The organism is Pseudomonas sp. FW215-R2 (genome assembly GCF_058789255.1).
In genome coordinates, this window is record NZ_JBYTBO010000026.1 from 1 (window position 1) to 54,980 (window position 54,980).

Below are 54,980 nucleotides of genomic sequence, written 5' to 3' on the forward strand. Positions count from 1 at the left end.
CTGCCCGCCCTCCCCCAATCCCCGTATAATCGCCCTCTTTTTCCCGAAGGCACCCCGCTCGTGGCAGACAAACGGTACAGCTGCATTGGTTTGTATAACCCCAAATCACCGGAAAACGTCGGTTCGGTGATGCGCGCCGCAGGCTGTTACGGCGTGTCGACCGTGTTCTACACCGGCAAGCGCTATGAGCGCGCCGCCGATTTCGTCACCGACACCAAGCGCGTGCACTACGACATCCCGCTGATCGGCATCGACGACCTGAAAAAGATCTTGCCGCTCAATTGCGTCCCGGTCGCCGTGGAACTGGTCGACGGCGCCCGCCCGCTGCCGGAATACACGCACCCGGATCGCGCCCTGTACATCTTCGGCCCCGAAGACGGCTCGCTGGATCAAGAGATCCGCGACTGGTGCGAAGACGTCGTGTACATCCCGACCACCGGTTGCATGAACCTCGCCGCCACGGTCAACGTCGTGCTTTACGACCGCATGGCCAAAGGCTTGAACACCCGTTCCGGGCCGAAATTCCGCTGAACCGCCGCACATCCGATGGAACGAGCTGACCGCCCACGCAGTCAGCTTGTTTATCCATTACTCAATGCCTGGAGAAAGATCATGACCGAGCTCAAACGCGTCGAGCGTATCGAATCCACCCCGTTCCAGACCCGTTCCGAGCAGAACGTCGAAGGCTGGGAGCGCATCGGCTCGCTGGCCGGCGGCGTGATCATGGTCGGCAAGGGCCTGCGCCGTGGCGGCGTGTTCGGTTTGATTCAGGTGGCGATTGGCGGCGTGGCCATGGCCCGTGGCATCACCGGGCACAGTTCGGTGAAAAGCCTGCTGGAGAAAAGCCGTCAGGACATGAACAACGTGCGCACGAAGATCGAGCGGGCCGGTGAAGAACTGAGCAAGCTGAAAGCCAATGCCGAAGTGGCGACCAGAACCGCCACCGTGACCGGCAATGATTCGGTGAAGTCGCCGAAGGCCGGGGTCTGATCGCTACTGAAGCAAACCGCTATCAAGCACCTTGGACGACTCGCCGATCACACTCTCGGCGAGTTGCACAAACGCCTTGGTATCCACCGTCCCCAGATGCATCGCCCCGCGCAGCACATCGTCCAGCGACCGTTTGTTGCGGGTCTTCAGACGGATTTCGCGATCCAGTTCCTGTAACAGCAGAACCGCTTTGGACACCTGCGCCGGACTGATCTGCTCGCCACGCAGTGTGCTGACCTTTTGGCTGTCCTTGGCCAGTTTTACCTGCAATGCCTGATAACGCTCGTCGCTCATGCCCCCGGCGCGGCGCACCAGTTCGACGGCGTAATACTCGGCGAAACCTTCCTTTATCCAGTCACTGCGCTGCTCGTCGTTGATCCGTCCGAACACCTGCGCCAGCTCGCGGACCAAGGGGCTGCTGCCGCTTTCGCTGACCAGCGGCAACCGCGTGTTGAGGTAGATCGACTCCCGCGCCGCCAAGCTGCCGCGCCACATCGGGTCGTTGGCACCGACGATCAGCAGTTTGGTCGGATGGCGGGGAAACACCGCTTGCACCTGCGGCCAGACAAACGTCAGCAATGTCAGCACGTCCATCCGGCGCATGCCCTGCCCCTGCGGCGAAGCCACCGTCACTTCGGTTTCCCCCAGCCGCGTGCGGCGGCTGCCGAGGTGCCCGGCGAGCATCCAGCCAGTGGGTCGGTCGAACAGACGGGACGGATTGTCGATGCGGAATTTGTTCTTGCCGATGCGCGGCCAGGCGGTTTCGACGCTTTTCCAGCCGTCGGGCAGTTCGAAGTGCAGGCGCGAGACCAGTTCGATGCCGTCCTGCTGATCGAGCCTGGCTGGCGGCACCAGTTCATCGCCGCGCATCAACGCCCAGGTCGGGGTCATGCGCGTGTCGAAGCTGCCGTTCTTGCGGCCGTGGCTGATGCGTACGCGGTAGGTCAGGCTGGCCTTGTCCGCCGTCGGGCGCCATATGCCGCGCGCCTGCTGGCCCGGCGTCAATTGCCATTGGCCGTCGGCCTTGAAGTCGCTGTAGTGGCTGCCGTCGCCGAGGTCGAAATCCAGACTGCGCACGGCTTCGCCTTTGGCAAGGGTCAGGCGCACTTCCGCCTGATCGCTTTGCGGCAACAGACGCACGTGGTAATCCAGATCGACCTTCTTCGCCGCCCACACCGGCGCGCTCAGCATCAGCAGTCCGACGATCAGCGTCCGGCGCAATCCCACAGCCATACACACTCCTTGTTGAAACTTGAATCCTCGGCGGGGCTTACTCCTCAGAACTTAACTCCTCAGAACTTAGCCCCTCAGAACTTAGCCGGCCCGGAAAATCAGGTGATCTTCCCAATCGTCTTCCGGCACGCTGCCTTCGGCGAGCATGCGCCCGGACTGGGAAATCCGTTCGTGGTGCACGGCGTCGCGATCACCGCAGACCAGGTGGTGCCACAACGGAAGATCCTTGCCCTCGCTGACCAGCCGATAACCGCAGGTCGGCGGCAGCCATTTGAACTCTTCGGCCTGGCCCGGGGTGAGCTGGATGCAGTCCGGGACAAACTTGATGCGGTTCGGGTAATCGCTGCACTGGCAGGTTTTCAGGTCCAGCAGTTTGCAGGCGATGCGCGTGTAGTAGACGCTGTTGTCTTCTTCATCCTCGAGCTTCTGCAGGCAGCACAGGCCACATCCGTCGCACAGCGATTCCCATTCCTCGTGATCCAGTTGATCGAGGGTTTTGCGTATCCAGAACGGTTCGACTTTGGCGGCCATGGCTCAAGCATCTACATCAGGTGGTGAAAAGGCCGCCAGTCTAGTGCCCAAGGCCCCGTGGGCCAAGCGCTGGCGACTGCCGGTTGTGCGGGGCTTGTCAGTTTTTGCGCGGCCAAGTAGCTTTGCCAGTCTCAAGAAGCCTTGGCTGGGTGCCATTAACGCTCGACCGCGTTGCATTCCGGTGAACTGCACGGCTTCAGATACAGCCCCCATCGTTCAGCCCAACTGATCCCGCCGGGTTTTGCTTCAAACCTATCCTCAAACGTAGCAAGGAATCTCTCGATGAGTGCCAACCCTCGCGTTGCCGAATACGCCATTCACCCGCAGTTCACCGATCGCTGGTCGCCCCGCGCCTTCACCGGCGAAGCGATTTCCGAGGAAACCCTGCTGAGCTTCTTCGAAGCCGCGCGCTGGGCGCCATCGGCGTACAACTCGCAGCCGTGGCGTTTTCTCTACGCCCGTCGCGACACGCCGAACTGGGAGCGTTACCTGGGCCTGCTCAACGAATTCAACCGCAGCTGGGCGCAGCACGCGTCGGCGCTGGTGATCGTGATTTCGAAAACCACCTTCACCGCACCGGGCGCCACCGAAGAAACGCCGGCGCTGTGGCACACCTTCGACACCGGTTCCGCGTGGGGCCACCTGGCGCTGCAAGCGAGCCTGAGCGGCTGGCACACCCACGGCATGGCCGGCTTCGATCAGGAGCTGACCCGCAAGGAGCTGAACATTCCGGAAGGTTATGCGCTGCACGCTGCTGTTGCGGTAGGCAAGCTGGGTGACAAGGCAACCCTGGCGGATTACCTGCAAGCGCGGGAAACACCGAGCCCGCGTCGTCCGCTGAGCGAACTGGCGGCTGAAGGGGATTTCACCCTCTAAGCCCCATCGTTTGATCGTTCCCACGCTCTGCGTGGGAACGATCTTCGTAATCAGTAACCGCGTGCGAAATCCACTTCCCCACGCAACGCTTCGCCCGCCTGATATGCCCGCAAGTTATCCAGAAACAACTGCACCATCATCGGCGGCGATGTCGGTGCCGAGCTGTGCCCGGTCAACAGCAAGCCCCACGCGGTCCAGAACGGATGACGTTGTGGCAACGGTTCCTGACGGCAGACGTCGATCACCGCGCCGGCCAGATGGCCTTCCTTCAACGCTTCGACCAGATCCGCATCGACGACGGCCACACCGCGCCCGGCGTTGATGAACAACCCGGTCGGCTTGAATTGCTTGAACAGCGCCGCGTCGTAGATGTCGTGGGTGTGCTCGGTGTTGGGCAGCAGATTGACCACGTAATCCACCTCGCCCACCAGCCGTGGCAGATCCGCCATCGAACCGACTTCGACAAACGGCGCCTGTTCGCGAGCGCTGCTGGCGATGCCGTACAACTCGACGCCGAACGGCAGCAGAAACTGCGCCACGCTCTGGCCGATGTCACCGGTGCCGACGATCAGCACCTTGCGCCCGACCAGACTCTGGCCGGTGCGACTGTCCCACTTGCGCTCGACCTGGCTGACCAGCCGGGCCAGCACTTCGCGCTCGTGACCGAGCATGTAGGTCAGCACGTACTCGGCCATCACCTGACCGAAAATGCCGACCGCCCGGGTCAAGCGGTAATCCCGGCGCAGGCCGTCGGCCAAGAGCGGCGTGATGCCGGCCCAGGTCGATTGCAGCCATTGTGGCTGATGGCCCTGACGCAGCAGAGTCGCCAACAGATCCGGCTGACCCAGCCACACCGGGCAATCGACTGCCTGGCGAGCCAGCTCGGCAGAGTCGCCGCTGGTCAGCACTTCAAGCTCCGGGGCCGCCTGACGCAGCAGTCGGGCATATATCGCGTGGTCGTGTTCAGCAATCAGAACGCGCATGTTCAAACCTTTCGCAAACCGTGCAGACGGCCGCCCACTTCGTGGCGGTCGTCGCCGTAAAAACAGTTCCAGGGATTACAGGAGGCCCAGGACAGGGCCTCGCAGGTCAGACCGGGTCGTTGCGTCGCAGCAACTCTTCGGGCAAGTGTTCGATGTACTCGTCCTCGGCCGGCGGCATTTGCAGGTGGTAACCCTGCTTGTCGAGGTTTTCCAGCACGACGACGATGTCTTCACTGGCCAGCTTGCGCTCGGGAGTCAGCACCAGATCGAAGGAGTGCCTGGCCTTGCCGAACGCCAGCATCAAGGCTTCCGGCACACGCTCCAGCGCATCGCTCTTGAGCACGTAAAGGTACATGCCGCTGCGTTTCGAACTTTGGTAAATCGAGCAAATACGTTTCAAGGCTGTTCTCCGGCGGTGGCCAGGCTGTCGAGCAGCATCTGGCCCATCAATTCGCGGCGCCAGCCACGCAGCGAATCAGGCAATTGGTAAGGCCCCTCGGGGAAGCCGCTTTTGACCAGCGCTTCGAGGGTTTTCTTGCGCAGCATCAGTTCCGGCGCGATGCTCAGGCGTTCAGCTTCGGCCTGACCGAGCGCCCGCAGCTGTTTGATCAGCGCAGCGGCTTCGATCGGCAGCGGCTCTGGCACGGCTGGCGGCCATTGATCTGGCCCCACACTGCCAGAGCGCTTGATCAGATCAAGCAGAAACTCGCCGTCCTGACGCACGGTACGCGGGTGCATGTCTTCGATCTTGCCCAGCGCGCTGAGGTTGTCCGGTTGCGTGCGCGCCAACGGCCACAACGAATGCTCACGGACGATGCGGTTGCGCGGCAGATTGCGGGCACGGGCCTCGCGCTCACGCCAGGCGCACAGCTCGCGCAGAACGGCGAGTTGGGCGCGGGACAGTTTCCACGCCAGCTTCGCCTCGCGATACACCTCGTACGGATCGGTCTCACGGCGCAGGTTGGCGACCAGTTCGGCGCCGTCCTCCAGCACCCAGGCGTATTTGTCGTCAGACAGCTTCGGACGCAGTTGTACGAAAACCTCCGCCAGATGCACGGCATCTTCTGCGGCATAGCTGATTTGCGTGTCGGACAACGGGCGCTGCAACCAGTCGGAACGGGTTTCGCCCTTGGGTAGTTCGATGCCTAGCACTTCCTGCACCAGACGCGAGTAACCCATCGAGAACCCGAGGTTCAGGTAGGCGGCGGCCAGTTGCGTGTCGAACAGCGGCGCCGGCAGGCTGCCGGTCAGGCGCAGCAGGACTTCGAGGTCTTCGCTGCACGCGTGCAGGACTTTGAGCACCGCCGGGTTTTCCAGCAACGCCGCCAGCGGTTGCCAGGCGTCAATGGTCAGCGGGTCGATCAGATAGGCGCGTTTGCCGTCGCCGACCTGCAACAGGCCGGCAATCGGGTAGAAGGTGTCGACCCGCATGAATTCGGTGTCGAGGGCAACGAAAGGCAGCTGCTGCCACTCGGCGCAAAACTGCGCGAGGCTATCGTTGTCGCGAATCCAGTGAATATCGATGGCCACACGGCTCTCCCTTCAAGAATGGCGCGCAGTATATATCGCCACCGGCGCTTTCTGCGCCTCCGCAGGGCAAGTGCTTTGATGAAATCTCCTGCTGGATAGCAAGAATAGTCTTACAGAAAGATTCCGCAGGCTCAGTCCTTGGCCAGAACCCCGTCGATGACCGCACCGCGGCAACCGGCAAACATGTCCAGATCGTGCTGATAGACCTGGCTCTGCACTTCCAGCAAACCGAGCATCGAATGGAACAGGTTGTCCTGACTCAACGGTTTGTTGCGGCTCAATTGCAGGCAATGGGTGTCGACCGAGTAGGACTTCTGATAGCTGTCGGAGAACCAGGCCAGCATCGCCACATGTTTCTGTTGTTCCGGCGCCAGCATGTAAGGCGTGCCGTGCAGGAACAGGTTGTACTCGCCAAGCGACTCGCCGTGATCGGAAAGATACAGCATGGCGGTATCGACTTTTTCCTGATTACTGCGCAAGACATCGATCAGGCTCGACAGCACATGGTCGGTGTACACCAGCGTGTTGTCGTAACCGTTGACGATGCTGTCGCGGCTGCAATTGTTCAGTGCGTTGCTTTCACACACCGGGGTGAAGTGTTCGTATTCCTTCGGATAACGCTTGAAGTATTCCGGCCCGTGGCTGCCCATCTGATGCAGCACCAGCACGGTGTCCTTGTCCAGGTGATCGATGAAGCTCTGCAGGCCTTGCAGAAGGATTTCGTCGCGGCATTCGCTGTTGGCGCACAACGCCGGATCTTTCAGATTGCTCACGTCCTGCTGGGTGACGCGATCGCAGGTGCCTTTGCAGCCTGACTGGTTGTCGCGCCAGATCACATCGATGCCAGCGCGCTTGAGCACGTCCAGCAGCCCTTCTTGATTCTTCGCCTTGCTGGCGTCGTAATCCTTGCGGCCCATGTTGGAGAACATGCACGGCACCGACACGGCCGTTTCAGTGCCGCAGGAATGCACGTCGGTGAAGGCGATCAAACCGGCTTCCTTGTCCAGTTTCGGCGTCGTATCACGTCCGTAACCGAGGATGCCGAAGTTCTCTGCCCGGGCACTTTCGCCCACCACCAGCACGGTCAGCGACTTGCGCGGACGGTTTTGCAATGCAGGGTTGCGCTGGGCGTCTTCACCGATCTTGATGAACGGTTGCTGGGCGGAAACCACCTGTTCACGCAGATAGCCGGCCGACGCGCCGATGTAATTGCTCGGCACCAGCATCAGGCGCAATTCATGGTGGTTACGAAACAGCGAGGACAGGCCCTGATAGTTGGCCAGTGCCACACCGCCAATGACGGCGACCGATGCTGCACACACCACAACTTTGCTTAATAACTCTCGGTGCCAGCGACGATAGTTGACGGGCAACTTCCACAATAACCAGGACGGCAAGACACCCAGGAACACGATATAAGCGAACAACTTCAACGACAGTAGATCGCGAACTTCCGTGGCATTGGTTTCAGCAAAGTTGCGAAACATGCCGGCGTCTATCATCACGCCATATTGGCTCATGAAATAAGCCACGCCGGCACTGATCAGAAACAGTACCGTCAACACCGGTTTCAATACCGGGCGAAAGCTCAGAAACGTCAGCACGATGTTGTACGCCGCGAAGATCATCACCCCGAACGCAATGCGCATGGCGATGCCCTTGCCGTCGGCCGCGGTGATCTCGAAAAGGTGTTCCCAGAGTACGAAATTGAATCCGGCCAAAAGAAAGGCGCTGGCAAACAACGTCACCCATTCCGGGCGCACGGCTTTTAACTTGAACATGATGAAGAGGCGATTTCCTGAAAAGAAGCGCCGTCGTCAATTGTGAAAATTTCATTGACTAAGGCGACAAAAACTCTACGCAGAAAACCATCAATATTTTGTGAAAAAGAAGCCAACGATTAGTTAGCTCATGAAATAACCATGAAACTTGAAAATGCGTCAGGCCTGATTCAGTAAAAATCGCCGCAGGCTTGCGCAGAGGGATCGGGAGACGTATCGACTTTTTAAATACCCCTCGGGATTTTCTGATTTGCCGGCCCCCACACCACGCCCGCCTAATCGACAGCCTCTGATTCAAAGGTCTGAAGATGGAAAACGTTCGCGCCACTGCCCGCCCCGCCGTCTGGCTGATGCTCGGTATCGTCCTTGTCGCCCTTAACCTGCGCACGTCGATGGCCGCCGTCGGGCCTTTGCTGTCGGCGATTCGCGGCGACATACCGTTGAGCTTCAGCCTCGCCTCGCTGCTGACCATGCTGCCGGTGATGGCGATGGGGCTGGCGATGTTTTTCGGAATCGGCATCAGCCAGCGTCTGGGCGAACGGCGCACGGTGGTGCTGTCGTTGCTGATCATCGGCCTGGCAACCCTGTCGCGGCTGTTTCTCGACTCGGCGGCGCAACTGATCGTCAGCGCCGTGCTTGCCGGTGTCGGCATCGCGCTGATTCAAGCGTTGATGCCGGCCCTGATCAAATCGCGCTTCCCCGACAACGTGGCGCTGTGCATGGGTCTGTATGTCACCTCGATCATGGGCGGTGCCGCGCTGGCCGCCTCCTTTGCGCCACGGGTGTTGCTCGACACCGGCAGTTGGCGGGCAGGTCTGGCGATCTGGGCGGTACTGGCGTTGCTCGCGCTGCTGTTCTGGTTGTTGCAAAGCAACGACACAGCGCCTGTCACAGCCACCAAGGCAAAGAAAGAAACCTTCTTCACCCATTCCCGCGCCTGGCTGCTCGCAATCTTCTTCGGTCTGGGGACGGCGTCCTACACCTGCGTATTGGCGTGGCTCGCGCCGTACTACGTGGAAAACGGCTGGAGTGAACAGAACGCCGGTCTGCTGTTGGGTTTTCTGACGGCCATGGAGGTGATTTCCGGCCTGGTGGTTCCCGCTATCGCCAACCGCAGCCGTGACCGACGCCGGGTGCTGGGCGCCCTGCTGGTGCTGATCATTGGCGGTTTTTGCGGCTTGATCCTCAGCCCGCAACACTTGAGCCTGCTGTGGCCGTGCCTCTTGGGTCTGGGGATTGGCGGGTTGTTCCCGATGAGCCTGATCGTCTCCCTCGACCACCTCGACAATCCGCAGCGCGCCGGCGCTCTGACCGCCTTCGTGCAAGGCATCGGCTATCTGATTGCGGGCCTTTCACCGCTGCTGGCAGGGATGATCCGCGATCGACTGGGCAGCTTCGAATGGGCCTGGTGGTCACTGACAGCCATCATGGTGCTCATGCTGTTGATCGTGTGGCGCTTTGACCCTCGGCATTACGCCCGGCACTTTCGCTGATCGGGCGTTGTGCACGGGGCTCACCCCTCTAGCTAAAGGCTTCTGGCCATCTTTGCCAGGTTTGATTCGACACGTCGTATTCCTAAAACTTTCTGTCCCACAACTGTCCGTGAAAAATCCTACAGGGCTTTCTCCTGGGACCATCGTTCCGTTACGATCATGCGCACACGTTTGCGCGGATTCAGCGCAAGGAGCACAGCGAGACAGAACGGATGCTGAACAGTAACTTGCTTAGAAAGCTCGACATGCAGGATCTCATGGTGTTTGTCGCCGTGTATGAGCAAAGCAGCGTCACCGATGTGTCGGAGGCGCTGTTTGTCAGTCAGTCCACCGTCAGTTACTGCCTGAAAAAATTGCGCACCAGTTTCGAAGACGAATTGTTCGTCAACACCCGCACCGGCATGCGCCCGACCTACAAGGCCAGCAGCATGTATGGCCATGTGCAGAAGATCCTCGAAAGCATCAACCTGTGCCACGCCGGCGCCCCGACTTTCGACCCGATGGCGCAACCGGTGACGTTCAACATCTGCGCACCGGAATACTTCGAACAACTGATCCTGCCGCGGCTGTTGAAGCGTTTCGACTTCGACGATCTGCCGGTGATGGTCAACATGCACAAGTTCGAAACCGACGTGCCGGCTGAAGAACTGCGCGATGGCAGCCTCGACCTGGTGGTCTGTTTCGGCCCCAACTTCCATCGCAGCCATACCGATCTTAAATCCCGGATGTTGCTGGAAGATGACCTGGTCTGCGTCTTCGACAAACGCGCCACGCCGCTGGAGCCACGCCTCAGCCTGCAAGCCTTCACCGAACGCCGGCATGTGTTCCCGACGCCCTGGACGTCCACCACCAACATGGTCGATGGCTGGCTCGCGCGTCAGGCGCAGAAGCGCCAGATCGTCGCCCGTTCCAACAGCTACAGCGCCGCGTTGAAGATGATCACCGGCACCGATTTCATCCTTACCCTGCCCCGGCGGATCCAGCGTTTGCTGACCAACGACGCGGTGTTCAATCACTGCGAGGCGCCGAACGGCCTGCCGGGTTTCACCCTCGACATGCAGTGGAGCCACAGCGTCGATCAGGACAGCGCCAATCTGTGGCTGCGCGAGCAGGTCATCAAGACCTGCGCGGAGCTGGAGGCGGCCTGAGTCTTACACGCCGATGGCGACTTTGCTGTAGGACTCGCGATCGATGTCGAGCAGTTCCACACTCAACTGCACTTCGACACCGGCCGGCCATTCGCACAGGTCCTGCAGCACCGCCAACAGGTTTTGCGAGAGTTGTTTCTTGATCTCCGGGGAACGACCGCTGAGCAGCGCCAGCCTCACCGCTACAAAGGCACGCTCGCTCATGGCGGTACCGACCTTGAAGGATTCCACCTTGACCGCGCGGCTCTTGATATCGAACTCCGCCGCGAACTGACCGGAACCCACCAGGGTGTTGTTGAGCCGGATCAACGCCACGTCGGCGTTCAGTTGCGGCAGGTTGGCGGTGTATTCCATGTGCAGGTGTGGCATCGGGAGACTCCAGTCAGTCGGCAGAAAGGTCGTACATATAACACAGCCCCGCCCTACTCTCCTGCGGCTTTTTCCGACGCGGGAACCGGTAGCGCCCGACGCAGCGCCAGGGTTTCCCAGATCGCCACCAGCACCACGGCTGCCGTGGTCAACGCACCGAGCGCCAGCGCCGAAAACCAGTGATTCAGTGCCAGCGGCAACAGCAGCGTTAGCGCTATCAGCCCGACCACATGCGATAACGGTGGAAACGGTCGGTCAGCCATGACCCACTTGAACAATGCATTGCCGAGCAGGAACAACCACGGCCCGGCAACGATCACGACGATGCCGGCGTCGCTGGCGTGATCCGGATGAACCAGCACCAGTTCATCGGCCACCGCGCTGACGATGACCCCGGCGACGATCAGCACATGCAGGTAGGTGTAGGCGATTCGCGCCTGTCGCCCGGGGTCGGCGGAATGGGCGATACGGTGGTGCGCGCGCTCCGCACCGCTGTCGAAGTACACCCACCACATGGCGATGCTGCCCAGTACCGCCACCAGAAACGCCAGCAGTCCATCGCGGCCCGGCGTCAGCTCGGCGAAGGTCGCGCCAGTCACCAGCAACGATTCACCCAGGGCAATGATCACGAACAGCGCGCAACGCTCGGCCATGTGATTGCCTTCGACGTTCCAGTCACTCAAAGACGATCGGCCCAGTCCCGGCACCCAGAAATACAGCGACGGCGAAATCAGTTCGATCAGCAGCGCCAGCGCCCAGCAGAACAGCCGCTGTTCGCCTTCGACAAACGCTCCGCCGATCCAGAACACCCCGGACAACGTCAGCCACGCGAGGATGCGCTGAAAGTTGCGGGTCATGTTCAATGACTCCCCGCGAACCGCCCAGATCGCGAACAGCGTGCGCCCGACCTGCATGAACACGAACGCAGCCGCGAACATCAGACCGCGCTCGGTGAACGCCTTGGGGATCGAAGAAGAGAGCAGCAGACCGGCGATCATCAGGCCGAACAGCCCGAGGCGCACCGGCAGTTTTTCCGGGTCGAGCCAGTTGGTGATCCAGGACGTGAAGATCCACACCCACCACACGGCGACCATCAGCAGCGCCACGTGTACCGCGCCCTCGATCGACAGGTGCGCGAGCAGCGTGTGCGATAGCTGAGTCACGGCAAACACGAACACCAGGTCGAAAAACAGCTCGACCATGCCGACCTTGCCACTGTCGAGACTGCCGCGCCCACGCAGCAAACCACGGGAAATGCTCATGGGTGGAGGCTCCGCCGAATTCAGGTGTACTCAGCAAAGCAGCCGGACAACGGGTCGGCAAGTCAGAACGGCGCGTGCGGTCGCTCGCTCATGAATTGCTCCAGCCGCGAGCGCAGCCAGCGCTCGGCCGGGTCACTGTCGACATGGCTGAGCCAGACCATCGACAGGTCGAGGGTCGGGGTCTTGAACGGGAACGGTTCCTTGAACAGCAGGCCCGAGGCAGCCATGGCTTCGGCGGCGTAGTCCGGCAGGCTGGCGATCAGGTCGGTGCCGGCCAGCAACGCCGGCAACGAACTGTACTGCGGCACCGACAGCACCACCTGACGGGTGCGACCGATGTCCGCCAGCCACTCATCGGCATAACCACTGACATTGGCGGTGTGAGAAACCAACACATGGGGGCGTGCGCAATATTCATCGAGGGTCAGCGGCGTGTCGGACTTGTCGGCGCGCAGGATGCTCGGCTGGATATGCCGCAGCAGTTTGCGCTTGGCATTGGCGGGCAGGCCACGGGTCTGACTGATGCCGACGGTGATATCGCCAGCCGCCAGCAGATCGGGAATCCGCCAGTAATCGACGTGCTGCACCACGAACACCACGTTCGGTGCTTCCTGGCGCAAGGCGCGCAACAGCGGCGGCAGCAGACCGAATTCGACATCATCCGACAGACCGATGCGAAAGGTCATGGTACTGACGGCGGGATCGAAATCACGGGTCAGGCTCAACGCCACCGACAACGAGTCCAGCGCGGGTTTGAGATGGCGATAGATGTCTTCGGCGCGGGCCGTCGGTTCCATGCGGTGGCCGACGCGGATGAACAGCGGATCGTTGAGCATGGTGCGCAAGCGATTGAGCGCCGAACTGATGGTCGGCTGGCCGAGAAACAGCTTCTCGGCGGCCCGGGTCACGTTGCGTTCGAGCATCAAGGTTTCGAACACCACCATCAGGTTGATGTCGGCCTTGCGAAGTTCATTGCGATTCATCCCTTGCCCCCCGGTCCCCAGATTGTGGGCAGTGTAGAAAGGCTGCCGGGGCAGCGTCCATCAAAACGGTGCGTCATTGCACCGTCAACGTCTTCAGGCCCATGCCCATGACCCGCGAATCATCGTTGATCCCCAATTGCTGAGGGCTGATGGCATCCGGCAGCTGCAATTCGATATCGAGTCTGTCATCGCGCACGAGGCTCTGACTGAGCGAAGCACTGATTGGAATTTCCAGGCGATTACCCTGAAACTGCGTCAAGCTCGTGCTCAGCACCTGCTCGCCGTTGAGGCTCACGATCACTCGCTGGGAAGGATGCTGTGGCAGTATGAACGCCAATGTGTCGAGCACGATCGAACGCGCCTGCGGCAACACCCGCATTTCGATTTTCGCCTGCCGCCCCTCCGTCCACGTCCCCCAGCTTTCCGCCGCCGACCAGCCGTTGGCCAATTGTCGACTCCGGTAGTTGAACGTCAGCGTTTGCCCAGGCCCAGAGAGGGGAATCACGGACATCCGCCGCCCCTCATCCCGCATCGACAGACACTGCGCGCAGCGCTTCCACCCCGGCGCAAGGACCACCAATCCATCCACCCGGGTCAACAGATCGGTTTCACTGTTGATGCTTTTTGCGGCGTCCGCCAGGACATCGTCGCTCAGGATGTACAACGAATCCGCGTCGTATTGCCCCGAGTCGAGCATGCGTCGGGCTTTCTGCTGTGCCAGCGCCAGTGCTGAAGAACTCACTCGCGCAAGATAGACAGTGTCGGTCTTCATGCCGTGAGCCGCTGCAAATCCGGCAATCATTTGCCAGCGATCGTTCTGATTCTGCGGCATCAGGCCGCGTACATTCGCGTATCGTCCGCCAGCGCTTGTCCAGAACGGATCGCGCAGCGGGCTGTTCCAGGCCGCCGATGGCGCAACCATTTTCCCCTGTCTCAGGCCAAGCCAGCCGGCTCGAGTGTCGGCGACCTGAACCACCAGCGCTGTAGCGAGCAAAAAAATCACAACGCGCGGGCGATAACCGCGCACCACCAGAAAAATCATGGCCAGGATGAGGGCATACAGCACCGGCCAGAACATCCGCCCCGAGGCGCGGAAGACATTGGCCAGGCCGATGATCATCTTCGGCAGCGGATAGCCGACGGTCGTTGCACCGATTCCGATCTGATTCGACAGCGCAAAAAGCCATAGCCCGAACAAGGCCATCAACAGCCATGGTCGAGCGCGCAACTCGTCCTTCAAGGGTTGCCTGTTTCCAATCCAGGCAATCAGCGCCAGCGGCACCAGCAAGAGAACGCCCAGCCCCATGTAGTTGAAGCCTTCATAGTCGCCCTCACCCTTGGGCAGACTGGGCAAGATCCGGGACCAGCCTGCCGGATCGACTGGAGACAGCAAATTCATCCGGTACAAACCGAAACCGCCGGACGCCGCGCCGTCGGCAATGCTGAAATAACCCGCCTGCCAGCAGCACACACTCACCAGCGCAAACAGCAATCCACCTTCAATCAGCGCCTGACGCCGGGTCAATTGTCGGCTGAATGCCTTGCCCAGCAAATCCGCCAGCCAGATCAGGGCCACCATGGCCAGCAAGTACGCGTGCACCCATGACGTCACCGCCAGCAACGAGCCCCAGGCCCAATGGCGTCGACGCAGGTCTGGCACCAGCGCCAGATACAACGCTGCCAGAATCAGGAAATGCCCCGCCAGAGAAAGGTGCCCGCCCATGCGCAGAAACATCGGCGGCGAGAACACCAGCAGCCCGGCTCCCAACAGACGAATCACAGGATTGCCGGTGATCAGCCCGAGCAGTTTCCAGCCAAACCAGGCTTGCAGGACACAACACGCCAGTAGCCACAACCCGAAATACTGGAAGGTATCCGGCAACCACGCACTGAAGGGTTTGAACAACAGCGCCAACAGTGGATTGGAGTCGGAAAAGATGATCGAACTGCTCAACTCCAGGCCATAGAACGGGTTGAGCCCGACTGGAAATGTCCAGGGCGAATGTCGGAAGAATTCCCAACCCAGGTAATGCGTCGCCGGATCACCTTGTTCCAGCCAGGCAATGTTTTGCGGATTCAGCGCTTGCGGCCCGATCGCCAGAAAAAACACCAGCGCCCCCAACAGCAGCGGCAGTAAAAATAGTGCCGGGTGCTCTCGCGAATCCTTCATCGATATGTCCAGAAATTGTGTAGTACGAAAGTGAATGCCGGAATGGTCAACGAGACGGCCACAATTCCCAGCAGATAGTGCAGACCGGCCATCTGGGCAGCCCAGGCCACGAACATCGCCAACACGAATCCTCCCGCCGAGACCATCAGGAATCGCAACAGGGTTCGGCCGTGCAACCTTGCGGAAAAACTCCAGGTGGTATTGATCACGTAGGACACCACCGTCGCCACGACAAATGCCACACCATTGGCCAGCGGAGGTTGAGGGCTCACGAAGTTGATGAACAACACTGCCACCAGCGCATGCAGGGCCGTGACAAACAACCCCGTCACGGCAAAGCGCAAACCACGCTGGATCAGTTCGGACCGTTGCGTCGCCATCACGGTTTGCGCGCCAGCACGAAAACACTCAGGCCAGCCAGGCGGTTCATGCCCATCAAAGGCAGCTCAAGACGACACAGGGTTTTCAGCAGCGAATTGACCAGCAGGTGGTGTTTTTTCAGCTGCGAACGTGGCGCCGAACCGCGTGAACCGCCGGGTATCAGGCGCGACGCAACGGCAATCGGGAACACCGCTCCGAAGTAATAGGCGCCCCGCTCGACCGTCAATCCGGCCTTTTGGGCCAGGGTTTCGAACTGCCCGAGGGTGTAGCGACGTTTGTGTTCGAGGAAATCATCGTGCCCGCTCCACATGAACTGGAACGCCGGCACAGTCATCAGGAACCGACTGCCGGACGGCACTTTGTCGACGTAGGACTTGAGCAGGCCGAGGTCGTCGTCAACGTGCTCCAGTACATCCATCAGCAACACCAGATCGGCGTCCACGGTATCGATCGAGCGGCGGTAATGCACCGGTTTGCCGGCGGTGGTGGCGCTGGAGTCGGCCGGGTAACTGATGTCCACGCACCACGCTTCGCGCGCAGCGGTGTGGGTCAATAAATGATGGGAAAAGAACCCTGAACCGGCACCGACATCGAGAATTCGCTTGATCGGTGCTTCCCCCAGCAACCGACGGGTCGCCGCTGCTTTGGAACAGTAATACCAATGCTCGCCGATGCTGTCGCCGAGGATGTCGGTTTCCTTGAGATCCATGCTTCAGTCCTTGGATTCGTAAATGCGGCGCACCAGGAAAACCGGCCGGCGCTTCGCTTCGATGTAAGTGCGCCCCAGGTACTCACCCAGTACGCCGATGCCGATCAGTTGCAAGCCGCCGAGAAAAGTCACCGCGACCATCAGCGAGGCATAACCGGGCATGTCGACACCATGGATCAGTGTGCGCACCACAATGAACATGGCAAAGGCAAACGACACCAGAGACACCATCGCCCCCAGGTACGTCCAGATCCGCAAGGGTTCGGTGCTGAAACTGGTGATGCCTTCGAGCGCGAAATTCCACAGCCGCCAGCCATTGAACTTGCTGTGCCCCGCCGCTCGCTCCGGGCGCTCGTATTCGACCTGGGTGGTGCGAAACCCGACCCAGGCAAACAGGCCTTTCATGAACCGCCGCGACTCCGGCAGCGTCAGCAGCGCGTCGACCACGCAACGATCCATCAGCCGAAAATCGCCGACGTTTTCCGGCAATGTCTGTTCGGCAATCTTGTTGTGCAAACGATAGAACCAACTGGCGGACGTTTGTTTGGCCCAGGAGTCATTGCGGCGGCTGATGCGGTGACCAAGCACCACTTCGTAACCTTCGCGCCAACACTCGATCATTTGCAGAATGACTTCGGGCGGGTCCTGCAGATCGACATCGATCGGCACCACAATCTGCCCCGTGGCAATCTGCAAGCCGGCGGAAAGCGCTGCCTCCTTGCCGAAGTTGCGGCTCAGATCGACGATCCGGATTTTCGAATCGCTCTGCTGACAGCGCAGCAGGCGCTCCAGCGTCGTATCGGTGCTGCCGTCGTTGACGAACACCAGTTCAAGGCTGATCTGCGCCTCACGCTCGAACACCTGACGAATGCGCAGGAGAAAGCCGTCGAGGCTGTCCTCTTCATTGAATACGGGAACCACCAGCGACAACGTCACCGGCCCCGCGTGTTGCGTTCCATGCGAGTGGGTCAATGGACTGCTCTTTCTTATAGTGTTTGTCGGTCGCCGAACGAAATTCGACGCCATGAGCCGCACCGTATTAAGCAGCACCACTGAAGGTCATGCAAGGGTGAAAAAAGGACGTACTCGCCAATCAGAAGGCCGATCCCGACGCTCTGCCCCGCGTGTCGCAGAAACATTAGCCAACGATTGGAAACACATCCTCGATAGCCAAATGACAAGGCTCCGCTAGGCTTGCGACCATGCGCCAAACAGGTTGTCGCAATATCCCATCGCATGGAGCGAACTGAATGTATTTCGAGATTTACAGGCAATCCAAGGGCACCCCGAGCACCGGCAAGGGCCAATGGCGCTGGCGCCTGCGGGCGGGAAACCATGAGACGGTTGCCAGTGGGGAGTCGTATGTGAACAAGGCGGATTGTCTGCACGTGATCGAGTTGATCAAGGGTGTGCAGGGGGATACGCCGGTCAAGGAGATTTGAGGGCTGGCTGACACCCCTGCAGAAACGAAAAAGCCCCGCGGATTTTCATCCACGGGGCTTTTCCGAGACTGACGCGAACACCCGTCTTCAGAATTTCTCGGGGATGTGCCGGAAGGGATAATCCGATTCCTTGTAGCCCCCTGGCTTCTGCCGCTTGGGCAACTCAACCTTCTCGCGCGAAACACTCTTGTACGGAATGCGGCTGAGGAGATCGGAGATGATGTTCAGGCGCGCTCGCCGCTTGTCATTCGAGTCGGCCACCAGCCAGGGTGCATATTCGGTATCGGTCGACTTGATCATGTCGTCACGCGCCCGCGAATAGTCATACCAGCGGCTGTACGACTTGAGATCCATGGGCGACAGTTTCCAGATCTTTCGACCGTCCTTGATACGCTCCTCCAGCCGGCGCGTCTGTTCCTCCTGGCTGACGTTCAACCAGTACTTGAGCAGAATCACCCCGGAATCGACGATGGCATGCTCTACCAGGGGCACCGTCTTGAGGAACTTTTCGACCTGATTCTCGGTGCAGAACCCCATCACTCGTTCGACACCGGCGCGGTTGTACCAACTGCGATCGAAGATCACCACCTCACCGGCCGCCGGCAGATAAGGCAGGTAGCGCTGCAGATACATCTGGCTCTTCTCACGCTCGCTCGGGGCCGGTAATGCTACGACCCGAAAGACCCGCGGGCTGACCCGATCGGTAAGCGCCTTGATCGTCCCGCCCTTGCCCGCACCATCACGCCCTTCGAAAATCACACAGACCTTGATGCCCTCGGCCCTCACCCACTCCTGCAGCTTGACGAGCTCAACGTGCAGTCGACGCAACTCCGCCAGATAGTCTTTGCTCGACAATTTCGGGTGATCTGCGGGGGTGTTTTTGGGGGAGACTTTCTTCTTTCCCTTTGCCATGACCGAACCTCATGCATTGAAGGGGGTGACCGCCGGAGACCCGGTGGTCCATGACCTGGAATGCAGGAGTTTAGTCAGTTAATTCGGAATGTGAGCGGCCTGGATGCGTTGGAGCATTGCGCTCCGTACATTGGTGCAGGGTGGACTGATCAGAAACAAAAAAGCCCCGTAGCTTCTCAGCTACGGGGCTTTTTCTATGTATGGCGGAGAGATAGGGATTCGAACCCTAGGTACCGGTGAAGGTACAACGGATTTCGAATCCGTCCCATTCGGCCACTCTGGCATCTCTCCAACGGCGCGCATCATAACAACACTTTTACCGAAAGCAAACCCTCTTTCGAAAATTTCTTCGTGCTATCAGATGCTTGCGTCGATTAAAGCGGTACGCCCAGACGGTTGGCGACTTCTTCGTAGGCTTCGATGACGTCACCGAGGCCCTGACGGAAGCGGTCCTTGTCCATCTTCTTCTTGGTGTCCTTGTCCCACAGACGGCAGCCGTCCGGGCTGAACTCGTCGCCCAGGACGATGGAGCCGTCGCTGAACACGCCGAATTCAAGCTTGAAGTCCACCAGCAGCAGGCCGGCGTCGTCGAACAGTTTGCTCAGGACTTCGTTGACCTTGAGCGACAGTTCTTTCATGCGAACCAGTTGCTCGGCGGTGCCCCAGCCGAATGCCACAACGTGGGATTCGTTGATGAACGGGTCGCCCTTGGCGTCGTCCTTCAGGAACAGTTCGAAGGTGTAAGGGTTGAGCTTCAGGCCTTCTTCAACGCCCAGACGCTTGACCAGGCTGCCGGCGGCGTAGTTACGCACGACGCACTCGACCGGGATCATGTCCAGCTTCTTCACCAGAACTTCGTTGTCGGCCAGCAGTTTGTCGAACTGGGTCGGAATGCCGGCCGCTTCGAGTTTCTGCATGATGAAGGCGTTGAACTTGTTGTTCACCATGCCTTTGCGGTCGAGCTGCTCGATGCGCTTGCCGTCGAACGCCGAAGTGTCGTTGCGAAACAGCAGGATCAAGCGGTCAGCGTCGTCGGTCTTGTAAACCGATTTGGCTTTGCCGCGGTAGAGTTCTTCACGTTTTTCCATGATGGGCTCCGCTTGCTAAGTAGATGGGCTAGGCGATGTGGCGCCAGTCGAGCCCTGAATCTTGATCGGCCAGTTGCAGCCAGTCCGGGTCGCACCCGAGGGTGTCGACAAAACATTGCCGGGCCAGCTGCGGCAGGTTGTTCTTGCTGCTCAGATGGGCCAGGACCAGGTGTTGCAGGCCTTGCCAGCCCAACTCGGCCACCAGGAATGCCGCCTGATGGTTGTTCAAATGTCCCAGCTCGCCGCCCACCCGTTGCTTGAGAAAGTACGGGTAATGACCACGGGCCAGCATGTCGCGACAATGATTGGACTCGATCATCAACGCATCGAGGTCCCGATAACCGTCCAGCACCCGCTCACAGTATGAACCCAGGTCGGTCAACAGGCCGAAACGCCGCTCACCATCGCTGAATACATATTGAGTCGGTTCCTGTGCATCATGGGCCACGGCAATGACCCCGATGTCCAGAGCACCGATCTGCAGCTGCTCGCCGCCGGCCACGAAGCCTGCGGGTTCAATCGGTTTGCGCATCCCGCGCAGTGTGCCGCGACTGAGGTAGACCGGTAGATTGTAGCGCCGAGACAGTAAACCCACGCCATGCACGTGGTCGGCATGTTCGTGGGTTACGAGTATCGCGCTCAGTTGCGCCGGGTTCACACCCAGGCGCAGCAGGCGTTTTTCGGTTTCCCGCAGGGAAAAACCACAATCCACCAGCACATACGTATCAGCACTGGCGATCAGCGTGCCGTTCCCTTGGCTACCGCTGCCGAGAACGGCAAAACGCATTGGATCAGCCCAGATTGTCCTGAATCACGCTCAACACTTTGCGGGCCACATCGGCCGGGGCAACGGTGTTGATGTTTTTCTCGACGGTGACCTGAACGTTGTCGCCAACCTTGCTCAGGCGAACCTGATAACGCTCGGCACGGGCTTCAACTTCTTCCTTGGTCGGCGCACTGCCGAACAGGCTGCTGAAGAAACCAGGCTTCTCGTCTTTCTTCTCGGCTTTTTCGGCCAGGTTGATGTAGTACAGGCCTAGGCTGCGGTTGATGTCTTCAACGCGCCACTGACCTTGCTCCAGCGCACGACCGACGCTCGACCAGGCACGATCCAGATCCGAACCGACGTTCAATACCGGGTTGCCACTGCCGTCTTCGCTGAGGCTGACACGGCTCGGGGTATCGAAATCACGCGACGCCAGCATCGACACCGAACCGCCCTTCTCGGAAGTGCGGCTCATGCTCGCGAGCATGTCGTCGACCAGCGCAGCGTCCAGGCCAGTGTTGACCGAACGGTTGGTGAAATCGACATTGGCGGTGCTGCCGGCAGGACGCTCGGCGCTGACCACGTAAATTTCACTGGTATTGCGCTGCACGCCCGGCTCGATGCGTACCCGCACGCGGGTTTCGCTGTCGGCACCGACGCCGGCGGCGCTCAGGCGCTTGGCCATGGCGGCGGACAGTTCGTCGGAATGCTGCCAGGTGGTGGTGAATTCGCCGGTTTGCGGACGCTGTTCATCCAGACGGAAACCGTTGTCCTGGAAGAACTGCACAGCCACTGGCCAGACTTCGGCCGGTGGATGCTGGCCCATGACCCAGCGCGAATCACCGCTCTTCTGCAGCGAGTAGTCGCTGGCGTCGGCAATCGCCGACAGCGGTTGAGGACGCGGAACCACATATTCGCCGGTAGCGGTGTCGTCGGCTACGTTACGCGGGATCGGCAGCAGCGGATCCAGGCGTTTGGAGGTGCTGACATCCGGTGGCAATTGCATCGGTGCAGTCTGTTTCGCTTCCAGGTAGTCGCTACCACGGTCACGGAAATAACCTTCCGGGCCCCAGATCCATCCGCAGCCACTGGTGCTGGAGATAATCAAGGCAAGTGCGGAAAGTCCGGCCATTCGCTTCATGCGTTGTACTTCCTCAATTAAACCAGGACGCTGCACTGGCGCAGGGCCGAGCGCAACGTTTCATGACAAGGAGCGCTCAGCCAGGTCAGCGGCAGGCGGATGCCTTCGTGCATCAGGCCCATTTCGACCAAAGCCCACTTCACCGGAATCGGGTTGGCTTCGATGAACAGGTCCTTGTGCAGCGGCATCAGTTTTTCGTTGATGGCCCGTGCGGTCTCGGCGTCGCCCTTGAGCGCGGCCTCGCACAGGTCGGCCATTTCGCGCGGGGCGACGTTGGCGGTGACGGAGATGTTGCCTTTGCCGCCCAGCAGGATCAGCTCGACGGCGGTCGGATCATCGCCGGACAGCACGATGAAGTCTTTGCTCACGCCGTCGAGGATTGCCTTGGCACGCTTCAGGTCGCCAGTGGCTTCCTTGATACCGATGATGTTCGGCACGGTGGACAGACGGATCACGGTCTCGGCCTGCATGTCGCAGGAAGTGCGGCCAGGCACGTTGTAGAGGATCTGCGGGATGTCGACCGCTTCGGCGATGTGCTTGAAGTGCTGGTACAGGCCTTCCTGGGTCGGCTTGTTGTAGTACGGGACTACCAGCAGGCAGGCATCGGCGCCGGCCGCCTTGGCGTTGCGGGTCAGCTCGACGGCTTCGCGGGTCGAATTGGCGCCGGTACCGGCGATGACCGGAATACGACCAGCCACCTGTTTGACCACGGCTTTGATGACGGCAATGTGTTCTTCTACATCAAGGGTTGCCGACTCGCCGGTTGTACCGACCGCGACAATGGCATGGGTGCCGTTCTTGAGATGGAAGTCCACGAGTTTGCTGAGGCTGTCCCAGTCAAGACGCCCTTGTGCATCCATGGGTGTGACCAGTGCCACCATACTGCCCGCAATCATGAAACCGCTCCTGCCGGAAAAAGAGAGCGGTAATGGTACTGGCGCCAAGATGCTTGCACAAGCGAAGTACTGCGCCGCCATTCCCCTTGGCGCCGCTTTTCGCTACCCTTCAGACTTTGATCGGTACTGATCAGCTTGTACGCCGGGTTCCAGCCCCCCGTTTCGGCCTCCCAGGCCCCGTTCCAGTGTCGCCGCCTTACGCTTCCTTATTATTGGAGCCGTAGCGATATACGAATCGGGCCTTCCGGACAGGTATGTCCCGGCACTCAACGCCCTCACCCTACCGACCGCTCATCGCTTTAGGAATGCTGCATGTCCACCCCCACAGTTCGCGAACAATTCCTTGTCGTCAGTGCCCTCGGCGCCAATCCCATGGAGCTGACCAACGTCCTGTGCCGCGCCAGCCATGAAAACCGCTGCGCGGTCGTCACCTCCCGCCTGACCCGTCACGGCGAGTGCAGCGCGCTGATCCTCGAGATCTCCGGCAGCTGGGACGCCCTGGCGCGCCTGGAAGGCAGCCTGCCGGGCCTGGCCAAGAAGCATGCTTTCACCGTAAATGTCGTGCGCAGTGCCGCCCTGGAAAACCGTCCTCAGGCCCTGCCGTACGTGGCTTACGTGTCCTCGGCCTATCGCCCGGACATCATCAACGAGCTGTGCCAGTTCTTCATGGATCACAACGTCGAGCTGGAAAACCTGACCTGCGATACCTATCAGGCTCCGCAGACCGGCGGCACCATGCTCAACGCCACGTTTACCGTGACCCTGCCGGCCGGCACTCAGATCAGTTGGCTGCGCGACCAGTTCCTGGACTTCGCCGATGCCATGAACCTGGACGCACTGATCGAACCGTGGCGCCCACAGAACCCAATGTAAGGAAGCTTTCATGGCCGTAGCTATCGATCAACCGGTTGCCGATTTCGAAGCGCCCGCCACCAGCGGGCAGACCGTCAGCCTTTCGGCCCTCAAGGGCAAGCAAGTGGTGATCTACTTCTACCCGAAGGACAGCACCCCGGGCTGCACCACCGAAGGTCAGGGCTTTCGTGATCAGTACGCGGCGTTCAAGGCTGCCAACACGGAAATCTTCGGCATCTCGCGCGACAGCCTGAAGTCCCACGAGAACTTCAAGTGCAAGCAGGAGTTTCCGTTCGAGCTGATCAGCGACAAGGACGAAGCCGTCTGCCAGCTGTTCGACGTGATCAAACTGAAAAAGCTCTACGGCAAGGAATACCTGGGCGTTGATCGCAGCACGTTCCTGATCGACAAGAATGGCGTACTGCGCCAGGAATGGCGCGGCGTGAAGGTGCCGGGCCACGTTGATGCAGTTTTGGCTGCTGCTCAGGCGCTGAACAAGGCCTGATCCTTTCGGCGCCCTGGCGGGCGCCGAATCGCTTTCAGAGTAGCGGCGCCACCACCGGCTCCTTGCGCGGCCACGCATCCAGCACAGCCTTGAACAGCGTCGCCAGCGGAATCGCGAAGAACACACCCCAGAAACCCCACAACCCGCCGAACAACAGCACCGCGCAGATGATCGCCACCGGGTGCAAGTTGACCGCTTCGGAAAACAGCAACGGCACCAGCACGTTGCCGTCCAGCGTCTGGATGATCCCGTAGACCGCCATCAAATAGATGAACTGATCGCTCCAGCCCCACTGGAACAGCGCAATCAACATCACCGGCACAGTCACCACCACCGCCCCGACATACGGCACCACCACCGACACGCCCACCAGTAACGCCAGCAGCGCCGCGTAGTTCAGCCCGAGGGCGACGAAGGCGATGTAGGTCACCCCGCCACAGATCACGATTTCGATGACCTTGCCACGAATGTAGTTGGCGATCTGTCGGTTCATTTCCTCGGCAACCCGGGTGATCAGCGCCCGCTCACGCGGCAAATAGCCGCGCACCCACTCGCCGATCATCACCCGATCCTTGAGGAAGAAGAACACCAGGATCGGCACCAGGACCAGGTAAATCATGATGTTCACCAGCAGCGGCAGGCTCGACAACGAGAACGTCAGCGCCCACTGGCCGAATTTGCCGATCTCGCCGCGCGCGGCTTCGATGGCTTGCAGCACCTGCTCGTCGGACACCAGATGTGGATAGCGCTCCGGCAGCAGCAACAACAGCGATTGCCACTTGGCGAGCATGCCCGGTAGCTCGTTGAACAGCGTGATCAATTGATGCCAGAGCAGCGGCAACACCACGACGATGAACAGCATCAGCACGCCCATGAACAGCGCAAACACTAGACCCACCGCTGCGCCGCCCGGCATGCGCAGGCGCTCAAGGGTGACCACCAGCCCCTGCATCAGGTACGCCAGCACCATCCCCGCCAACACGGGCGCGAGCATTCCGCCAAGGGTAAGCACGGCGGTGAAGGCGAGAAACAACAACACCGCCAGCACCACGGCTTCCTCATCGGAAAAGTAGCGCTGAATCCAGTCGCGTAACACTTTGAACATCAATAATCCTTAGGTCTTTTACGCTGTCGGTTTCAGGCTTTTTTCAACCAGTAACGGTAGACGCCCGCCTCGTCTTCTTCACGCAGCAGCGTATGACCGGCCAACCGGGCAAAGGTGCGGAAGTCGCGTTGCGAGCCGGCGTCAGTGGCGATCACCTTGAGTACCGCGCCGCTGGGCAGCTTGTTCAGTTCCATCTTGGCCTTGAGCAACGGCAACGGGCAATTCAGGCCGCTGGCGTCCAGTTCACAGTCATGGGCTACAGCGTCGGTCATGCGTTACTCCGGTTCAGAGGGTCAGGCTGCCTAGAATATCTGGTCGCAAGCCCGGTGTCCGGCTACAGTAAGGTCTTTGTCGACTAAGGCTTTGTGCATGACATTTTTGCGCCCTACCCTGCTGACGCTCGCTTGCTTGCTCGCCTCACCGGGCTTTGCCGACGACCTGCCGTCACTCGGTGACGCCAGTTCTGCCATCGTCTCGCCACAACAGGAATACCAACTGGGCCGCGCGTGGTTGGCGCTGCTGCGCAGCCAGGTTTCACAGCTCAACGATCCACAGCTCAAGGACTACGTCGAGTCCAGCGTCTATAAACTGGTGGAAACCAGCCAGGTCAACGACCGACGCCTGGAATTCATCCTGATCAACAGCCCGCAACTCAACGCCTTCGCGGCACCGGGCGGGATTGTCGGGGTCAACGGCGGTCTGTTCCTCAATGCCCAGACCGAAGGTGAATATGCCTCGGTACTGGCTCACGAACTGGCTCACTTGTCCCAACGTCACTTCGCCCGAGGCGTCGAGGCGTCCCAGCGGATGCAGGTGCCGATGATGGCCGCGTTGCTGGCCGGGATCGTCATTGCGGCCGCCGGTGGTGGCGAGGCCGGGATCGCGACCATCGCCGGCACCCAGGCGGCGGCGATCCAGTCGCAACGGACCTTCTCGCGCCAGAACGAACAGGAAGCCGACCGCATCGGCATTCTCAACCTAGAGAAGGCCGGCTACGACCCGCGCTCCATGCCGACCATGTTCGAACGCCTGATGCGCCAGTACCGCTACGACGCCAAGCCGCCAGAATTCCTGCTGACTCACCCGGTGACCGAATCGCGGATCGCTGACACCCGCAACCGTGCCGAGCAGGCCAAACCCGGCGGGATCGAAGACAGCGTGCGCTATCAACTGATTCGCGCGCGGGTGCAACTGATCTACGAGGAAACCCCGGGCCTTGGTGCCAAGCGTTTCCGCGCACAGCTGGATGAAAACCCGAAAAACGACGTGGCTCGTTATGGTCTGGCGATTGCCCAGATCAAGGGCGGCCAGTTGAATGAGGCACGGGAGAATCTCAAGCAACTGCTGGAGAGATCGCCAAACGAGATCATCTTCAATCTCGCGCAGGTCGATCTGGATATCACCAACAATCGCCTGGCGGAGGCGCAGTCGCGGGTCGACCGCATGCTGACGCAGTATCCGGGCAACTACCCGTTGAATCAGGTGCGAGTCGATCTGTTACTGAAACAGAATCGCACCGCCGATGCGGAAAAAGCCCTCGAAGGTCTGCTCAAATCACGCCCGGACGATCCGGACGTCTGGTATCAGGTGGCTGAAACGCGCGGTCTGTCGGGCAATATCATCGGCCTGCATCAAGCTCGCGCCGAGTACTTCGCGCTGGTTGGCGACTATCGTCAGGCCATCCAGCAACTGGACTTCGCCAAACGCAAGGCTGGCAGCAACTTCCCGCTTTCGTCGCGTATCGATGCGCGTCAGCGCGAGCTGATGGAGCAGGAACGCATGATCAAGGACATGATGGGATAAGCCTGATCCAGGAAAAACGCCGGACACAAAAAAACCGCCTCTTTCGAGGCGGTTTTCTTTTACTCAACCGCTATTGAATCATTCAGCCAGCTTGAACGTGATGAAGCTGGCACGACCCTGACGCAGAACCCGCATCGACACGGAGCGATTCTTCGGCAGTGCCTTGGCGATCTCGGAGAACTCCTTGGCCGAACCAATGGCCTGGTTGTTCAGGTGAGTGATGATATCGCCTGGCTGCAGGCCGATCAGGGCGGCAGGACCGTCCTGCACCTCCTTGATCACCACACCACCCTTGAGGTCGTAGGTTTTCTTCTGCTCGGCAGACAGTTCAGCGACCGAAACACCCAGACGATTGCTGTTGGTCTCGACACCGGACTTCGGCAGGGCATCCAGCTCCTTGTCTTCGTCAGGAATCGCGCCGACGGTCAGCTCGACATTCTTGCGCTTGCCTTCACGGATCACTTCCAGATTGGCCTTGGCGCCAGCCTTCAGCGCGCCGACCAGATGAGGCAGGTCAGCGGACATGACGATCGGTTGACCGTTCATGCTCAGGATCACGTCGCCCACTTGCAGCCCGCCCTTGGCAGCCGGACCGTCATCCTGGATCTGCGCCACCAGCGCACCGGCCGGTTTTTCCAGACCGAACGACTCGGCCAGATCCTTGTTCACTTCCTGAATGACCACACCCAGCCAGCCACGGCTGACTTTGCCACCGCTTTTCAACTGGTTGGATACGTCCATGGCAACGTCGATCGGAATGGCGAACGAAACGCCCATGAAGCCACCGGAACGGGTGTAGATCTGCGAGTTGATCCCCACCACTTCACCGTTCAGGTTGAACAGCGGACCACCGGAGTTGCCCGGGTTGATCGGCACGTCGGTCTGAATGAACGGCACATAGTTTTCGTTTGGCAGGCTGCGGCCAACGGCGCTGACAATGCCTTGGGTCACCGTGTGATCGAAGCCGAACGGCGAGCCGATCGCCACGACCCACTGGCCGGCTTTCAGATCCTGGGATTTGCCGAGTTTGAGTACTGGCAGATCCTTGCCTTCGATTTTCAGCAGGGCCACGTCGGAGCGTGGGTCGGTGCCGATCAGCTTGGCTTTCATTTCACTGCGATCCGCCAGACGAACGAGGATTTCGTCGGCGTCGGCAATCACGTGGTTGTTGGTCAGGATGTAGCCATCCGGCGAGATGATGAAGCCCGATCCCAACGATTGCGCCTCACGCTGGCGATCACCACGCGGAGAACGTTGTTGTGGCGGCATCCCGCGCTCGAAGAACTCGCGCAGCATCGGCGGCAAGCCTTCCAGGTCTGGCATCTGCTGGTTCACTTTGCGATCCGGCAGCTTTTGCGTGGTACTGATGTTCACCACCGCAGGCGAGGCCTGTTCGACCAACTGGGTGAAATCCGGCAGGTTGGCCGGGCTGGCCGCTTCAGCCGCCTGGGCTGCAGGAACAGCCTGACCGAGCACCAGCACGGTGGCGACGATGGAGAGATAAGACTTCAAGCTTGGTATCGACATACAGCTCCCGTTACGACGAGCAGGGTTAAGCGATATGGAGCAAGGAACACCGGGAACTACAGGCCGGCATTTTTGTTCCGGGAACAACAAAACAAGGCCAGAGCCGTGAGGCTCTGACCTATAAAAAATTTTCGGATTATTTGCAAATGAAAATGCTCAGCAAACATTTCACGTCTCGAAAACGAGGTGGAAACAGCTGGAATCAGCTCACTGCTTGCTGGTTGCAGCGCCATCATTGCGTATCGACAAGGCAATCCGCTCAGCGGTGCCGATTGGAATCTCGCCGACAACCGTCACCATCACTTCACCTTGAGGCGTGGTCAAGCGACGGGATACGGCAACGGTAGGGCCCAACTGAGTCCGGGTATCGGTGACGGTTGCACCGTTCAGCGGCTCGAGGAATACAGAGAATCGCGCCAGACCATCGTCATACAGTAGGCTGTTGACCTGCGTCTTGGTCTCGGGATCCTTGTGCGAAGAACTGCTGGTGAGTTCAAAGCCAGGAGGCAGCCAGTCAGAGCGCCAGACCTGAGCGGTCTTGACGGCAGAAGCCTTGTCGCCTTCAAGGTTCACAGGCTTGCAATCGGAATCGGCTTGAAGATCCTTATCGGACGGAACTTCAGAAGTCTCCAGTCGAGTGAACTGGAACCTTTCAAGCAATTGCCCGTTGTCGTTGAGCAGCAACGACTTGAGCGGCAAGCCCGTTTCCTTGTCCAGATGCAGCTCGAATCCATAGCGATGCTGATCGCGTGGCGTCAGCGACACGATCACCGCCTCACGCCCGGCCACACGCGACTTGCCGATGACGGCAAGGTCATACCAATTCTTCAGCTTTTGAGGATCAAGAGGACGAGCGGCAGAGCTGGGAGAGTCCCCCAGTCCCGCAATCAGGGTGCCGCTGACGCATTGAGTATGCCCATCAACGCGCACGACTTCCTGAGCCGAGCCGTCGAGCTGAAGCAAACGCTCGCGGACCTGACCATTCTGGACACGATGCCAGATGTTATGGGTAGAGAAACTACCGTTACGCTCGTAAACGAATGTGCCGTGAAAGCTTTGCTGCTGCTCGGCCTGGCCCAGACGGGTCAGCCAATCCTGGGCCTCATCGGCGTGGGCTGGAACGATGAACCAGCCACTGAGCAGAAGCGAAAGTAGAGGTATGGCGCGCATGATCCTCCTTAACGGTTTTCCAGACTTGCTGCACGCGCGTAAGGCAATGCGCTTTCAGTACCTTTCAGCGCAGCTTGTTGAGCGTGTTGGCGCAGGTAACCTGGTAGACGCTGATCGTGCCAGCCTGGCTGGCCTTGCAGCACACCATTGGCCATAGGGCCGGTGGCTTCCGAACTCTCATTGTAGCCTGCCAATACAGCCGGGCCTTTGACTTGAGGAACGGCCAATGCAGGCTGATTGGATTGCTGCGCCAGTTCAACACCGGCAATTTCGTCGTGGTTATACAGACGAACACCCGCCAGAACGGCAACGGTCACCGAGGCTGCAACGGCCAGACGACCCAGGCTGCGCCATGGACCGCGGGACACTTTGGCTGGAGTGGCTTCGTCTTCCAGCGCAGCAGACACTGCCGCAGCGAGATCCAGGCGTGGAAGCAGCAGATCCTTGTGCATGGCTGCCCGAGCGATCTGATAACGAGCCCAGGTTTCACGGGTTTCAACATCGTCCAGTGCATTGAGCACCCGACGCAATTCCAGTTCGTCCGCTTCGTTATCCATCACTGCGGACAGCGATTCCTGCAGGGCTTCACGACTCATGGCGTTCCTCTCTTGGCTGTCGCCGCTGTCTTTAGTTTTCCTGCAACAACGGCTGCAGGGCTTTATCGATGGCCTCCCGGGCGCGGAAAATCCGGGAGCGCACGGTACCAACCGGACATTGCATGACGCTCGCGATGTCCTCGTAACTCAGACCGTCGAATTCGCGCAAAGTTAAAGCCGTGCGCAAATCCTCTGGCAGTTGCTGAATGGTTCGATGGACGGTGCCTTCGATCTCATCCCGCAGCAATGCGCGTTCGGGAGATTCGAGATCCTTCAGGCCGTGATCGCCGTCATAGAACTCTGCATCTTCGGAACTGACATCGCTATCCGGCGGCCGGCGGCCGCGTGAAACCAGATAGTTTTTCGCCGTGTTGATGGCGATGCGGTAAAGCCACGTATAAAACGCACTGTCTCCGCGGAAATTTCCTAGTGCCCGGTAAGCCTTGATAAAGGCTTCTTGAGCAACATCCTGGGCTTCATGGGTGTCGTGCACGAAACGCACGATCAACCCGAGAATTTTGTGTTGATACTTCAACACGAGCAGATCGAAAGCTCGCTTGTCACCGCGCTGAACGCGCTCGACCAGCTGCTGATCCTCTTCCTGGGTTAGCATGAACACTCCTCGATAAACTCGGAGGAAGCTTGCATGACTAAACGACCGGACTTGCAAACATAGACTCGGGCTTTTCGCAAAAGTTCTCCCCCTCCAAGCAAGTTTCCTGCGGGCTCTGATTTGGCACGCACGAAAAACGCAGCGCGGGATAAACCGGCTGCGCGAATAATCTTTTAATCGGCTCGCCGGCTAGAACCCAACCGCAGGTTCCGCATTGAAGCCGACACTGTCCCTTGTTTCGGGCAACTGTCTATTGATCTTGGCCCTCTGGCAAAAGTTCCAAATATTTATAGACGCGCCACGCCGACATTGGGCAACCGTGAGCGGAAAAAGCGTGTTTCATCTGCGATACAGTCGCTTTTTCCCAAAACCGGCGAAAAAAACATCCGACAAAGCGTCCGTATTTTTCCGTCACGGTAGTTTCACAATGCCATATCGGCCCGGCTATTGTGCCGCCCCACCCCTCTATATACTAGTGGGCTGTGTGGCTGTCTCGACTCGCCCATCCGCCTGTCTTGCGCCAACCCCGACCCGGGTCGCTTTGAGCGGAATCCTGAAATGAGCCAACAGTTTCAACACGATGTTCTGGTGATTGGCAGCGGCGCTGCCGGTTTGAGTCTCGCGCTGACCCTGCCCGGTCACTTGCGCATCGCCGTATTGAGCAAGGGCGATCTCGCCAACGGTTCGACTTATTGGGCCCAGGGTGGCGTCGCGGCCGTGCTGGATGACACCGACACTGTCGAATCCCACGTCGACGACACGCTCAATGCCGGTGGCGGCCTGTGCCATGAAGACGCGGTACGTTTCACTGTCGAGCACAGCAAAGAGGCGATCCAGTGGCTGATTGACCAGGGCGTGCCGTTCACCCGAGATGAGCAGTCCGGCACAGAAGATGGCGGCTTCGAGTTCCATCTCACCCGCGAAGGCGGCCACAGCCACCGCCGCATCATTCACGCCGCCGATGCCACCGGTGCTGCGATCTTCACAACCTTGCTGACCCAAGCCAAACAACGCCCGAACATCGAGCTGCTGGAACAGCGCGTCGCCGTCGATCTGATCACCGAACGACGCCTGGGACTGGACGGCGACCGCTGCCTCGGCGCCTACGTGCTCAACCGCAAGACCGGCGAAGTCGACACCTACGGCGCCCGGTTCGTGATACTGGCTTCTGGCGGCGCCGCCAAGGTCTACCTCTATACCAGCAACCCTGACGGCGCCTGCGGTGATGGCATCGCCATGGCCTGGCGTTCTGGCTGCCGGGTGGCGAACCTGGAGTTCAATCAGTTCCACCCCACTTGCCTGTATCACCCGCAGGCCAAGAGTTTCCTGATCACCGAAGCCCTGCGCGGCGAAGGCGCGCATTTGAAACTGCCGAACGGCGAGCGCTTCATGCAGCGTTTCGACCCGCGCGCCGAACTGGCGCCACGGGACATCGTCGCTCGGGCCATCGACCATGAGATGAAGCGCCTGGGTGTCGATTGCGTGTATCTCGACATCAGCCACAAACCCGAAGCGTTCATCAAGACGCACTTCCCGACGGTTTACGAGCGTTGCCTCGGATTCGGCATCGACATCACCAAGCAACCGATCCCGGTTGTTCCGGCGGCGCACTATACCTGCGGCGGCGTGATGGTCGACCAACAGGGCCGCACCGACGTGCCCGGGCTGTACGCCATCGGCGAAACCAGCTTCACCGGCCTGCACGGCGCCAACCGCATGGCCAGCAACTCGCTGCTGGAATGCTTCGTCTATGCCCGTTCCGCAGCCGCGGACATTCTCGAGCAGTTGTCCGATATCGGCATCCCCCGCGCCCTGCCCGCCTGGGACGCAAGTCAGGTGACCGACTCCGACGAAGACGTGATCATCGCGCACAACTGGGACGAGCTGCGGCGCTTCATGTGGGACTACGTCGGCATCGTGCGCACCAACAAACGCCTGCAACGCGCACAACATCGCGTGCGTCTGTTGCTGGACGAAATCGACGAGTTCTACAGCAACTATAAAGTCAGTCGCGACCTGATCGAGCTGCGCAACCTGGCGCAAGTGGCGGAATTGATGATCCGCTCAGCCATGGAGCGCAAAGAGAGCCGAGGCCTGCATTACACCCTCGACTACCCGGATCTGCTGCCCGAAGCCCTCGACACTATTCTGGTGCCGCCCACCTACGCCGGCTGAACTTGAGGCGTACTCGCAGGCGTCGATGCAAATCCGCCGCCTGCGAGTCCCGGGGCACGCAGATCGACCTGACCCGCCACTCCCCACGCAATCGAAAGCGCAAAACCACGATCAATGGCAGCGCCAGGCTGTCCGGGCGCAACTGCACCGGGTGCCAGCCATCGGCCTGATTCCACAGCTGCCAGCCATCGGCGTCACGACGCAATCCGCAGAAAGCCTTGGGATGACTCAACAGAATCTGGCGGGGCAACACCCATGCGGCATGGCTCAGACAGGCTACCGCCCCAAGCAGACTGACCCAGAAAGGCAGGACAAGCAGAAACAGAGCGCACAGGGCGAACGCCTGGGCCAGGAGATACGCCGCCAGCAATTGCCGTGAGGCCTGCCAGCGGCATTCGAACGTGTTACTTGGGCTGGACACGATCCAGAATCATGCGAACCATGCGTTGCAGCTCGGGGTCTTCAGACTCGCTGCGCTCCATGAACCAGCCGAACATGTCCTGATCCTCGCACTCGAGCAGGCGGACATACAGCGCGCGATCCACCTCGTTCAGATTCGCGTAGACCTCTTTCACGAACGGCACCAGCAGCACGTCAAGTTCAAGCATGCCGCGACGGCTGTGCCAAAAGAGGCGATTCAGTTCAACTTGTTCGACCATGGAGCCCTCCTCAAATAGGCGGCAAGTATACAGCCCCGACACGGGGCGAACAGTCGGCTTTGGTCGGGCACCACCGATCCTTTATGAACTACCCATTTCAACACCACCCCCTTATGATGTGCCCCAGTCTATTTACCCTGCGATGACCCATGGCCGATTCTGCTTTTTTCTGCACCCTGTCTCATGAAGGCGTTCTCGCGGTTCGCGGCGCGGATGCCGGCAAATTCCTGCAAGGCCAGCTGACCTGCAACATCAATTACTTGAATGATACCCAGGCCAGCCTCGGTGCCCGCTGCACGCAGAAAGGCCGGATGCAGTCGAGTTTCCGCATCGTGCTTGAAGGCGACGGCGTGCTGCTGGCCATGGCCGGCGAGCTGCTGGAGCCGCAACTGGCGGATCTGAAAAAGTACGCGGTGTTCTCCAAATCGAAACTGACCGACGAAAGCGCCTCCTGGGTGCGCTTCGGCCTCGATCATGGCGATGCTGCCCTGAGCAGCCTGGGTCTGGAACTGCCGGCAGAAACCGACAGCGTGGCCCGCCACGAAGGCCTGATCGCCATTCGCGTCTCCCCGAACCGTGCCGAACTCTGGGTGCCGGCCGATCAGTCCGACAGCATCAAAGGCAAGCTGTCCGCACAACTGAGCGAAGCCGAACTCAATCAATGGCTGCTGGGCCAGATCCGCGCCGGTATCGGTCAAGTCATGCCGAGCACCCGTGAGCTGTTCATCCCGCAGATGCTCAACCTGCAAGCCGTCGGCGGCGTGAGTTTCAAGAAAGGCTGCTACACCGGCCAGGAAATCGTTGCGCGCATGCAATACCTGGGCAAGCTCAAGCGTCGCCTGTACCGCGTGCAACTGGACGCCAGCGAATTGCCGGAGCCGGGCACCCCGCTGTTCGCCCCGAGCCACGGCAGCTCCATCGGCGAAGTGGTGCTGGCCGCCCGCGCCGAGAAAAATATTGAACTGCTGGCGGTGTTGCAGGCCGAAGCTGCCGAAGCGGGCGATTTGCATCTGGGCACGGCCGAAGGTCCGACGCTGCACTTGCTCGACCTGCCTTACGAACTGGATCGCGACCGCGAAATCCAGCGTTGATCGCAGTATTTGTGCAACACCCTAGAGAAACGACATGAGTGAGCTGGCGGATAAGGTCCAACAGGATTTGGTTGAGGCCATCGATAACGATGACCTGGTTCTGCCAACGTTACCGGAAGTGGCCCTGCAGATTCGCAAGGCCGCTGAAGACCCGGATATCAGCGTCAGCGACCTGAGCAAAGTGATCGGCCGTGACACGGCGCTGTCGGCGCGCCTGATCAAAGTGGTCAACAGCCCGTTGCTGCGCGCGACCCAGGAAGTCACCGACCTGCACACCGCGATCACCCGGCTGGGCGTCAACTACAGCAGCAACCTGGCGATCGGTCTGGTGATGGAGCAGATCTTCCACGCCCGCTCCGACGTGGTCGAACAGAAGATGCGCGAAGTCTGGCGCAAGAGCCTGGAAATCGCCGGGGTCAGCTACGCACTGTGCCGCCGCTATACCCAGCTCAAGCCTGATCAGGCCGCGCTGGGCGGACTGGTGCACCAGATCGGTGTGCTGCCAATCCTGACCTATGCCGAAGACCACTACGAATTGCTGTCCGACCCGGTCAGCCTCAACCATGTGATCGACCACATTCATCCGCTGCTGGGCGACAAATTGCTGCGGGTCTGGGAATTCCCCGAGCGGCTGGTGGAGTTGCCGGGGCTGTATCAGGATCTGAAACGCGATTCGTCGCAGATCGATTACGTGGATCTGGTGCAAGTGGCCAGCCTGTATTGCCACAAGGACACTGACCACCCCCTCGCCCGCATCGACCCTTTCAGTGTGCCGGCCTTCCGCAAACTGGGGATCGATCCTGACAACAAAGTGCTGTGTGCCGACCTGGAAGAATCGCGGTCGATGTTTTACTGATCCTTAGCCGGCAATAAAGCTCACCCGCACCTTCAACCCCGCCTGCTCGCCATCGTGCAGCGTGATCTGCGCCAGATGCGCGCGGCAGATTTCCCCGACAATCGCCAGCCCCAGCCCGGAACCGGCGACCTGCTGGTTGCGTCGGTAGAAACGCTCGAACACCCGGTCACGCTCATCCTGCGGAATGCCCGGACCGTCGTCTTCAACCTCCAGCACTGCCGGCGACAGCACCCGCAAGATCACGTTACCGCCCGACGGCGTGTGCGCCAGCGCGTTGTCCACCAGATTGCTCAACAGTTCGTTGAGCAATGTCGGCTCGCCGCGCAGCCAGACCGGTTCGTCCGCTTCCAGCGCCAACGCCACGCCGCGAGCATGGGCCAGCGGCGCCATGGCCATGCCCAGCTCCCGGGCCAATTGGCTCAGATCAAGCAACTGCGCGCCGCCTTCGGCAATCGCCCGGGCGCCGTTTTCCACCCGGGCCAGCGACAGTAACTGGTTGGCCAGGTGGGTCAGCCGATCGGTGCTTTGCGCCGAAGATTCCAGCGTGTCGCGCCAGGTCTGCGGCTCGTTTGAGCGCAGGCCCAACTCAAGTCGCGCCTTGAGCGCCGCCAGCGGCGTGCGCAGTTCGTGGGCCGCATCGGCGATGAATTGCGCCTGACGCTCGAACTGCCCGCGCAAGCGCTCGGTGAAGTGATTGAGCGCCCGCACCAACGGCCACAATTCGTGCTGCACCTCCACCAACGGCAAGGGCCGCAGATCGTCGGGCTGACGCTCTTCGACCGCGGTGCGCAAACGCTCGATCGGACGCAACGCCGCGCTGACCGCAAACCACACCAGCAACAATGCGCCAATCGCCAACATGCCCAATCGCAGCAAGGTGTCGGCCGCCAGACTGCGGGCCATGCTGACGCGTGCTTCGTCGGTTTCGGCGACACGGATTTCCGCCATGCCGTTCATGTTCGGCTCGGTCACGGCTTTCAACAGACTGACGACGCGCACGTTCTGGCCCTGATACGTGGCGTTGTAAAAACGCGCGAGCGCCGGGTAGCTGTCGGTTCTCGGTGTTCCCGGCGGTGGGCCCGGCAGGTTTTCGTAACCGGAAATCAGCTTCTGATGGATATCGTTGACCTGGTAATAGATGCGTCCCGCGCTGTCGTAGGCGAAGGTGTCGAGGGCCACGTAAGGCACGTCGGCGCTGAGGCTGCCGTCTCGCTGCGAGAGGCCGGCGGCGATGGTCCGCGCCGACGCCAGCAAGGTGCGGTCATAAGCGGTGTCGGCAGCTTCGCGACCGTTCCAGTAAGCGCTCAAGCCGCTGGCCAGCATCAACACCACCAGCAACAGCGCGAGGTTCCACAACAACCGCCAGCGCAGGCTGCTGGGCTTATGCATCGCGGCTTTCCAGCAAGTAGCCAAGACCGCGGAAGGTCACGATGGCCACCGGTTGGCCGTCGAGTTTCTTGCGCAGGCGATGCACGTAGATTTCGATGGCGTCGGGACTAGCCTCTTCGTCGAGACCGAACACTTGCGACGCCAGTTGTTCCTTGCTCATCACCCGGCCCGGGCGCGCGATCAGCGCTTCAAGCACCGCTTGCTCGCGGGAGGTCAGCGTCAGCAGTTCTTCGCCGAGGGTGAAGCGCCGGGTATCCAGATCGTAAGCCAGTACCCCACAACGCTGCTGCCGTTCGCCGCCGAGCACACTGCGGCGCAGCAGGGCTTTGACCCGCGCCTCAAGCTCGGTCAGCTCGAACGGTTTGGCCAGATAATCGTCGGCACCGAGGTTGAGCCCATGGACCCGATCCTTGACGTCGCTGCGGGCCGTGAGCATCAGCACCGGCAGGTTCTTGCCCCGGGCCCGCAGACGCGCCAGCACTTCAAATCCGTCCATGCGCGGCAGGCCGACATCGAGGATCGCCATCGCGTACTCCTCGCTGCCCAAGGCCAGGTCAGCGGCCACGCCGTCGTGCAACACGTCCACGGTCAGACCGGTGCTCTTGAGCGCCTGGGCGACACTTTCGGCCAGTGGCAAATGGTCTTCGACGAGCAGAACACGCATGGATCTCTACCTCATTCAGGGATGGCCGACGCCATTCTTTGCCGCGGAGTTTACAGCCGCAACCGCCGCTGTGAAGCCCGAAATCCGGGAAAGTCAGCTGAAAGGTTAGCGAAAGGTTAGGCCGTTAGAGTCGGCCCACGGACAGTTCCGACTGCCGTCGCTGATGCCACACAGCGATAAGAAAAACGCCTCGAAGCGTTTTCGACCAATAAGAACAATAAACGGAGTACACCTCGCATGCCGTCCTTGCAGACCAAGGCTCTTACGCCTGTTCGTCCTTCCCGTTTCAGCCACACCGCCCTTGCCAGTGCCGCCGCCCTCGCCGGTTTCGCGCCGATGAGCTACGCCGATTTCATCGAAGACAGTTCCGCCACCTTCGAAACCCGCAACATGTATTTCAACCGCGACTTTCGCGATGGCACCAGTGCCCAGCAGTCCAAGCGCGACGAATGGGCACAGGGTTTCATGCTCAATCTGCAATCGGGCTACACCGACGGCACCGTGGGGTTTGGTGTCGATGCGCTGGGGATGCTGGGGGTCAAGCTCGATTCGAGCCCGGACCGCACCGGCACCGGCCTGCTGCCGACCCACGATGACGGGCGCGCGGCGGACGAATACTCCAAGGTCGGCCTGACCGGCAAAGTGAAGATCTCCGCCACCGAACTGAAGATCGGCAGCCTGATTCCGGAACTGCCGATCCTCAAGCCGAACGACGGGCGCATCCTGCCGCAGACCTTCGAAGGCGGCTTGCTGACCTCCAAGGAGATCAAGAACCTGACCTTCACCGGCGGTCGCCTGGACAAGGCCAAGGACCGCGACAGCACCGATTTCGAGGACATTGCCCTCAACAACAAGAACGGCCGTTTTGCTGGCACCGTTGCCGGCAAGCACTTCGACTTTGGCGGCGTGGACTACAAGTTCACCGACAAGATCACCGGCAGTTACCACTTCGCCCAACTCGACGAAGTCTACAACCAACACTTCTTCGGGCTGGTCGCGTCGCGGCCGATGGGCCCGGGCACTTTCGCCACCGACCTGCGCTTCGCCGTCAGTGACGATCAAGGTGCAGCCCGCGGCGGCGAGATCGACAACCGCTCGCTCAACGGTCTGGTCAGCTATGCGCTGAGCGGCCACAAGTTCACCGCCGGTTATCAGCACATGTCCGGCGACAGCGCGTTCCCGTATGTCGATGGCAGCGACCCGTACCTGGTCAACTTCGTGCAGATCAACGACTTCGCCGGCGCCGAAGAACGCTCCTGGCAGGCGCGCTACGATTTCGACTTCGCCAAACTCGGCATCCCCGGCCTGAGCTTCATGAGCCGCTACTTGAGCGGTGACAACATCAAGCTCAAGAACGGTGACGAAGGCAAAGAGTGGGAGCGCAACACCGAGATCAAATATGTAGTACAAAGCGGCGCCCTGAAGGACGTTGCCGTGCGTTTGCGTAATGCCACTTACCGTTCCAACTACTCCGCTCGCGATGCCGATGAAGTGCGTCTGCTGGTGAGCTATAGCGTTGCCCTTTGGTAATTCAGTACGTCCATAACAACAACTCCCAAGGAGACATAGATGAACTTATCACTGCGTAAAGTTGCTCTAGCCGCTGGCGTCATGCTGTTCGCCGGCCAACTGATGGCCGAACCCAAGCGCCCGGAATGCATCGCCCCGGCCTCCCCCGGCGGCGGTTTCGACCTGACCTGCAAACTGGCGCAAAGCGCGCTGGTCAACGAAAAACTGCTGACCAAACCGATGCGCGTGACCTACATGCCCGGCGGCGTCGGCGCAGTGGCGTACAACGCGGTGGTGGCCCAGCGTCCGGCGGATGCGGGCACGCTGGTGGCGTGGTCCAGCGGTTCACTGCTGAACCTGGCGCAAGGCAAGTTCGGCCGCTTCGATGAAAGCAACGTGCGCTGGCTCGCGGCAGTCGGCACCAGTTACGGTGCCATCGCGGTGAAAAGCGATTCGCCCTACAAGAACCTCGACGATCTGGTACAGGCGCTGAAGAAAGATCCGAGCAAAGTGGTGATCGGTTCCGGCGGCACCGTTGGTAGCCAGGACTGGATGCAGACGGCGTTGATCGCCAAAGCCGCCGGGATCAACCCGCGCGACCTGCGTTACGTCGCCCTCGAAGGTGGCGGCGAGATTGCCACCGCCCTGCTCGGTGGCCACATCCAGGTTGGCAGCACCGACATCTCCGACTCCATGCCGCACATCCAGAGCGGTGACATGCGCCTGCTGGCAGTCTTCGCCGAAAACCGCCTCGACGAGCCGGAAATGAAAGGCATCCCGACCGCCAGGGAACAAGGCTACGACATCGTCTGGCCGGTGGTTCGCGGTTTCTACCTCGGGCCGAAAGTCAGCGACGAAGACTACGCCTGGTGGAAGGACGCCTTCGACAAACTGCTGGCCTCCGAGGACTTCGCCAAGCTGCGTGATCAGCGTGAACTCTTCCCGTTCGCCATGACCGGCCCGGAGCTGGACACCTACGTGAAGAAGCAAGTCGCGGACTACAAAGTGCTGGCCAAAGAGTTCGGCCTGATCCAGTGATCGTCTCTGTCTAGCGGTCATGGCCTCGCGCATCGAGGTCATGGCCCAGGAGTTCCTCATGCTGATTCAACGCATTTTTGCCTCGGTGTTGCTGCTGTCCTGTGCCGGCCTGGCACTGATGGCCTGGCCTTATCAGGCTGCGTTTTCCTACGAACCGGTCGGCCCGCGGGCATTTCCTCTGCTGATGCTCGGCCTGATGAGCCTGGCGCTGCTGTACATGGTGTTTCGCCCGGCACCGATCAAACACAGTGAAGACGAGCCACCGCTGGACCGCGAAACCCTGACCAAGATCGGCACCTGCGTGCTGTTGCTGCTGGTGTTCGCCGGTCTGTTCGAGCCGCTGGGTTTCATCCTCAGCAGTTGCCTGATCGGCATCCCGATGGCGCGCCTGTACGGCGGCCGCTGGTTGCCCAGCATCGTGGTGACCACGCTGATGGCCATCGGTCTGTACCTGCTGTTCGACCGTCTGATGGACGTACCGCTGCCCCTCGGCCTGCTCGACGTTCTGGAGAACTGATATGGATACGCTCGGATATTTGGGACAGGGCTTCGGCGTCGCGCTGAGCCCGTACAACCTGGTCACGGCGCTGACCGGCACGCTGATCGGCACCGTGGTCGGGCTGTTGCCGGGCCTGGGCCCGATCAACGGTGTGGCACTGCTGATTCCGATCGCCTTCGCCCTGGGTCTGCCGCCGGAGTCAGCGCTGATCCTGCTGGCGGCGGTGTACCTGGGCTGCGAATACGGCGGCCGGATCAGTTCGATCCTGCTGAACATTCCCGGCGAAGCCTCCACCGTGATGACCACCCTCGACGGCTACCCGATGGCGCGCCAGGGTCTGGCCGGGGTCGCGTTGTCGCTGTCGGCATGGAGCTCGTTCATCGGTGCATTCATCGCCACCTGCGGCATGGTGCTGTTCGCCCCGTTACTGGCGAAATGGGCGATTGCCTTCGGGCCCGCGGAATATTTCGTACTGATGGTGTTCGCAATTGTCTGCCTGGGCGGCATGGCCGGTGACCGACCGCTGAAGACGTTTATTGCGGCGTTGATCGGTCTGTTCCTGTCCAGCGTCGGCATCGACGCCAACAGCGGTGTGTACCGCTTTACCGGCGACAACATTCACCTGACTGACGGCATTCAGTTCGTGGTGCTGGTGCTGGGCCTGTTCTCGATCAGCGAAATCCTTCTGCTGCTGGAGAAAACCCATCGCGGCCAGGAAGCGGTGAAAGCCACCGGGCGGATGATGTTCAACTTCAAGGAAGCGGCGTCGGTGTTCGTGGTGAACATCCGTTGCGGCCTGCTCGGTTTCATCATGGGCGTATTGCCGGGCGCCGGCGCGACGTTGGCCAGTGCCGTGGCCTACATGACCGAGAAGCGCATCGCCGGTGCCGACGGCAAATTCGGTGAAGGTGACAAGCGCGGTCTCGCCGCCCCGGAAACCGCCATCGGCGCATCCGCTTGCGGCGCGCTGGTGCCGATGCTCACCCTCGGCGTACCGGGCTCGGGCACCACGGCGGTGATGATCGGCGCGCTGTCGCTGTACAACATCACCCCGGGCCCGCTGTTGTTCCAGCAACAACCGGACATCGTCTGGGGGCTGATCGCCTCACTGTTCATCGCCAACATCATGCTGGTGATCCTGAACATCCCGATGATCCGCATCTTCACCCGCATCCTCGCCGTGCCGAACTGGGCGCTGGTGCCGGTGATCGCGATCATTACCGGGATTGGCGTGTACGCGGTGCATGCAACCACGTTCGACCTGTTCCTGATGGTCGGCATCGGCATCTTCGGCTACATCCTGCGCAAGCTGGACTTCCCGCTGTCGCCGGTTCTGCTGGGGTTCATCCTCGGTGGTCTGATGGAGCAGAACCTGCGCCGTGCACTGTCGATCTCCAACGGTGCGCTGGAAATCCTCTGGTCGAGCCCGATCACCTTCGGCGTCTGGGTGCTGACCGCGATCATGTTGCTGATGCCGCTGCTGCGTATCTGGCGCAAACGTTCAGTCGCGCGGCGTGCTGTGGCCGATGTTTGATCGGTCCTTCAAAACCTGGTGGGGAACCCCGCTGGTCGGTCTGCTGGGCGGTTACATCGCCAGCCAGATCGGCTGGCCGCTGCCGTGGATGGTCGGCTCGTTGCTGGCGATCATCCTGGTGCGCTGCCTGACCCCGTGGCAACTGACGGAAATCCCTGGCGGCCGCAAGTGCGGCCAGTGGATCGTAGGGATCGGCATCGGCCTGCACTTCACCCCGCTGGTGATGGAGCAGGTGCTGAGTCACTTTGGCCTGATCTTCTTCGGGGCGCTGGTCACCAGCCTGTCGGCGGTGGTCGGCGTGTGGCTGATGCGCCGCACCGGCGAAGACCGCGCCACAGCGTTTTTCTCCAGCATGCCCGGCGGCTCCGGCGAGATGGTCAACCTCGGCGCGCGTAACGGCGCGATGCTCAGCCATGTCGCGGCCGGGCAAAGCTTGCGAGTGCTGGTGGTGGTGCTGTGTGTGCCGGCGGCGTTCAAGTATCTGCTGGGTGACGGCACACCGATTTCACATGCTGGCAGCGTCGATTGGCGCTGGCTGGCGATTCTTTTTCCGGCGGGTGGCTTGCTCGCCTGGCTCTGGCAACGTCTGCGTCAACCCAATCCTTGGCTGTTCGGGCCGTTGCTGGTGAGTGCGACAGTTAGCATCGCCTGGGACTTACACATCAGTCTGCCCAATGGCGGCAGCCAGATTGGCCAGTGGCTGATCGGCAGCGGACTGGGTTGTCACTTCAACCGCCAGTTCTTCCGCCGGGCGCCGTCGTTCATGGGGCGTACGTTGATCGGCACAGCGCTGACCATGCTGATCGCGACGCTGGCGGCGTTGGGACTGAGTGCAATGACGCATCTGGATCTGCGATCGTTGACGCTGGGCATGATGCCCGGCGGGATCGCAGAGATGAGCCTGACGGCGGAAACCCTGCAACTGTCGGTGCCGCTGGTGACGGCGATGCAGGTGATGCGGCTGTTGTTTGTGTTGTTTCTGGCGGAACCCTTGTTCAAATACTGGAACCGTAATCCCGAAGCCTGATCCGGTTACTGATCGTTCCCACGCTCTGCGTGGGAATGCAGCCCGGGACGCTCCGCGTCCCAAAGCGGACGCAGAGCGTCCATAGAGGCGTTCCCACGCGGAGCGTGGGAACGAGATTAGCCGCCACCCCAGAGCATCAGACCACCGACGGCAAACGCCACTCGATCGGCGCTTCGCCGTTCTGCTCGAGGAATTTGTTGGTTCGGCTGAAGTGCCCGCAGCCAAGGAAACCGCGATAGGCCGACAGCGGCGACGGGTGCACCGACGTCAGCACCAGATGCTTGGTGGCATCGATCAGCTTCTGCTTGCTCTGCGCATGCGCGCCCCAAAGCATGAACACCAGATGCGGTTGCTGCTGGCTGACCACTTCGATGATCCGGTCAGTGAAGAACTGCCAGCCCTTGTCCTTGTGCGCATTGGCGTTGGCGCGCTCGACGGTCATGGTGGTGTTGAGCATCAACACGCCCTGATCGGCCCAGCTCTGCAAGTAGCCGTGGTTGGGAATGTCGATGTTCAGGTCGCGTTTCAACTCTTTATAGATGTTGACCAGCGACGGCGGCGCCGGCACGCCCGGTTGCACCGAGAAACACAAGCCGTGAGCCTGGCCCGGGCCGTGGTACGGGTCCTGGCCGAGAATGACCACTTTCACCTTGTCCAGCGGTGTCGAGTTCAGTGCATTGAAAATCATCGGGCCCGGCGGATAGATTTCCTTGCCGGCCGCCCGCTCCTGCTGCAGAAAAGTGCGCAACTCTGCCATGTAGGGCTGGTCGAATTCGGCACGCAGTGCCTCCTTCCAGCTCGGTTCGAGTTTGATACGGTCGTCAGCAGTCATGGTCATATCCGGCAAAAACAATGGGGCGAACCCTAGGAAAACCGACCACGCTTGTCAATTGATCTGACGCAGATCCGGCACTTTCCCACACAGCGATCATACTGATCGTTCAAATTCCCGATCGAGGTCACGATGAATCTGCACTTCGAAGAACTCACCGGCACCGACGGCGCGCGCATCGGCGTGGCCAGTCTGAATGCCGAAAAGTCGCTCAATGCGCTGTCCCTGCCAATGATCCATGCCCTGAGCGACAAACTGAACGCCTGGGCCAAGGATCCGCAAATCGTCTGCGTGCTGCTGCGCGGCAATGGCGCCAAGGCCTTCTGTGCCGGTGGCGAGGTGCGCAGCCTGGTGGAGGCCTGTCGCGCACACCCCGGCGAAGTGCCGCCGCTGGCCGCACAGTTTTTCAACGCTGAATACCGGCTGGACTACAGCCTGCACACCTACCCGAAACCGTTGATCTGCTGGGGTCATGGTTATGTGCTGGGCGGCGGCATGGGTCTGCTGCAAGGCGCGAGCATCCGGATCGTCACGCCGAGCAGTCGTCTGGCGATGCCGGAAATCAGCATCGGCCTGTACCCGGATGTCGGCGCCAGTTGGTTTCTGTCACGCCTGCCGGGCAAGCTCGGTCTGTTCCTTGGTTTGACCGGCGCGCACATGAACGGTCGCGATGCGATCGATCTGGATCTGGCCGACCGCTTCCTGCTCGACGAACAGCAGCAGGAACTGATCGATGGCCTGCTGCAACTGAACTGGCAGGAACAGACCGCCATGCAACTCAACAGCCTGCTCAAGGCGTTGCAGCAGGAAGCGGTGGCGCAGATGCCGGAAGCGCAGTGGTTGCCGCGCCGTCGGCAGATCGATGAACTGCTGGATGTCAGCGACGTGACCTGCGCCTGGAAAGCCATCAGCCTGCAACGGGACAGCAACGATCTGTTGATTGCCCGGGCGGCGAAAACCATGAGCGAAGGCTCGCCGCTGACGGCGCATCTGGTCTGGGAACAGATTGTCCGCGCCCGCCACTTGTCGCTGGCCGAAGTCTTTCAGATGGAATACACCCTGAGCCTCAATTGCTGCCGGCATCCGGAGTTCAGCGAAGGGGTTCGGTCGCGTTTGATCGACAAGGATCACAAACCGCACTGGCATTGGCCGGACATCACACGGGTGCCGGATGCGGTGGTCGAGGCGCACTTTCACAAGGTCTGGGAGGGGCGGCACCCGTTGGCGGATCTCTCCAGTTACTGAAATCCGGGCACAAAAAAAGCGGCGCTCAATGCGCCGCTTTTTTGCGGGTAGTTACCAGCGGTTACCGCGCCAGTGATCGCCGCGTCCGCTATGGCGGTCATAGTCGCCACGACCCCGGTGATCATCCCAACCACCGCGACGGTGGCCATCCCAGCGTCCGCGATCATCGCCATGCCAGCGGCGGCTCTCGTAGTAGCGCGGGGCCGGTTGGTAGTAACGAGGCGCCGAGTAATAACGTGGAGCCGGTTGGTAATAGCGTGGCGCTGGCTGGTAGTAACGCGGGGCCGAATAGTAGGTGCTGCCGCCGCTGTAATAAGTGCCACCGCTGTTGTAGTACGAAGGAGACTGGGAGGTGTAGACCTCTGAGGTGTAGTAGCCATCTCCATAGGAATAAGGGACGCAACCGCCAATCGAAAAAAGCATCACGGCAAGCAGAAGAATTCGGCGATACATGGCGGCCTCCTGGACCGCGGGTAGCCACACCAGCGACGCTGGCAGGCGTCAGTCTTTCATTCGGCGACTGACGAAATATCTGACAGCGTTTTCCGAATCTGGTGCGTTTCAGTAACAACTTGATACAAGTGATTCATGAAATCTTGTTCATCCGCAACGCCGCCATTCAGCCGCTGATTAGTGGTGGCCGCCGTGGTATCCACCGCCGTGATAACCCCGTCCGTAACCGCCGCGATAGCCATAGCCGCCGTAGTAATAGCGGCCGCCACCGTAGTAGCGCGGCCCGTAATATCCACCGTAGTAATAGGGCGAGTAGTAACCGGGGTAGTAGTAAGGCGGGGAGTAAACATCGTAGCCGCCACCATAGTAGTAACAGCCGGACAGCCCAAGACCGAGCACTGCTCCCAGCAGCACCCGACGCAGCCATTTTGAAATACGCATGACGGCCTCCTGAAAGACCTGCGACAGCAGTCGGCACAGACCGGCTGACAAGAGTTTTGACTGGCAAACCGTTACCGAGTGCCAACTTCCAGCGCCCTTCGGATCAGCGGCGCAACAGGCGGCTCATTTCAGACCAATATGCCGCAACCTTTTCCCCGTCACTGCCACTAGAATGCTGCCATCGGGCCACCGTCGACGGAATTGCCAATGCCGCTCAGATCTGCGTTTTACTCCCAACGTTCGCTGGTACTGACGCTGGTCGCCCTCCTCGGCGCAGGCTTCCTCGCCACCTCGCTGCTCAGCTACTACGCCTCGCGGGCGTCGATCCGCGACAACATCGTCAACACCGAACTGCCGCTGACGTCCGACACGGTGTATTCGGAAATCCAGAAAGACCTCGTCAGACCGATCCTGATTTCCTCGATGATGTCCCGTGACACCTTCATGCGCGACTGGGTGGTGAACGGCGAGAAAGACAGCGACCAGATGACCCGCTATCTCGACGAGGTCATGACCCACTACGGCGCCTACACGGCGTTCTTCGTCTCCAACAGCAGCCACACCTACTACCACGCCAAGGGTGTGCTCAAGCAGGTGAAAATCGACGAGCCGCGCGACGCCTGGTACTTCCGGGTGCGCGACATGAAGGATCCGTACGAGATCAACGTCGACCCGGACCTGGCCAACAAAGACAACATGACCTTCTTCATCAACTACAAGGTCTACGACTACAACGATCGCTTCATCGGCGCCGCCGGCGTGGGGCTGACCGTGGATGCGGTCATCAAGCTGATCGACAAGTACCAGCAGCGCTATCAACGCAGCGTTTACTTCGTCGACACCTTCGGCCGGCTGGTACTGACCGGCGCCGAGGGCGGGCCGGAAGGTGCGCGGGTCGGAAAAAGCCTGACGGACCTCGACAGCATGAAAAGCCTGATTGCCCAGTTACCCAAGCCCCACAGCGGCAGCTACGAATATTCCGCCCACGGCCAGGGACATTTCCTAAACGTGCGGTTCATCCCGGAGTTGAACTGGTACCTGTTCGTCGATAAACGCGAAGACGGCGCGCTCAGTGAAATCCGCCAGTCGCTGTACCTCAATCTGCTGATCTGCCTGCTGGTGACGCTGATCGTGCTGGCCCTGGTCAACCGGTTGATCCGGCGCTATCAGGAAAAGATCCAGGCCCAGGCCACCCTCGACAGCCTGACCGAACTGCCCAACCGGCGCGGCTTCGACCTGCTCGCCGTGCAAGCTCTGCACGAAGCTCACCGCGAGCCGAAACCATTGACGGCGTTGCTGCTGGATCTCGATCACTTCAAGGTGTTGAACGACACCTACGGGCACATGGCCGGCGATCAGGTGCTGATCGGTTTTGCCCGGGACCTGCAAAGCTGCCTGCGCCATTCCGACATCGTCTGCCGTTGGGGCGGTGAGGAATTTATCGTTCTGCTGAAGGACACCGACGGCGAGACCGGTCAGAAGATTGCCGAGAAGATCCGCCAACACGTCGAACAGCAGGACTATGCCTACAACGGTCACACCCTGAATCTGACGGTCAGCATCGGCGCCACCACCCTGCAACGGGATGACACCTTGCACAGCCTGCTGTCCCGGGCCGATCATGCGATGTACCGGGCCAAACAGACCGGCCGCAACCGCACCTGCGTGGAAATGCACCAATCGACCTATGCCTGACAACATGAACAAACCTGACCTCTGCCCGGCCTGCGGCGCCCGCAACGACTGCACCCTGGCCGACCCGCGCACCGCCGACCGTGCCTGCTGGTGCTACGGCGTGAGCATCGACCCGGCAGTGCTCGAAGCCCTGCCGCCGGATCTGCGCGACCAATCCTGTCTGTGCCCGCGCTGCGCCCAGGTCGAGGCGCAACTGCAAGCGGCCAGGCCGTCGATCCCGTAAGATGCGCGCCCCGCTACCTGCCGATTCCTGATCATGCGCGTCGACCGTTTCCTCAGTAACCTGCCCCGCTACAACCGCAAGCAGGTTCGCCTGTTGCTGGTGGAAAAGCGCGTGCGCATCGACGGAAAAGTCGTCAGCGACCCTCACAGCGAAGTCCTGGAATTCAGCCGCGTCGAAGTCGACGACGAAGTGCTGCAAAGCGGCAAACCGGCGCGCTATTTCATGTTGTACAAACCGCAGGGCTGCGTCAGCGCCACACGCGATCCCGAGCACCCGACCGTCCTCGACCTGATCCACGAACCGGACAAGGACGACCTGCACATCGCCGGGCGCCTGGACTTCAACACCACCGGCCTGATGCTGATCACCAACGACGGCACCTGGTCCCGGCGCCTGACCCAGCCGCAGACCAAACTGCCGAAGGTCTATTACGTCGAGACCGAACAGGACATCGGCCCGGAATATGCGATCAAGTTCGCCGAGGGGATCTACTTCGCCTTCGAGGACCTGACCACCCAACCGGCGCAGTTGGAGCTGCTCGGCCCGCGAACGGCGCGACTGAGCATCGTCGAGGGACGCTACCACCAGGTGAAGCGCATGTTCGGCCACTTCAACAACAAAGTGCTGCGCCTGCACCGCGAATCCATGGGCCCGCTGCCGCTGGATCACGCGCTAAAACCGGGCGAGTACCGCGCCTTGCGCACCGAAGAGATTCATTTGTTCTAAGCAGCCGACCGCTCAGCAGAAGTTGTCGAACAATTTACCAACGGCACTTGCGCGATCCGGATCCCCCTGCTTGAATCAGGACGTCGGCCAAATTGTGACCGATGAGTCACACATAACTTCTAAGAAACCTTTTGCCGGTAGAGAGCCCTCAGGGCTCCGCCTCAGCCGGCAGATCGCCCGCCAATAACAATACCCGTCGACCTGCCGTAACGGATCGACATGGGCTCCAAAATTCCAGGCGTATGCCTACCTGTCACAAAGCTCGTGCAATCTCTATTTGCGCGCATACCCGCTTGCTTGCCAGGAGTCTTATGACATGAGGCCAGAAATCGCTGTGCTGGATATACAGGGTCAGTATCGGGTTTACACGGAGTTCTATCGCGCAGACGCCGCAGAAAAGACCATCATCCTGGTCAACGGCTCGATGGCCACGACTGCGTCGTTTGCACAAACCGTGAAAAATCTGCACCCGCAATTCAACGTGGTCTGCTACGACCAGCCCTACGCGGGCAAGTCGAAAGCCCACAACCGTCACGAGAAACATCTGACGAAAGAAGTCGAAGGTCTGATCCTGCTGGAGCTGATCGACCACTTCGCGGCCGAACATGTGCTGTCGTTTTCCTGGGGTGGCGCCGCGACCATGGTCGCCCTTGCGCACCAACCCCGGCGCATCGAAAAAGCCGTGATCAGCTCGTTCTCTCCGGTGGTCAACGCGCACATGCTCGATTACCTTGAGCGCGGCGTCGAATGCCTCGGTAAACGCGACGGCGACCGGGTTGGCCATTTGGTCAACAACACCATCGGCAAACACCTGCCGTCGCTGTTCAAGCGCTTCAACTATCGCCATGTCAGCAGCCTCGCCGAGCACGAATACGGGCAGATGCACTTTCACATCAGCAACGTGCTGCACAGTGATCGCCAGTGCTATTTGAACGCGGCGAAGAAAATCAACGTACCGGTGCTGTTCATGAACGGCGAATGGGACGAATACACCGCCGCCGAAGATGCGCGCCTGTTCGGCAACCATGTGGCGCAGAGTACCTTCACCACCCTGCAAGCCACCGGTCACTTCCTCGACATGGAACACAAATCGGCCTGCCGTGACAGCCAGAACGCCCTGCTCGGTTTCCTGAAACCGACGCAACAGGCCAGCCGAACGCGTTACCCGTTAGTCCAGGATCACCATGCATTGGCCATTTGAAACAGTGTCGTCGCGAGCAAGCCTGCGAGGCTGAGATTCAGCCGTCCTCCAGCCCGTAGCGCTTGCCCGCGATTGACCGATCTGGCTCTGATTCAGGCTTTTCCGCTCGCCACACGCAAAGAAAACTTCAAATCCGTGGCCGAGTCTGGTACAAAGTCAGCCGCTCTGAGCGGGTGTCGTATAATGGCATTACTCCAGCTTCCCAAGCTGATAACGAGGGTTCGATTCCCTTCACCCGCTCCAATCGAATTTATGTCCTGCGTCGTGGTTTGACGGGGGATACGGAAACAGAAAAAACCGGCCTTGATGGCCGGTTTTTTTGTGTCTGGGGTTTGAATTTTCATTGGCAAATCCAAAGATCGTTACCGTCGAAACAACCCTGCCCCCTACTGCTCCATCGTGAGCAGCTTATCGCTGCAAATTCCGCATACGTATGATCCTTCTCCGACGGCGAAGTCAGGATTAAACCCTCATAAGCAACGCTCCGTATTCAGGCCAAAGAAGCTGGTAACCAATCGGCACAGGGATCGACCATGAACGACACAGCTATTCCCGAGGGCTTCACTCCGCTGACCCGCAGCAGTCCGCTGCTCGACTTGCTTGGCCCGATCTATAGCAGAGGCAGTGGCTTGCAACTTGAAATTGGTCTGCGGACAGACTCACGACATGCCAATGGACGGGGCACGTTGCATGGCGGTGTATTGGCGACTTTGGCGGATGTCGGCATGGGTTACGCCATGGCATTCTCCAGCGACCCTCCCCTGCCGTTGATCACGGCGAGTATGACCCTGGACTATCTCAGCGCGGTGCAGATCAATGAGTGGCTCGAGGTTCGCGTTGAGCACTCCAAGAAAGGACGGCAACTTGCGTTTGCCACTGTCGGGATGCATGTCGGTGATCGAATGGTTGCCCGTGCCAGCGCAGTGTTCGCTGTGCCGCAGTAGCCCCCCCCCCCTGAGTCCAACCGGTCTTGGATCGGTTTTTGAATATTTTTAGGGTCAGTCCCCTTTAAATCCAATGCCATGAATTAGGCCGAACAGCTAACGTTGCTCGCATAGAGGAAATGCCGCTCGATCCAGATCCATTGCCGCCTTTGTTTGATGCTACGCTGGCAGGGATGACTGTGACGGGTTTTGTGTTGAGCGGCATCGAGTGCCTACGCGCAGTCTTGGTGGTGCAGGCATGGATAGAAAGATGCAGGGGCCAATGGCCCCTGCTAGTGGCGCGTTAAATTTCCCGAGCGAGAACGAGCAGGCGGACAGTCCAATAAACAGCTTGGAGCGCTCGAATCATTTCTTCAGGTAGATAACGATTTATAAGTATCTTCATATAAAGATGCTCAGAGAGTTGGCGGGAACCGCTACCTGCAAAGGTGCGGCGTGTCCTACCCGCTTTGCAACTCAACCCGCCGACACAGAAACTTATCCACGTAACTCGTTAAATAATGATTATTTCCAAATTAGGAAAAAGCCATAACTAACGCCATTTGACAAGTATTCTTGCTTGACTGGTCTGTCACAGAGCCATACTCTTTGAAATTCCGGTATCAAAGAAGCAAAGCCTCGGGTAGTTGGGAAGGATGCTAACACAGCTTTTCTGACGTGGAACAGCCAATGCGGCACATCCGAGGAACACAACAAAGCCCGGCCCCGCCCGGGCTTTGTTGTGTCTGGCGCCCGGGCGAGAGCGCCGATTTGACACCGCTGCCTGAAACACAAGGGTTTCGTTGAGGCGCTGATCAAATTTGTTAACCGATATCGGTTAAGTTTCGTCAACACAAGTAAACACTATGTCACGAAAACTTTCCGACAGACGGTCAGCAGCAACTAATTGTATCAAACAGGGCGCCCTACCCATCTTCCACATTTAACTGTGGAACTATGTAAGAATACCGCATAACCATTTATGCCCGCACACTCTCAATAGTAAAACACGCCTACTGCGTAACGCGCTTTAATACCCCGGCGTGGGATGCAGCCAATGCACTGTTCGTGGAAAAAGCAGCCGCGTTGGAAGGTGCCGGACTCGGCCCGTGAACGTGTGCAGCAATCTGAGCATTCATCTGTTCCAGCAGGTCGAGCACATCGCAGACAACCTGGAACAAGTTCACGCTTTCCGAGCCAATCCAATTCTTCGGCGCTTCCAGGCGTTGTCCCTGGCTGGCCACACTTTGACGAACACCCTCAATCCGCTCCTGCATATCACCGCCCACCGTGGTGTTGTGCTTCTGCCCCACTACCAAGTTCAGATCCCGACCGGTCGCCTGGTGCAGATCATCTACCGCCGCCAGGCTCGTGGATCCGCCCGACAGCAACTTGAGCCCGCCCAGCGCCTCGATCTTTTTCACACCGCCCACCGTCTCTGTCGAATGGTCATCAACCGCCCGCGTGTGGCTCTGGAACTGCTCGCGGTTCTCTAGGGCTTCAACCTAGCGCTCGATCGCCTGATCCCGGATCTTGCCATCAGTATGGCGCAGCCAGTTGCCGTCGGCATCGACACGTTGCTATGCAGCGCCGCTGTGCTGCCACACTTGGTCACTTTTTAGGACCTTGGGCATGCTCAGACCGTGCGGCAAGATCGATTGAATGCAGGGTTTGTTCGGCAAGCCGTAAGCGAAGCACACCACCATCCGCGTGCCTCCTCTGGAAAGGCGTAAATCCCCGTTTCCTCGCCACAGGTGGGCAGTGGTAGGGGAACGGCGATCAGCGGCGGGATGGCCGGATCCGGCCCGCCCCCTCACCGCTTAAGATTTTCAACCGTCTAAAAAGTGCTTTTGCAGGTTTTCATCAAATACAGAGCCTGATTTGTTCCGCTGAACAATTCAGAAACAAAGCGTTGATTGCAGATCCCCTTCTCCGCCTTAGGCTCCCACCCGAGACCTAAATCCGTCCTATGAGGCGGAGTCCAATCTGTAGAACCATATTCAGGGGCGAATCCAGATGCTTTATCCAATCGCAATATCTCCCAGCGAAGGCGACTCAACATGGGGTGTTGAAGTACCAGACTTCCCCGGTTGTTTCTCCGCCGGAAACGATCAGGACCATGCGTTGAAAATGGCCAAAGAGGCGATAGAAACTCACATCGCGATTCTCGCTGAGAGCGGTGCCGTGATACCTGCCGCCAGCAAGGTCAGTAACCATGTTTCCGATCCGAGGTTTGAAAACTGCGTATGGGCGTTGGTGGATGTGGACATCAGTCAGTGCCTGGGGAATACGCAAAAGGTCAACATCACACTCCCAGGCTATTTGTTGAGCCGCATTGACCTTCACGTCAGCCAGCATCCGGAGGAAAAGAGTCGTTCCGCGTTTTTGGCTTCGGCTGCGTTGCGTATGTTGAGTTCGTGAATAATCTCGACCCTGATGGATCTGATCTGCACGGAGAATCTGCAATGAACAGCGAAACCATCCGTAACCGAAAAGACCTGAACATTGCATTTGCTCGGATGGAAAAGCTATGGGGGGCTGAACCCGGATCGTCCGATGGAAATGAACTGGAAAACCTCGCAGTGCTTATCGAGCAATATGAGAAGGAGCACTACCCGATGCCCACTGAAAAGAACGACATCCGAACGAACGACCAGTAATCCTGTAGGAATCGCCGCACACAAACATGGCGTGATGCTCGCCATGTTTTCAGACGTTTCCCAGCGACCAGTTCTTGAGATTCCGCTAGCATTCGCACGCCCAAGAGGACGCTTGGGGTTAACGGACGTACTCAACAAGGACGACTCATGCTTTCTTCCGCACGCTTGGGTGATAAACACGTTTGCCCGTTGCCAGGACATGGGGAGATGTAGTCCGTGTCCACGAATGCAAGTACGCGACGCCCGCTCTATATCGTCATGCGGATACTTATTTTGGTGGTGTTGACGTATCTGGTTTGGTACGTCGCAGTGCCACGCGTCGAGATTGATTTCTCGAGAAAAGGCACAGGTGATTTGAGGTTTGTGCTGAATACGCAAAATGAGATCTTTCGCGAAAACCTTGCCCCCGGAGAGTCTACGGGCGGACCAGGGCATCTGTTTCCCGATGATGACTTTTTTATGGAGTTTGATTGGCGTAATGCCGGGCAAAACCATTGCATCAGGATCACCCCGAAATGGCCCACGACTAAAATTCATATCGGGAGCAATGGCGAGGTTGACCGTAGCGCTGGCAGTGGCACTGATGTCGATCAGCTGGAGCCCTGCGCACCTTGAAGGAGAAAACCTTCGTAAAGTAAAACCGGCTCAATGAGCCGGTTTTTTTATGCCTTCTGAAACATTGCATCAACGCAGTTAACTCTTCACCTCAACATGATCCAGCGCCTGATTCACCGCCAATTCCCCCAGCATCACCAACTGCGCAATGCCTATCGCGGTTCTGCGGTGGGTGGGGTCGAGGGTGGCGGCGAAGTTGTTGAGCATCTCGGAGGCCGAGCCCAGTGATTCACTGGCATTGGCCAGCAGGGATTCGGTGTCGTAGGCCGGGTTGGCGAAGTACATCGGGTCGGGCTGGTTGGTCGTGCCTATGACATGGGCGCCTGGGCAGAGGTAATGGTCGAGGGCGCGGTTGGCGGCGTCGTTGAGTTTTCTGGAGTCGACTGAGGTGTAGGGGGACGTTGGGTCGGTTTCGACTTCGGGGGGATTCGGTGTTGGCTTGAACATGATTTCATCTCTCCAAAAACAGGTTGGAGCTGACCCATTCGGTTCCACGCGAAAGGAGGCAGCTGTACGCAGGTTGGAACCCGGGGAGAGACAACCCGGCAGACCCGAAGGTCTCCCGCGCACAGCCGCCATAACAGAGTGCACACATTCAAGGTGCGCAGCATACGTCATGAATAACGATTATGCGTTTCAACTCTCCTCGGGGTTCCAATCCCGATCGCCG

At 59.8% G+C, this 54,980-nt stretch carries 58 protein-coding genes, 2 tRNA genes and 1 pseudogene; 27 read left to right on the plus strand and 34 right to left on the minus strand.

Features of this window, described 5'->3' with window-relative positions:
• Positions 1-60 precede the first annotated feature (60 nt).
• Together AC3WRD_RS26235 and AC3WRD_RS26240 are read left to right on the plus strand one after the other, a co-directional pair.
• Positions 61-531: an RNA methyltransferase gene (locus tag AC3WRD_RS26235; RefSeq protein ID WP_007958066.1), complete on the plus strand. Its 471-nt coding sequence runs from the start codon at positions 61-63 to the stop codon at positions 529-531.
• A gap of 81 nt (positions 532-612) precedes the next feature.
• A complete protein-coding gene (locus AC3WRD_RS26240; protein WP_102622221.1) occupies positions 613-990 on the plus strand; it encodes a YgaP family membrane protein in 378 nt (125 codons plus the stop codon).
• Positions 991-993: 3 nt separating this feature from the next.
• Here the strand turns inward: AC3WRD_RS26240 and AC3WRD_RS26245 are convergent, their stop codons facing one another.
• Both AC3WRD_RS26245 and AC3WRD_RS26250 read right to left on the minus strand, forming a co-directional pair.
• Positions 994-2,223: a hypothetical protein gene (locus tag AC3WRD_RS26245; RefSeq protein WP_102622220.1), complete on the minus strand. Its 1,230-nt coding sequence runs from the start codon at positions 2,221-2,223 to the stop codon at positions 994-996.
• A gap of 81 nt (positions 2,224-2,304) precedes the next feature.
• On the minus strand, positions 2,305-2,754 hold the full coding sequence (locus AC3WRD_RS26250) for a YcgN family cysteine cluster protein (RefSeq protein WP_025110643.1): 450 nt from the start codon (positions 2,752-2,754) through the stop codon (positions 2,305-2,307).
• A gap of 282 nt (positions 2,755-3,036) precedes the next feature.
• Here AC3WRD_RS26250 and AC3WRD_RS26255 point away from each other — a divergent pair, with 282 nt between their 5' ends.
• Positions 3,037-3,630, plus strand: coding sequence for a nitroreductase family protein (locus AC3WRD_RS26255; protein ID WP_085605592.1), 594 nt, complete (start codon positions 3,037-3,039; stop codon positions 3,628-3,630).
• Positions 3,631-3,680: 50 nt separating this feature from the next.
• Here the strand turns inward: AC3WRD_RS26255 and AC3WRD_RS26260 are convergent, their stop codons facing one another.
• The 4 genes from AC3WRD_RS26260 to AC3WRD_RS26275 all read right to left on the minus strand — a co-directional run bounded on the left by AC3WRD_RS26260 (position 3,681) and on the right by AC3WRD_RS26275 (position 7,924).
• Complete coding sequence (locus AC3WRD_RS26260) at positions 3,681-4,613, minus strand: D-2-hydroxyacid dehydrogenase (RefSeq protein ID WP_102622219.1); 933 nt, start codon at positions 4,611-4,613, stop codon at positions 3,681-3,683.
• Between the two features lie 106 nt (positions 4,614-4,719).
• Positions 4,720-5,013: a YcgL domain-containing protein gene (locus AC3WRD_RS26265; RefSeq protein WP_096819387.1), complete on the minus strand. Its 294-nt coding sequence runs from the start codon at positions 5,011-5,013 to the stop codon at positions 4,720-4,722.
• Positions 5,010-6,143 (minus strand): ribonuclease D, encoded by a 1,134-nt coding sequence (gene rnd, locus AC3WRD_RS26270; protein WP_096819388.1) that lies wholly within the window; start codon positions 6,141-6,143, stop codon positions 5,010-5,012. The genes AC3WRD_RS26265 and rnd overlap by 4 nt, the downstream gene beginning before the upstream one ends.
• A gap of 131 nt (positions 6,144-6,274) precedes the next feature.
• On the minus strand, positions 6,275-7,924 hold the full coding sequence (locus AC3WRD_RS26275; protein WP_102622218.1) for a phosphoethanolamine transferase: 1,650 nt from the start codon (positions 7,922-7,924) through the stop codon (positions 6,275-6,277).
• A gap of 308 nt (positions 7,925-8,232) precedes the next feature.
• Between AC3WRD_RS26275 and AC3WRD_RS26280 the strand changes: the two genes are divergently transcribed.
• Positions 8,233-9,417, plus strand: coding sequence for a cyanate transporter (locus AC3WRD_RS26280; protein ID WP_102622217.1), 1,185 nt, complete (start codon positions 8,233-8,235; stop codon positions 9,415-9,417).
• A 212-nt stretch (positions 9,418-9,629) separates the two neighbouring features.
• Positions 9,630-10,565 carry a LysR family transcriptional regulator gene (locus AC3WRD_RS26285; protein WP_096819391.1) on the plus strand — a complete coding sequence of 312 codons (936 nt, stop codon included), beginning with the start codon at positions 9,630-9,632 and terminating at the stop codon, positions 10,563-10,565.
• Positions 10,566-10,568: 3 nt separating this feature from the next.
• Here the strand turns inward: AC3WRD_RS26285 and AC3WRD_RS26290 are convergent, their stop codons facing one another.
• From AC3WRD_RS26290 to AC3WRD_RS26320, 7 genes are all read right to left on the minus strand, one after another.
• Positions 10,569-10,934, minus strand: coding sequence for a 5-carboxymethyl-2-hydroxymuconate Delta-isomerase (locus AC3WRD_RS26290; protein WP_096819392.1), 366 nt, complete (start codon positions 10,932-10,934; stop codon positions 10,569-10,571).
• 53 nt (positions 10,935-10,987) lie between these two features.
• Positions 10,988-12,196 (minus strand): low temperature requirement protein A, encoded by a 1,209-nt coding sequence (locus AC3WRD_RS26295; protein ID WP_102622216.1) that lies wholly within the window; start codon positions 12,194-12,196, stop codon positions 10,988-10,990.
• Between the two features lie 62 nt (positions 12,197-12,258).
• The gene (locus AC3WRD_RS26300; RefSeq protein ID WP_096819394.1) at positions 12,259-13,179 is read right to left on the minus strand and encodes a LysR family transcriptional regulator; all 921 of its coding nucleotides are present in this window, start codon (positions 13,177-13,179) and stop codon (positions 12,259-12,261) included.
• 73 nt (positions 13,180-13,252) lie between these two features.
• Entirely contained in the window at positions 13,253-15,349 is a 2,097-nt protein-coding gene (locus AC3WRD_RS26305; RefSeq protein ID WP_102622215.1) for a DUF6311 domain-containing protein, read from the minus strand.
• Positions 15,346-15,729: a GtrA family protein gene (locus tag AC3WRD_RS26310; RefSeq protein ID WP_219737340.1), complete on the minus strand. Its 384-nt coding sequence runs from the start codon at positions 15,727-15,729 to the stop codon at positions 15,346-15,348. Before AC3WRD_RS26310 ends, AC3WRD_RS26305 begins: the two co-directional genes overlap by 4 nt.
• A complete protein-coding gene (locus AC3WRD_RS26315) occupies positions 15,729-16,439 on the minus strand; it encodes a class I SAM-dependent methyltransferase (RefSeq protein WP_102622214.1) in 711 nt (236 codons plus the stop codon). The genes AC3WRD_RS26310 and AC3WRD_RS26315 overlap by 1 nt, the downstream gene beginning before the upstream one ends.
• A gap of 3 nt (positions 16,440-16,442) precedes the next feature.
• On the minus strand, positions 16,443-17,411 hold the full coding sequence (locus AC3WRD_RS26320; protein ID WP_102622213.1) for a glycosyltransferase family 2 protein: 969 nt from the start codon (positions 17,409-17,411) through the stop codon (positions 16,443-16,445).
• Positions 17,412-17,689: 278 nt separating this feature from the next.
• On the opposite strand from AC3WRD_RS26320, the gene AC3WRD_RS26325 reads away from it, so the two are divergent.
• Positions 17,690-17,881, plus strand: coding sequence for a YegP family protein (locus AC3WRD_RS26325; protein ID WP_064383113.1), 192 nt, complete (start codon positions 17,690-17,692; stop codon positions 17,879-17,881).
• Positions 17,882-17,968: 87 nt separating this feature from the next.
• Here AC3WRD_RS26325 and ppk2 read toward each other — a convergent pair whose 3' ends face one another.
• From ppk2 to dapA, 6 genes are all read right to left on the minus strand, one after another.
• On the minus strand, positions 17,969-18,793 hold the full coding sequence (gene ppk2, locus AC3WRD_RS26330; RefSeq protein WP_102622212.1) for a polyphosphate kinase 2: 825 nt from the start codon (positions 18,791-18,793) through the stop codon (positions 17,969-17,971).
• Between the two features lie 201 nt (positions 18,794-18,994).
• Positions 18,995-19,084 (minus strand) — tRNA-Ser (locus tag AC3WRD_RS26335).
• A gap of 83 nt (positions 19,085-19,167) precedes the next feature.
• Positions 19,168-19,881, minus strand: a complete 714-nt coding sequence (purC, locus tag AC3WRD_RS26340; protein WP_077571533.1) for a phosphoribosylaminoimidazolesuccinocarboxamide synthase — start codon at positions 19,879-19,881, stop codon at positions 19,168-19,170.
• Positions 19,882-19,909: 28 nt separating this feature from the next.
• Positions 19,910-20,668, minus strand: a complete 759-nt coding sequence (locus tag AC3WRD_RS26345) for an MBL fold metallo-hydrolase (RefSeq protein WP_096819404.1) — start codon at positions 20,666-20,668, stop codon at positions 19,910-19,912.
• 4 nt (positions 20,669-20,672) lie between these two features.
• A complete protein-coding gene (gene bamC / locus AC3WRD_RS26350; protein ID WP_096819405.1) occupies positions 20,673-21,788 on the minus strand; it encodes an NlpB/DapX family lipoprotein in 1,116 nt (371 codons plus the stop codon).
• A 17-nt stretch (positions 21,789-21,805) separates the two neighbouring features.
• The gene (gene dapA, locus AC3WRD_RS26355) at positions 21,806-22,684 is read right to left on the minus strand and encodes a 4-hydroxy-tetrahydrodipicolinate synthase (RefSeq protein WP_096819406.1); all 879 of its coding nucleotides are present in this window, start codon (positions 22,682-22,684) and stop codon (positions 21,806-21,808) included.
• A gap of 312 nt (positions 22,685-22,996) precedes the next feature.
• On the opposite strand from dapA, the gene AC3WRD_RS26360 reads away from it, so the two are divergent.
• Together AC3WRD_RS26360 and AC3WRD_RS26365 are read left to right on the plus strand one after the other, a co-directional pair.
• Positions 22,997-23,557: a glycine cleavage system transcriptional repressor gene (locus AC3WRD_RS26360; RefSeq protein WP_096819408.1), complete on the plus strand. Its 561-nt coding sequence runs from the start codon at positions 22,997-22,999 to the stop codon at positions 23,555-23,557.
• Between the two features lie 10 nt (positions 23,558-23,567).
• Complete coding sequence (locus AC3WRD_RS26365; RefSeq protein ID WP_096819409.1) at positions 23,568-24,041, plus strand: peroxiredoxin; 474 nt, start codon at positions 23,568-23,570, stop codon at positions 24,039-24,041.
• Between the two features lie 34 nt (positions 24,042-24,075).
• Here AC3WRD_RS26365 and AC3WRD_RS26370 read toward each other — a convergent pair whose 3' ends face one another.
• Both AC3WRD_RS26370 and AC3WRD_RS26375 read right to left on the minus strand, forming a co-directional pair.
• Positions 24,076-25,146 (minus strand): AI-2E family transporter, encoded by a 1,071-nt coding sequence (locus AC3WRD_RS26370; RefSeq protein ID WP_096819410.1) that lies wholly within the window; start codon positions 25,144-25,146, stop codon positions 24,076-24,078.
• A 32-nt stretch (positions 25,147-25,178) separates the two neighbouring features.
• Positions 25,179-25,418 carry a sulfurtransferase TusA family protein gene (locus tag AC3WRD_RS26375; RefSeq protein ID WP_007963279.1) on the minus strand — a complete coding sequence of 80 codons (240 nt, stop codon included), beginning with the start codon at positions 25,416-25,418 and terminating at the stop codon, positions 25,179-25,181.
• Between the two features lie 97 nt (positions 25,419-25,515).
• Between AC3WRD_RS26375 and AC3WRD_RS26380 the strand changes: the two genes are divergently transcribed.
• Positions 25,516-26,949: a M48 family metalloprotease gene (locus AC3WRD_RS26380; RefSeq protein ID WP_102622211.1), complete on the plus strand. Its 1,434-nt coding sequence runs from the start codon at positions 25,516-25,518 to the stop codon at positions 26,947-26,949.
• Between the two features lie 78 nt (positions 26,950-27,027).
• On the opposite strand, the gene AC3WRD_RS26385 is transcribed toward AC3WRD_RS26380, so the two are convergent.
• The 4 genes from AC3WRD_RS26385 to rpoE all read right to left on the minus strand — a co-directional run bounded on the left by AC3WRD_RS26385 (position 27,028) and on the right by rpoE (position 30,855).
• Positions 27,028-28,476 (minus strand): DegQ family serine endoprotease, encoded by a 1,449-nt coding sequence (locus AC3WRD_RS26385; protein ID WP_102622210.1) that lies wholly within the window; start codon positions 28,474-28,476, stop codon positions 27,028-27,030.
• Between the two features lie 207 nt (positions 28,477-28,683).
• Positions 28,684-29,646, minus strand: coding sequence for a MucB/RseB C-terminal domain-containing protein (locus AC3WRD_RS26390; RefSeq protein ID WP_102622209.1), 963 nt, complete (start codon positions 29,644-29,646; stop codon positions 28,684-28,686).
• 8 nt (positions 29,647-29,654) lie between these two features.
• Positions 29,655-30,242: a sigma-E factor negative regulatory protein gene (locus tag AC3WRD_RS26395; RefSeq protein ID WP_096819414.1), complete on the minus strand. Its 588-nt coding sequence runs from the start codon at positions 30,240-30,242 to the stop codon at positions 29,655-29,657.
• Between the two features lie 31 nt (positions 30,243-30,273).
• Positions 30,274-30,855: an RNA polymerase sigma factor RpoE/AlgU gene (rpoE, locus tag AC3WRD_RS26400; protein WP_003172477.1), complete on the minus strand. Its 582-nt coding sequence runs from the start codon at positions 30,853-30,855 to the stop codon at positions 30,274-30,276.
• A 558-nt stretch (positions 30,856-31,413) separates the two neighbouring features.
• On the opposite strand from rpoE, the gene nadB reads away from it, so the two are divergent.
• Positions 31,414-33,030 (plus strand): L-aspartate oxidase, encoded by a 1,617-nt coding sequence (nadB, locus tag AC3WRD_RS26405; RefSeq protein ID WP_102622208.1) that lies wholly within the window; start codon positions 31,414-31,416, stop codon positions 33,028-33,030.
• On the opposite strand, the gene AC3WRD_RS26410 is transcribed toward nadB, so the two are convergent.
• Positions 32,999-33,451 carry a protein YgfX gene (locus tag AC3WRD_RS26410; RefSeq protein WP_102622207.1) on the minus strand — a complete coding sequence of 151 codons (453 nt, stop codon included), beginning with the start codon at positions 33,449-33,451 and terminating at the stop codon, positions 32,999-33,001. The genes nadB and AC3WRD_RS26410 overlap by 32 nt on opposite strands.
• Positions 33,435-33,689 carry an FAD assembly factor SdhE gene (locus AC3WRD_RS26415; protein ID WP_007957989.1) on the minus strand — a complete coding sequence of 85 codons (255 nt, stop codon included), beginning with the start codon at positions 33,687-33,689 and terminating at the stop codon, positions 33,435-33,437. The genes AC3WRD_RS26410 and AC3WRD_RS26415 overlap by 17 nt, the downstream gene beginning before the upstream one ends.
• 149 nt (positions 33,690-33,838) lie before the next feature.
• On the opposite strand from AC3WRD_RS26415, the gene ygfZ reads away from it, so the two are divergent.
• Both ygfZ and AC3WRD_RS26425 read left to right on the plus strand, forming a co-directional pair.
• The gene (gene ygfZ, locus AC3WRD_RS26420) at positions 33,839-34,780 is read left to right on the plus strand and encodes a CAF17-like 4Fe-4S cluster assembly/insertion protein YgfZ (protein WP_096819417.1); all 942 of its coding nucleotides are present in this window, start codon (positions 33,839-33,841) and stop codon (positions 34,778-34,780) included.
• Positions 34,781-34,814: 34 nt separating this feature from the next.
• Positions 34,815-35,636: an HDOD domain-containing protein gene (locus AC3WRD_RS26425; protein ID WP_096819418.1), complete on the plus strand. Its 822-nt coding sequence runs from the start codon at positions 34,815-34,817 to the stop codon at positions 35,634-35,636.
• A 3-nt stretch (positions 35,637-35,639) separates the two neighbouring features.
• Here the strand turns inward: AC3WRD_RS26425 and AC3WRD_RS26430 are convergent, their stop codons facing one another.
• Both AC3WRD_RS26430 and AC3WRD_RS26435 read right to left on the minus strand, forming a co-directional pair.
• Positions 35,640-37,025 (minus strand): sensor histidine kinase, encoded by a 1,386-nt coding sequence (locus AC3WRD_RS26430; RefSeq protein WP_096819419.1) that lies wholly within the window; start codon positions 37,023-37,025, stop codon positions 35,640-35,642.
• Positions 37,018-37,689, minus strand: coding sequence for a response regulator (locus AC3WRD_RS26435; RefSeq protein WP_102622206.1), 672 nt, complete (start codon positions 37,687-37,689; stop codon positions 37,018-37,020). Before AC3WRD_RS26435 ends, AC3WRD_RS26430 begins: the two co-directional genes overlap by 8 nt.
• Before the next feature lie 237 nt (positions 37,690-37,926).
• On the opposite strand from AC3WRD_RS26435, the gene AC3WRD_RS26440 reads away from it, so the two are divergent.
• Genes AC3WRD_RS26440 through AC3WRD_RS26460 form a run of 5 tightly spaced genes read left to right on the plus strand, consistent with a single transcriptional unit; the run spans position 37,927 to position 43,296 of the window.
• Positions 37,927-39,219: an OprD family porin gene (locus tag AC3WRD_RS26440; protein ID WP_102622205.1), complete on the plus strand. Its 1,293-nt coding sequence runs from the start codon at positions 37,927-37,929 to the stop codon at positions 39,217-39,219.
• Between the two features lie 39 nt (positions 39,220-39,258).
• The gene (locus AC3WRD_RS26445) at positions 39,259-40,236 is read left to right on the plus strand and encodes a Bug family tripartite tricarboxylate transporter substrate binding protein (protein ID WP_096819422.1); all 978 of its coding nucleotides are present in this window, start codon (positions 39,259-39,261) and stop codon (positions 40,234-40,236) included.
• A 58-nt stretch (positions 40,237-40,294) separates the two neighbouring features.
• On the plus strand, positions 40,295-40,753 hold the full coding sequence (locus AC3WRD_RS26450; protein WP_102622223.1) for a tripartite tricarboxylate transporter TctB family protein: 459 nt from the start codon (positions 40,295-40,297) through the stop codon (positions 40,751-40,753).
• Position 40,754: 1 nt separating this feature from the next.
• On the plus strand, positions 40,755-42,269 hold the full coding sequence (locus AC3WRD_RS26455) for a tripartite tricarboxylate transporter permease (protein WP_102622204.1): 1,515 nt from the start codon (positions 40,755-40,757) through the stop codon (positions 42,267-42,269).
• Entirely contained in the window at positions 42,262-43,296 is a 1,035-nt protein-coding gene (locus tag AC3WRD_RS26460; protein ID WP_102622203.1) for an AbrB family transcriptional regulator, read from the plus strand. Before AC3WRD_RS26455 ends, AC3WRD_RS26460 begins: the two co-directional genes overlap by 8 nt.
• A gap of 136 nt (positions 43,297-43,432) precedes the next feature.
• On the opposite strand, the gene ung is transcribed toward AC3WRD_RS26460, so the two are convergent.
• Positions 43,433-44,128 carry a uracil-DNA glycosylase gene (gene ung, locus AC3WRD_RS26465; protein WP_085605867.1) on the minus strand — a complete coding sequence of 232 codons (696 nt, stop codon included), beginning with the start codon at positions 44,126-44,128 and terminating at the stop codon, positions 43,433-43,435.
• A 132-nt stretch (positions 44,129-44,260) separates the two neighbouring features.
• Here ung and dspII point away from each other — a divergent pair, with 132 nt between their 5' ends.
• Positions 44,261-45,373 (plus strand): enoyl-CoA hydratase/isomerase DspII, encoded by a 1,113-nt coding sequence (dspII, locus tag AC3WRD_RS26470; protein WP_102622202.1) that lies wholly within the window; start codon positions 44,261-44,263, stop codon positions 45,371-45,373.
• A gap of 51 nt (positions 45,374-45,424) precedes the next feature.
• Here the strand turns inward: dspII and AC3WRD_RS26475 are convergent, their stop codons facing one another.
• Both AC3WRD_RS26475 and AC3WRD_RS26480 read right to left on the minus strand, forming a co-directional pair.
• Positions 45,425-45,826, minus strand: a complete 402-nt coding sequence (locus AC3WRD_RS26475; protein ID WP_096819427.1) for a hypothetical protein — start codon at positions 45,824-45,826, stop codon at positions 45,425-45,427.
• A gap of 177 nt (positions 45,827-46,003) precedes the next feature.
• Positions 46,004-46,267 (minus strand): hypothetical protein, encoded by a 264-nt coding sequence (locus AC3WRD_RS26480; protein WP_096819428.1) that lies wholly within the window; start codon positions 46,265-46,267, stop codon positions 46,004-46,006.
• Between the two features lie 207 nt (positions 46,268-46,474).
• On the opposite strand from AC3WRD_RS26480, the gene AC3WRD_RS26485 reads away from it, so the two are divergent.
• The 6 genes from AC3WRD_RS26485 to AC3WRD_RS26510 all read left to right on the plus strand — a co-directional run bounded on the left by AC3WRD_RS26485 (position 46,475) and on the right by AC3WRD_RS26510 (position 51,056).
• The gene (locus AC3WRD_RS26485) at positions 46,475-47,962 is read left to right on the plus strand and encodes a sensor domain-containing diguanylate cyclase (protein ID WP_102622201.1); all 1,488 of its coding nucleotides are present in this window, start codon (positions 46,475-46,477) and stop codon (positions 47,960-47,962) included.
• A 4-nt stretch (positions 47,963-47,966) separates the two neighbouring features.
• A complete protein-coding gene (locus tag AC3WRD_RS26490) occupies positions 47,967-48,185 on the plus strand; it encodes a cysteine-rich CWC family protein (RefSeq protein WP_102622222.1) in 219 nt (72 codons plus the stop codon).
• Between the two features lie 33 nt (positions 48,186-48,218).
• The gene (locus AC3WRD_RS26495; protein ID WP_096819430.1) at positions 48,219-48,911 is read left to right on the plus strand and encodes a pseudouridine synthase; all 693 of its coding nucleotides are present in this window, start codon (positions 48,219-48,221) and stop codon (positions 48,909-48,911) included.
• 316 nt (positions 48,912-49,227) lie between these two features.
• A complete protein-coding gene (locus AC3WRD_RS26500; protein WP_102622200.1) occupies positions 49,228-50,112 on the plus strand; it encodes an alpha/beta fold hydrolase in 885 nt (294 codons plus the stop codon).
• Positions 50,113-50,281: 169 nt separating this feature from the next.
• Positions 50,282-50,355: transfer RNA gene (locus AC3WRD_RS26505), tRNA-Gly, on the plus strand.
• A gap of 290 nt (positions 50,356-50,645) precedes the next feature.
• The gene (locus AC3WRD_RS26510; RefSeq protein WP_102622199.1) at positions 50,646-51,056 is read left to right on the plus strand and encodes a PaaI family thioesterase; all 411 of its coding nucleotides are present in this window, start codon (positions 50,646-50,648) and stop codon (positions 51,054-51,056) included.
• Between the two features lie 992 nt (positions 51,057-52,048).
• Here the strand turns inward: AC3WRD_RS26510 and AC3WRD_RS26515 are convergent.
• Positions 52,049-52,845, minus strand: a pseudogene (locus tag AC3WRD_RS26515) (hypothetical protein); the annotation flags it as partial.
• Positions 52,846-53,051: 206 nt separating this feature from the next.
• Here AC3WRD_RS26515 and AC3WRD_RS26520 point away from each other — a divergent pair.
• The 3 genes from AC3WRD_RS26520 to AC3WRD_RS26530 all read left to right on the plus strand — a co-directional run bounded on the left by AC3WRD_RS26520 (position 53,052) and on the right by AC3WRD_RS26530 (position 54,310).
• Positions 53,052-53,456 (plus strand): type II toxin-antitoxin system HicB family antitoxin, encoded by a 405-nt coding sequence (locus tag AC3WRD_RS26520; protein ID WP_102622198.1) that lies wholly within the window; start codon positions 53,052-53,054, stop codon positions 53,454-53,456.
• Between the two features lie 44 nt (positions 53,457-53,500).
• On the plus strand, positions 53,501-53,695 hold the full coding sequence (locus AC3WRD_RS26525) for a hypothetical protein (RefSeq protein ID WP_050761152.1): 195 nt from the start codon (positions 53,501-53,503) through the stop codon (positions 53,693-53,695).
• Positions 53,696-53,911: 216 nt separating this feature from the next.
• A complete protein-coding gene (locus tag AC3WRD_RS26530; RefSeq protein ID WP_256580654.1) occupies positions 53,912-54,310 on the plus strand; it encodes a hypothetical protein in 399 nt (132 codons plus the stop codon).
• A gap of 78 nt (positions 54,311-54,388) precedes the next feature.
• On the opposite strand, the gene AC3WRD_RS26535 is transcribed toward AC3WRD_RS26530, so the two are convergent.
• Entirely contained in the window at positions 54,389-54,757 is a 369-nt protein-coding gene (locus AC3WRD_RS26535; RefSeq protein ID WP_102622196.1) for a DUF6124 family protein, read from the minus strand.
• Positions 54,758-54,980: the final 223 nt, after the last annotated feature.

Coding starts and splice junctions, on each gene's coding strand:
- AC3WRD_RS26240 (WP_102622221.1), top strand. CDS start 613: ATGACCGAGCTCAAACGCGTCGAGCGTATCGAATCCACCCCGTTCCAG.
- AC3WRD_RS26245 (WP_102622220.1), bottom strand. CDS start 2,223: ATGGCTGTGGGATTGCGCCGGACGCTGATCGTCGGACTGCTGATGCTG.
- AC3WRD_RS26250 (WP_025110643.1), bottom strand. CDS start 2,754: ATGGCCGCCAAAGTCGAACCGTTCTGGATACGCAAAACCCTCGATCAA.
- AC3WRD_RS26255 (WP_085605592.1), top strand. CDS start 3,037: ATGAGTGCCAACCCTCGCGTTGCCGAATACGCCATTCACCCGCAGTTC.
- AC3WRD_RS26260 (WP_102622219.1), bottom strand. CDS start 4,613: ATGCGCGTTCTGATTGCTGAACACGACCACGCGATATATGCCCGACTG.
- AC3WRD_RS26275 (WP_102622218.1), bottom strand. CDS start 7,924: ATGTTCAAGTTAAAAGCCGTGCGCCCGGAATGGGTGACGTTGTTTGCC.
- AC3WRD_RS26280 (WP_102622217.1), top strand. CDS start 8,233: ATGGAAAACGTTCGCGCCACTGCCCGCCCCGCCGTCTGGCTGATGCTC.
- AC3WRD_RS26285 (WP_096819391.1), top strand. CDS start 9,630: ATGCTGAACAGTAACTTGCTTAGAAAGCTCGACATGCAGGATCTCATG.
- AC3WRD_RS26290 (WP_096819392.1), bottom strand. CDS start 10,934: ATGCCACACCTGCACATGGAATACACCGCCAACCTGCCGCAACTGAAC.
- AC3WRD_RS26295 (WP_102622216.1), bottom strand. CDS start 12,196: ATGAGCATTTCCCGTGGTTTGCTGCGTGGGCGCGGCAGTCTCGACAGT.
- AC3WRD_RS26300 (WP_096819394.1), bottom strand. CDS start 13,179: ATGAATCGCAATGAACTTCGCAAGGCCGACATCAACCTGATGGTGGTG.
- AC3WRD_RS26305 (WP_102622215.1), bottom strand. CDS start 15,349: ATGAAGGATTCGCGAGAGCACCCGGCACTATTTTTACTGCCGCTGCTG.
- AC3WRD_RS26310 (WP_219737340.1), bottom strand. CDS start 15,729: ATGGCGACGCAACGGTCCGAACTGATCCAGCGTGGTTTGCGCTTTGCC.
- AC3WRD_RS26315 (WP_102622214.1), bottom strand. CDS start 16,439: ATGGATCTCAAGGAAACCGACATCCTCGGCGACAGCATCGGCGAGCAT.
- AC3WRD_RS26325 (WP_064383113.1), top strand. CDS start 17,690: ATGTATTTCGAGATTTACAGGCAATCCAAGGGCACCCCGAGCACCGGC.
- ppk2 (WP_102622212.1), bottom strand. CDS start 18,793: ATGGCAAAGGGAAAGAAGAAAGTCTCCCCCAAAAACACCCCCGCAGAT.
- purC (WP_077571533.1), bottom strand. CDS start 19,881: ATGGAAAAACGTGAAGAACTCTACCGCGGCAAAGCCAAATCGGTTTAC.
- AC3WRD_RS26345 (WP_096819404.1), bottom strand. CDS start 20,668: ATGCGTTTTGCCGTTCTCGGCAGCGGTAGCCAAGGGAACGGCACGCTG.
- bamC (WP_096819405.1), bottom strand. CDS start 21,788: ATGAAGCGAATGGCCGGACTTTCCGCACTTGCCTTGATTATCTCCAGC.
- dapA (WP_096819406.1), bottom strand. CDS start 22,684: ATGATTGCGGGCAGTATGGTGGCACTGGTCACACCCATGGATGCACAA.
- AC3WRD_RS26360 (WP_096819408.1), top strand. CDS start 22,997: ATGTCCACCCCCACAGTTCGCGAACAATTCCTTGTCGTCAGTGCCCTC.
- AC3WRD_RS26365 (WP_096819409.1), top strand. CDS start 23,568: ATGGCCGTAGCTATCGATCAACCGGTTGCCGATTTCGAAGCGCCCGCC.
- AC3WRD_RS26370 (WP_096819410.1), bottom strand. CDS start 25,146: ATGTTCAAAGTGTTACGCGACTGGATTCAGCGCTACTTTTCCGATGAG.
- AC3WRD_RS26375 (WP_007963279.1), bottom strand. CDS start 25,418: ATGACCGACGCTGTAGCCCATGACTGTGAACTGGACGCCAGCGGCCTG.
- AC3WRD_RS26380 (WP_102622211.1), top strand. CDS start 25,516: ATGACATTTTTGCGCCCTACCCTGCTGACGCTCGCTTGCTTGCTCGCC.
- AC3WRD_RS26385 (WP_102622210.1), bottom strand. CDS start 28,476: ATGTCGATACCAAGCTTGAAGTCTTATCTCTCCATCGTCGCCACCGTG.
- AC3WRD_RS26390 (WP_102622209.1), bottom strand. CDS start 29,646: ATGCGCGCCATACCTCTACTTTCGCTTCTGCTCAGTGGCTGGTTCATC.
- AC3WRD_RS26395 (WP_096819414.1), bottom strand. CDS start 30,242: ATGAGTCGTGAAGCCCTGCAGGAATCGCTGTCCGCAGTGATGGATAAC.
- rpoE (WP_003172477.1), bottom strand. CDS start 30,855: ATGCTAACCCAGGAAGAGGATCAGCAGCTGGTCGAGCGCGTTCAGCGC.
- nadB (WP_102622208.1), top strand. CDS start 31,414: ATGAGCCAACAGTTTCAACACGATGTTCTGGTGATTGGCAGCGGCGCT.
- AC3WRD_RS26415 (WP_007957989.1), bottom strand. CDS start 33,689: ATGGTCGAACAAGTTGAACTGAATCGCCTCTTTTGGCACAGCCGTCGC.
- ygfZ (WP_096819417.1), top strand. CDS start 33,839: ATGGCCGATTCTGCTTTTTTCTGCACCCTGTCTCATGAAGGCGTTCTC.
- AC3WRD_RS26425 (WP_096819418.1), top strand. CDS start 34,815: ATGAGTGAGCTGGCGGATAAGGTCCAACAGGATTTGGTTGAGGCCATC.
- AC3WRD_RS26430 (WP_096819419.1), bottom strand. CDS start 37,025: ATGCATAAGCCCAGCAGCCTGCGCTGGCGGTTGTTGTGGAACCTCGCG.
- AC3WRD_RS26435 (WP_102622206.1), bottom strand. CDS start 37,689: ATGCGTGTTCTGCTCGTCGAAGACCATTTGCCACTGGCCGAAAGTGTC.
- AC3WRD_RS26440 (WP_102622205.1), top strand. CDS start 37,927: ATGCCGTCCTTGCAGACCAAGGCTCTTACGCCTGTTCGTCCTTCCCGT.
- AC3WRD_RS26445 (WP_096819422.1), top strand. CDS start 39,259: ATGAACTTATCACTGCGTAAAGTTGCTCTAGCCGCTGGCGTCATGCTG.
- AC3WRD_RS26450 (WP_102622223.1), top strand. CDS start 40,295: ATGCTGATTCAACGCATTTTTGCCTCGGTGTTGCTGCTGTCCTGTGCC.
- AC3WRD_RS26455 (WP_102622204.1), top strand. CDS start 40,755: ATGGATACGCTCGGATATTTGGGACAGGGCTTCGGCGTCGCGCTGAGC.
- AC3WRD_RS26460 (WP_102622203.1), top strand. CDS start 42,262: ATGTTTGATCGGTCCTTCAAAACCTGGTGGGGAACCCCGCTGGTCGGT.
- ung (WP_085605867.1), bottom strand. CDS start 44,128: ATGACTGCTGACGACCGTATCAAACTCGAACCGAGCTGGAAGGAGGCA.
- dspII (WP_102622202.1), top strand. CDS start 44,261: ATGAATCTGCACTTCGAAGAACTCACCGGCACCGACGGCGCGCGCATC.
- AC3WRD_RS26475 (WP_096819427.1), bottom strand. CDS start 45,826: ATGTATCGCCGAATTCTTCTGCTTGCCGTGATGCTTTTTTCGATTGGC.
- AC3WRD_RS26480 (WP_096819428.1), bottom strand. CDS start 46,267: ATGCGTATTTCAAAATGGCTGCGTCGGGTGCTGCTGGGAGCAGTGCTC.
- AC3WRD_RS26485 (WP_102622201.1), top strand. CDS start 46,475: ATGCCGCTCAGATCTGCGTTTTACTCCCAACGTTCGCTGGTACTGACG.
- AC3WRD_RS26490 (WP_102622222.1), top strand. CDS start 47,967: ATGAACAAACCTGACCTCTGCCCGGCCTGCGGCGCCCGCAACGACTGC.
- AC3WRD_RS26495 (WP_096819430.1), top strand. CDS start 48,219: ATGCGCGTCGACCGTTTCCTCAGTAACCTGCCCCGCTACAACCGCAAG.
- AC3WRD_RS26500 (WP_102622200.1), top strand. CDS start 49,228: ATGAGGCCAGAAATCGCTGTGCTGGATATACAGGGTCAGTATCGGGTT.
- AC3WRD_RS26510 (WP_102622199.1), top strand. CDS start 50,646: ATGAACGACACAGCTATTCCCGAGGGCTTCACTCCGCTGACCCGCAGC.
- AC3WRD_RS26520 (WP_102622198.1), top strand. CDS start 53,052: ATGCTTTATCCAATCGCAATATCTCCCAGCGAAGGCGACTCAACATGG.
- AC3WRD_RS26525 (WP_050761152.1), top strand. CDS start 53,501: ATGAACAGCGAAACCATCCGTAACCGAAAAGACCTGAACATTGCATTT.
- AC3WRD_RS26535 (WP_102622196.1), bottom strand. CDS start 54,757: ATGTTCAAGCCAACACCGAATCCCCCCGAAGTCGAAACCGACCCAACG.